At 70.6% G+C, this 56,049-nt stretch carries 56 protein-coding genes (1 of these 56 only partly in view); 34 read left to right on the top strand and 22 right to left on the bottom strand.

All coding sequences use genetic code 11. The annotated features are described in order from the left end of the window. From metK to VM306_RS11030, 4 genes are all read left to right on the top strand, one after another. On the top strand, positions 1-277 hold the end of the coding sequence (gene metK, locus VM306_RS11045; RefSeq protein WP_325513762.1) for a methionine adenosyltransferase. The gene continues 926 nt to the left of window position 1, outside the view; the window shows 277 of its 1,203 coding nt (coding positions 927-1,203); the start codon falls outside the window, past its left edge; its stop codon occupies positions 275-277. A gap of 658 nt (positions 278-935) precedes the next feature. Then, the gene (locus VM306_RS11040) at positions 936-2,882 is read left to right on the top strand and encodes a phosphocholine-specific phospholipase C (protein ID WP_325513760.1); all 1,947 of its coding nucleotides are present in this window, start codon (positions 936-938) and stop codon (positions 2,880-2,882) included. Positions 2,883-2,891: 9 nt separating this feature from the next. Further along, the gene (locus VM306_RS11035) at positions 2,892-4,097 is read left to right on the top strand and encodes a hypothetical protein (RefSeq protein ID WP_325513758.1); all 1,206 of its coding nucleotides are present in this window, start codon (positions 2,892-2,894) and stop codon (positions 4,095-4,097) included. Between the two features lie 30 nt (positions 4,098-4,127). Next, entirely contained in the window at positions 4,128-6,908 is a 2,781-nt protein-coding gene (locus VM306_RS11030) for a hypothetical protein (protein WP_325513756.1), read from the top strand. 9 nt (positions 6,909-6,917) lie between these two features. Here VM306_RS11030 and VM306_RS11025 read toward each other — a convergent pair whose 3' ends face one another. Continuing rightward, complete coding sequence (locus VM306_RS11025; RefSeq protein ID WP_325513754.1) at positions 6,918-7,385, bottom strand: hypothetical protein; 468 nt, start codon at positions 7,383-7,385, stop codon at positions 6,918-6,920. Positions 7,386-7,450: 65 nt separating this feature from the next. Here VM306_RS11025 and ggt point away from each other — a divergent pair, with 65 nt between their 5' ends. Then, positions 7,451-9,220: a gamma-glutamyltransferase gene (gene ggt / locus VM306_RS11020; protein ID WP_325513751.1), complete on the top strand. Its 1,770-nt coding sequence runs from the start codon at positions 7,451-7,453 to the stop codon at positions 9,218-9,220. A gap of 155 nt (positions 9,221-9,375) precedes the next feature. On the opposite strand, the gene VM306_RS11015 is transcribed toward ggt, so the two are convergent. Next, complete coding sequence (locus tag VM306_RS11015; RefSeq protein WP_325513749.1) at positions 9,376-9,867, bottom strand: DinB family protein; 492 nt, start codon at positions 9,865-9,867, stop codon at positions 9,376-9,378. 218 nt (positions 9,868-10,085) lie between these two features. Between VM306_RS11015 and VM306_RS11010 the strand changes: the two genes are divergently transcribed. The 4 genes from VM306_RS11010 (at position 10,086) to VM306_RS10995 (ending at position 13,420) form a co-directional block, all read left to right on the top strand. After that, positions 10,086-10,235: a hypothetical protein gene (locus VM306_RS11010; RefSeq protein WP_325513747.1), complete on the top strand. Its 150-nt coding sequence runs from the start codon at positions 10,086-10,088 to the stop codon at positions 10,233-10,235. A 47-nt stretch (positions 10,236-10,282) separates the two neighbouring features. Beyond that, the gene (gene def / locus VM306_RS11005; protein WP_325513744.1) at positions 10,283-10,831 is read left to right on the top strand and encodes a peptide deformylase; all 549 of its coding nucleotides are present in this window, start codon (positions 10,283-10,285) and stop codon (positions 10,829-10,831) included. Positions 10,832-10,833: 2 nt separating this feature from the next. Further along, positions 10,834-11,760, top strand: a complete 927-nt coding sequence (gene fmt / locus VM306_RS11000) for a methionyl-tRNA formyltransferase (protein ID WP_325513741.1) — start codon at positions 10,834-10,836, stop codon at positions 11,758-11,760. Between the two features lie 223 nt (positions 11,761-11,983). Then, positions 11,984-13,420 (top strand): RsmB/NOP family class I SAM-dependent RNA methyltransferase, encoded by a 1,437-nt coding sequence (locus VM306_RS10995; protein ID WP_325513737.1) that lies wholly within the window; start codon positions 11,984-11,986, stop codon positions 13,418-13,420. A gap of 474 nt (positions 13,421-13,894) precedes the next feature. On the opposite strand, the gene VM306_RS10990 is transcribed toward VM306_RS10995, so the two are convergent. After that, positions 13,895-14,890: a hypothetical protein gene (locus tag VM306_RS10990; RefSeq protein WP_325513733.1), complete on the bottom strand. Its 996-nt coding sequence runs from the start codon at positions 14,888-14,890 to the stop codon at positions 13,895-13,897. Between the two features lie 87 nt (positions 14,891-14,977). Here VM306_RS10990 and VM306_RS10985 point away from each other — a divergent pair, with 87 nt between their 5' ends. Genes VM306_RS10985 through VM306_RS10955 form a run of 7 tightly spaced genes read left to right on the top strand, consistent with a single transcriptional unit; the run spans position 14,978 to position 19,978 of the window. After that, a complete protein-coding gene (locus VM306_RS10985) occupies positions 14,978-15,478 on the top strand; it encodes a flavoprotein (RefSeq protein ID WP_325513729.1) in 501 nt (166 codons plus the stop codon). 26 nt (positions 15,479-15,504) lie between these two features. Beyond that, on the top strand, positions 15,505-16,170 hold the full coding sequence (gene rpe, locus VM306_RS10980; RefSeq protein WP_325513780.1) for a ribulose-phosphate 3-epimerase: 666 nt from the start codon (positions 15,505-15,507) through the stop codon (positions 16,168-16,170). A gap of 14 nt (positions 16,171-16,184) precedes the next feature. Beyond that, entirely contained in the window at positions 16,185-17,168 is a 984-nt protein-coding gene (gene ribD / locus VM306_RS10975; RefSeq protein ID WP_325513778.1) for a bifunctional diaminohydroxyphosphoribosylaminopyrimidine deaminase/5-amino-6-(5-phosphoribosylamino)uracil reductase RibD, read from the top strand. Between the two features lie 8 nt (positions 17,169-17,176). Continuing rightward, positions 17,177-17,797, top strand: a complete 621-nt coding sequence (locus tag VM306_RS10970; protein ID WP_325513726.1) for a riboflavin synthase — start codon at positions 17,177-17,179, stop codon at positions 17,795-17,797. Beyond that, on the top strand, positions 17,794-19,056 hold the full coding sequence (locus VM306_RS10965; protein ID WP_325513724.1) for a bifunctional 3,4-dihydroxy-2-butanone-4-phosphate synthase/GTP cyclohydrolase II: 1,263 nt from the start codon (positions 17,794-17,796) through the stop codon (positions 19,054-19,056). Before VM306_RS10970 ends, VM306_RS10965 begins: the two co-directional genes overlap by 4 nt. Further along, complete coding sequence (gene ribH / locus VM306_RS10960) at positions 19,053-19,550, top strand: 6,7-dimethyl-8-ribityllumazine synthase (protein ID WP_325513722.1); 498 nt, start codon at positions 19,053-19,055, stop codon at positions 19,548-19,550. The genes VM306_RS10965 and ribH overlap by 4 nt, the downstream gene beginning before the upstream one ends. Next, positions 19,550-19,978, top strand: coding sequence for a PH domain-containing protein (locus tag VM306_RS10955; protein ID WP_325513720.1), 429 nt, complete (start codon positions 19,550-19,552; stop codon positions 19,976-19,978). Before ribH ends, VM306_RS10955 begins: the two co-directional genes overlap by 1 nt. Here the strand turns inward: VM306_RS10955 and VM306_RS10950 are convergent. The 4 genes from VM306_RS10950 to VM306_RS10935 form a co-directional block, all read right to left on the bottom strand. Next, a complete protein-coding gene (locus tag VM306_RS10950; protein ID WP_325513718.1) occupies positions 19,975-20,400 on the bottom strand; it encodes a DUF1761 domain-containing protein in 426 nt (141 codons plus the stop codon). The genes VM306_RS10955 and VM306_RS10950 overlap by 4 nt on opposite strands. Positions 20,401-20,534: 134 nt before the next feature. Next, positions 20,535-22,244, bottom strand: a complete 1,710-nt coding sequence (locus tag VM306_RS10945; RefSeq protein ID WP_325513715.1) for a VWA domain-containing protein — start codon at positions 22,242-22,244, stop codon at positions 20,535-20,537. Positions 22,245-22,421: 177 nt separating this feature from the next. Beyond that, a complete protein-coding gene (gene acnA / locus VM306_RS10940; RefSeq protein WP_325513713.1) occupies positions 22,422-25,229 on the bottom strand; it encodes an aconitate hydratase AcnA in 2,808 nt (935 codons plus the stop codon). A 429-nt stretch (positions 25,230-25,658) separates the two neighbouring features. After that, on the bottom strand, positions 25,659-26,072 hold the full coding sequence (locus VM306_RS10935) for a hypothetical protein (protein WP_325513711.1): 414 nt from the start codon (positions 26,070-26,072) through the stop codon (positions 25,659-25,661). Between VM306_RS10935 and VM306_RS10930 the strand changes: the two genes are divergently transcribed. Genes VM306_RS10930 through VM306_RS10920 form a run of 3 tightly spaced genes read left to right on the top strand, consistent with a single transcriptional unit; the run spans position 26,071 to position 30,682 of the window. Beyond that, positions 26,071-26,802: an ATP-binding cassette domain-containing protein gene (locus VM306_RS10930; protein WP_325513709.1), complete on the top strand. Its 732-nt coding sequence runs from the start codon at positions 26,071-26,073 to the stop codon at positions 26,800-26,802. The two genes, VM306_RS10935 and VM306_RS10930, sit on opposite strands and share 2 nt — an antisense overlap. Beyond that, positions 26,799-27,431: a hypothetical protein gene (locus VM306_RS10925; protein ID WP_325513707.1), complete on the top strand. Its 633-nt coding sequence runs from the start codon at positions 26,799-26,801 to the stop codon at positions 27,429-27,431. The genes VM306_RS10930 and VM306_RS10925 overlap by 4 nt, the downstream gene beginning before the upstream one ends. Continuing rightward, a complete protein-coding gene (locus VM306_RS10920) occupies positions 27,431-30,682 on the top strand; it encodes a BTAD domain-containing putative transcriptional regulator (RefSeq protein WP_325513705.1) in 3,252 nt (1,083 codons plus the stop codon). Before VM306_RS10925 ends, VM306_RS10920 begins: the two co-directional genes overlap by 1 nt. Here VM306_RS10920 and VM306_RS10915 read toward each other — a convergent pair. The 3 genes from VM306_RS10915 to VM306_RS10905 all read right to left on the bottom strand — a co-directional run bounded on the left by VM306_RS10915 (position 30,602) and on the right by VM306_RS10905 (position 33,889). After that, positions 30,602-31,903, bottom strand: coding sequence for an FAD-dependent monooxygenase (locus VM306_RS10915; protein ID WP_325513703.1), 1,302 nt, complete (start codon positions 31,901-31,903; stop codon positions 30,602-30,604). The two genes, VM306_RS10920 and VM306_RS10915, sit on opposite strands and share 81 nt — an antisense overlap. A gap of 85 nt (positions 31,904-31,988) precedes the next feature. Beyond that, on the bottom strand, positions 31,989-33,479 hold the full coding sequence (locus tag VM306_RS10910) for a flagellar basal body protein FliL (protein WP_325513700.1): 1,491 nt from the start codon (positions 33,477-33,479) through the stop codon (positions 31,989-31,991). Then, the gene (locus VM306_RS10905; protein ID WP_325513698.1) at positions 33,476-33,889 is read right to left on the bottom strand and encodes a hypothetical protein; all 414 of its coding nucleotides are present in this window, start codon (positions 33,887-33,889) and stop codon (positions 33,476-33,478) included. Before VM306_RS10905 ends, VM306_RS10910 begins: the two co-directional genes overlap by 4 nt. 56 nt (positions 33,890-33,945) lie before the next feature. On the opposite strand from VM306_RS10905, the gene VM306_RS10900 reads away from it, so the two are divergent. Together VM306_RS10900 and VM306_RS10895 are read left to right on the top strand one after the other, a co-directional pair. Then, positions 33,946-34,755, top strand: a complete 810-nt coding sequence (locus VM306_RS10900) for a Sir2 family NAD-dependent protein deacetylase (protein ID WP_325513696.1) — start codon at positions 33,946-33,948, stop codon at positions 34,753-34,755. A gap of 10 nt (positions 34,756-34,765) precedes the next feature. Continuing rightward, positions 34,766-36,280 (top strand): class I adenylate-forming enzyme family protein, encoded by a 1,515-nt coding sequence (locus VM306_RS10895; protein WP_325513694.1) that lies wholly within the window; start codon positions 34,766-34,768, stop codon positions 36,278-36,280. On the opposite strand, the gene VM306_RS10890 is transcribed toward VM306_RS10895, so the two are convergent. After that, the gene (locus VM306_RS10890; protein WP_325513692.1) at positions 36,277-36,843 is read right to left on the bottom strand and encodes a helix-turn-helix domain-containing protein; all 567 of its coding nucleotides are present in this window, start codon (positions 36,841-36,843) and stop codon (positions 36,277-36,279) included. The genes VM306_RS10895 and VM306_RS10890 overlap by 4 nt on opposite strands. Positions 36,844-36,928: 85 nt before the next feature. Between VM306_RS10890 and VM306_RS10885 the strand changes: the two genes are divergently transcribed. Both VM306_RS10885 and VM306_RS10880 read left to right on the top strand, forming a co-directional pair. Continuing rightward, positions 36,929-37,390 carry a cupin domain-containing protein gene (locus VM306_RS10885; protein ID WP_325513690.1) on the top strand — a complete coding sequence of 154 codons (462 nt, stop codon included), beginning with the start codon at positions 36,929-36,931 and terminating at the stop codon, positions 37,388-37,390. A 204-nt stretch (positions 37,391-37,594) separates the two neighbouring features. Further along, entirely contained in the window at positions 37,595-38,902 is a 1,308-nt protein-coding gene (locus VM306_RS10880) for an NlpC/P60 family protein (RefSeq protein ID WP_325513688.1), read from the top strand. A gap of 9 nt (positions 38,903-38,911) precedes the next feature. Here VM306_RS10880 and VM306_RS10875 read toward each other — a convergent pair whose 3' ends face one another. Then, entirely contained in the window at positions 38,912-39,385 is a 474-nt protein-coding gene (locus VM306_RS10875; RefSeq protein WP_325513686.1) for a GNAT family N-acetyltransferase, read from the bottom strand. A gap of 47 nt (positions 39,386-39,432) precedes the next feature. Between VM306_RS10875 and VM306_RS10870 the strand changes: the two genes are divergently transcribed. Genes VM306_RS10870 through VM306_RS10860 form a run of 3 tightly spaced genes read left to right on the top strand, consistent with a single transcriptional unit; the run spans position 39,433 to position 41,053 of the window. Further along, a complete protein-coding gene (locus VM306_RS10870; RefSeq protein WP_325513684.1) occupies positions 39,433-39,966 on the top strand; it encodes a TetR/AcrR family transcriptional regulator in 534 nt (177 codons plus the stop codon). Then, positions 39,963-40,604, top strand: a complete 642-nt coding sequence (locus VM306_RS10865; RefSeq protein ID WP_325513682.1) for an epimerase — start codon at positions 39,963-39,965, stop codon at positions 40,602-40,604. Before VM306_RS10870 ends, VM306_RS10865 begins: the two co-directional genes overlap by 4 nt. Next, a complete protein-coding gene (locus tag VM306_RS10860) occupies positions 40,601-41,053 on the top strand; it encodes a hypothetical protein (protein ID WP_325513680.1) in 453 nt (150 codons plus the stop codon). The genes VM306_RS10865 and VM306_RS10860 overlap by 4 nt, the downstream gene beginning before the upstream one ends. Here the strand turns inward: VM306_RS10860 and VM306_RS10855 are convergent. The 3 genes from VM306_RS10855 to VM306_RS10845 all read right to left on the bottom strand — a co-directional run bounded on the left by VM306_RS10855 (position 40,978) and on the right by VM306_RS10845 (position 43,056). Next, positions 40,978-41,535 carry a cysteine hydrolase family protein gene (locus VM306_RS10855; RefSeq protein ID WP_325513678.1) on the bottom strand — a complete coding sequence of 186 codons (558 nt, stop codon included), beginning with the start codon at positions 41,533-41,535 and terminating at the stop codon, positions 40,978-40,980. The genes VM306_RS10860 and VM306_RS10855 overlap by 76 nt on opposite strands. A gap of 73 nt (positions 41,536-41,608) precedes the next feature. Next, entirely contained in the window at positions 41,609-42,511 is a 903-nt protein-coding gene (locus VM306_RS10850) for a GlxA family transcriptional regulator (protein ID WP_325513676.1), read from the bottom strand. Further along, a complete protein-coding gene (locus VM306_RS10845) occupies positions 42,508-43,056 on the bottom strand; it encodes a cysteine hydrolase family protein (RefSeq protein WP_325513674.1) in 549 nt (182 codons plus the stop codon). Before VM306_RS10845 ends, VM306_RS10850 begins: the two co-directional genes overlap by 4 nt. Before the next feature lie 89 nt (positions 43,057-43,145). Between VM306_RS10845 and VM306_RS10840 the strand changes: the two genes are divergently transcribed. After that, positions 43,146-44,051: a hypothetical protein gene (locus tag VM306_RS10840; protein WP_325513672.1), complete on the top strand. Its 906-nt coding sequence runs from the start codon at positions 43,146-43,148 to the stop codon at positions 44,049-44,051. Here the strand turns inward: VM306_RS10840 and VM306_RS10835 are convergent. Beyond that, positions 44,048-44,389: a DUF2203 domain-containing protein gene (locus VM306_RS10835; RefSeq protein ID WP_325513670.1), complete on the bottom strand. Its 342-nt coding sequence runs from the start codon at positions 44,387-44,389 to the stop codon at positions 44,048-44,050. The two genes, VM306_RS10840 and VM306_RS10835, sit on opposite strands and share 4 nt — an antisense overlap. A 27-nt stretch (positions 44,390-44,416) precedes the next feature. Between VM306_RS10835 and VM306_RS10830 the strand changes: the two genes are divergently transcribed. After that, positions 44,417-45,298, top strand: coding sequence for an aldo/keto reductase (locus VM306_RS10830; RefSeq protein ID WP_414672360.1), 882 nt, complete (start codon positions 44,417-44,419; stop codon positions 45,296-45,298). On the opposite strand, the gene VM306_RS10825 is transcribed toward VM306_RS10830, so the two are convergent. Then, complete coding sequence (locus VM306_RS10825) at positions 45,285-46,028, bottom strand: ABC transporter permease (protein WP_325513666.1); 744 nt, start codon at positions 46,026-46,028, stop codon at positions 45,285-45,287. The two genes, VM306_RS10830 and VM306_RS10825, sit on opposite strands and share 14 nt — an antisense overlap. Continuing rightward, positions 46,025-46,933 (bottom strand): ATP-binding cassette domain-containing protein, encoded by a 909-nt coding sequence (locus tag VM306_RS10820; RefSeq protein ID WP_325513664.1) that lies wholly within the window; start codon positions 46,931-46,933, stop codon positions 46,025-46,027. Before VM306_RS10820 ends, VM306_RS10825 begins: the two co-directional genes overlap by 4 nt. Before the next feature lie 76 nt (positions 46,934-47,009). On the opposite strand from VM306_RS10820, the gene VM306_RS10815 reads away from it, so the two are divergent. From VM306_RS10815 to VM306_RS10795, 5 genes are all read left to right on the top strand, one after another. After that, positions 47,010-47,693, top strand: a complete 684-nt coding sequence (locus VM306_RS10815; RefSeq protein WP_325513662.1) for a TetR/AcrR family transcriptional regulator — start codon at positions 47,010-47,012, stop codon at positions 47,691-47,693. Beyond that, complete coding sequence (gene mobA / locus VM306_RS10810; protein ID WP_325513659.1) at positions 47,690-48,220, top strand: molybdenum cofactor guanylyltransferase; 531 nt, start codon at positions 47,690-47,692, stop codon at positions 48,218-48,220. The genes VM306_RS10815 and mobA overlap by 4 nt, the downstream gene beginning before the upstream one ends. Positions 48,221-48,281: 61 nt before the next feature. After that, positions 48,282-49,334 (top strand): MoxR family ATPase, encoded by a 1,053-nt coding sequence (locus tag VM306_RS10805; protein WP_325513657.1) that lies wholly within the window; start codon positions 48,282-48,284, stop codon positions 49,332-49,334. A 59-nt stretch (positions 49,335-49,393) separates the two neighbouring features. After that, positions 49,394-50,275 carry a DUF58 domain-containing protein gene (locus tag VM306_RS10800; protein ID WP_325513776.1) on the top strand — a complete coding sequence of 294 codons (882 nt, stop codon included), beginning with the start codon at positions 49,394-49,396 and terminating at the stop codon, positions 50,273-50,275. Further along, positions 50,272-51,237, top strand: coding sequence for a VWA domain-containing protein (locus VM306_RS10795; protein ID WP_325513655.1), 966 nt, complete (start codon positions 50,272-50,274; stop codon positions 51,235-51,237). The genes VM306_RS10800 and VM306_RS10795 overlap by 4 nt, the downstream gene beginning before the upstream one ends. On the opposite strand, the gene VM306_RS10790 is transcribed toward VM306_RS10795, so the two are convergent. Genes VM306_RS10790 through VM306_RS10775 form a run of 4 tightly spaced genes read right to left on the bottom strand, consistent with a single transcriptional unit; the run spans position 51,234 to position 54,600 of the window. Then, positions 51,234-51,779 (bottom strand): dihydrofolate reductase family protein, encoded by a 546-nt coding sequence (locus VM306_RS10790; protein ID WP_325513653.1) that lies wholly within the window; start codon positions 51,777-51,779, stop codon positions 51,234-51,236. The two genes, VM306_RS10795 and VM306_RS10790, sit on opposite strands and share 4 nt — an antisense overlap. After that, on the bottom strand, positions 51,776-52,639 hold the full coding sequence (locus VM306_RS10785; protein ID WP_325513651.1) for a TAXI family TRAP transporter solute-binding subunit: 864 nt from the start codon (positions 52,637-52,639) through the stop codon (positions 51,776-51,778). Before VM306_RS10785 ends, VM306_RS10790 begins: the two co-directional genes overlap by 4 nt. Continuing rightward, positions 52,636-53,940, bottom strand: coding sequence for a HAMP domain-containing sensor histidine kinase (locus VM306_RS10780; protein ID WP_325513649.1), 1,305 nt, complete (start codon positions 53,938-53,940; stop codon positions 52,636-52,638). Before VM306_RS10780 ends, VM306_RS10785 begins: the two co-directional genes overlap by 4 nt. Continuing rightward, a complete protein-coding gene (locus VM306_RS10775) occupies positions 53,941-54,600 on the bottom strand; it encodes a response regulator transcription factor (protein WP_325513646.1) in 660 nt (219 codons plus the stop codon). 115 nt (positions 54,601-54,715) lie between these two features. Here VM306_RS10775 and VM306_RS10770 point away from each other — a divergent pair, with 115 nt between their 5' ends. Continuing rightward, entirely contained in the window at positions 54,716-56,008 is a 1,293-nt protein-coding gene (locus VM306_RS10770; protein WP_325513643.1) for an MFS transporter, read from the top strand. Positions 56,009-56,049 lie beyond the last annotated feature (41 nt).

Below are 56,049 nucleotides of genomic sequence, written 5' to 3'. Positions count from 1 at the left end.
TGTCGAGGTCCAGGTCGCCTACGCGATCGGCAAGGCCGCGCCGGTGGGCCTGTTCGTCGAGACCTTCGGCACCGAGACCGTGGACCCGCAGAAGATCCAGCAGGCCATCGCCGAGGTGTTCGACCTCCGGCCTGCCGCGATCATCCGGGATCTCGACCTGCTGCGGCCGATTTACGCGCCGACCGCTGCTTATGGGCACTTCGGCCGTACCGATGTGGATCTGCCCTGGGAGTCCACGGATCGGGCTGAGGATCTGCGCAACGCTGCTGGGGCTTGATGCTTCTTGTTTGTGGCCCGCTTCTCCGTTGGGGGAGCGGGCCGTTTTGCGTTTCAGGGTCGCCTTGGCCGCGACTGGTCGCGTTCCAGCGTGGTTGAGTGGGCAGTTTCGACGCGGTGGGGTTCATCGCTGCTTCGCGTCGATCGCGATTGGGGCTTGACTTCGCGGCCCTTGCGAGGCGCTTCATCGGACAGCGTTGGGCTGCACCGGACTCGGTGCCCCGCAACGCGTCGATCAGACGCGTTGCGGGACACCGAGGGCGTGCGCAACGCCAGCAGCGCCAGGAGGGAGCGCTGGCGCGTATCGGCGAGGCGCAGCACGCCGCCTGGCCCGGTGACTTCGAGGGGTCCGAGCAGGCGGACATTCAGTTGGCCCACGCACGAGCGGAGTTCTCGCGGCCGCACTTGATACATAGGCCGTGAGAATTCACTGAACGCACGGGTCGAACGGACTCCGCGTGCACGAGATCTGCGCTCCGCGCGGCGAGACGTCTCCGACGGTCGCGAACGGTGTGCTGTCCACGCTGAACAACGGCGCGGCGGCGGCCGCCCTCGCCGCGCCGCCTGAGTGTGAGTGTGAACAAGGTCCTGGTCATCCGGGGCCTTTGTTCATACCAGGGTCGGTTCCGCGACACGTCGTGAGACTAGAAACTCGGTTCATGTCGCTCTCTCGTCGTGGGTTCATGGCTGCGGTCGCTGCTGCTGGTGCGGGCACTTTGCTGCCGCCGTCGGTATATGCCGCGTTGGCCCGTGAGCCTCGCGCGGGAGGGTTGCGCGCGATAAAGCACGTCGTGCTGTTGATGCAGGAGAACCGTTCGATGGACCACTACTACGGAACGCTCCGTGGTGTACGCGGGTTCTCGGACCGGAATGCGTTGCCAGGGGTGTTCAACCAGTCGGGCGTGCTGCCGTTCCCGGTGCGTGAGGCGGCATCTGGACGGGACATCCAGTACATCGGCGACCTCGACCACAGCTGGAACGGCGGGCACTCGGCGTTGCGCGGCGGGTGGAACGACAACTGGGTGCCCGCGAAGACCGCGGCGACCATGGCGTTCTACACGCGCCAGGACATCCCGTTCCACCACGAGCTGGCGGACACCTTCACGCTGTGCGACGCCTACCACTGCTCGGTGCCGTCCTCGACCGCGCCGAACCGCAACTACTGGGTGTCCGGGTACACCGGGTTCGAGCCGTCCGGCGGCCGTGCGACCGGCAACGCGGCCTACGACGAGGACAACCACACCGGGTACACGTGGAAGACCTATCCCGAACGCCTCGAGGCGGCGGGGAAGTCGTGGCGCGTCTACCAGGAGTGGGACAACTTCCAGGACAACAACCTGGAGTTCTTCGCGCGGTTCAAGGAGATCGCGCGCAAGGTGCTGCCCGCCGGGTTCAGGTCGCTCGACAAGCTCTACGGGACCGGCGACCCGGCGTTGATCGGCTCTCTCGACCTGTCCGGTCTTTCCGCCGCGGAGAAGTCGTTGTACGACAGGGGACTGCGCCGCGTGAGCCCAGGTGGTCTGGGCAAGGCGTTCCGGGAGGACGTGGAGGGCGGACGTCTTCCCGCCGTGTCGTACCTGGTGCCGTCTTCCGTGGACTCCGAACACCCCGGCGCGTCGTCGCCCGCCGCGTCCGCGTCGATCACCTACCAGGTGCTCGACGCGCTGGCGTCCAACCAGGACGTGTGGGAGTCCACGGTCCTGTTCATCACCTACGACGAGAACGACGGCTTCTACGACCATATGCCGCCGCCGCGCCCGCCGTTGTCGTTCACCGACGAGTACGTGGGCGACCGGCCGTTGGGGTTGGGTGCGCGCGTGCCGATGACCGTCGTCTCGCCGTGGTCCGTCGGCGGTTATGTGTGTTCGCAGGTGTTCGACCACACGTCGATGACGCAGTTCCTGGAGAAGTGGACCGGCGTGCGGTCGGAGGAGATCTCCGCGTGGCGCCGAACCGTCGCGGGTGACCTGACCTCGGCGTTCGACTTCGGCCGCCGCCGGACGTGGCCCGAGGTCGGCGAGCCCGCCGCGGTGCCTCCCGCCACGCCGCGCTGGCGTCCCGCGCCTCCGTCGTCGCAGAAGATGCCGGAGCAGGAACCCGGACGCCGCCGTGCGCGCGCACTGCCGTATCAACCCGATGCGTCGTTGCGCGGCTCTCGGCTGGAGATGTCGAACTCCGGTGCGTCGTCCGTGCACTTCGCGTTGTACCCGTACTCGGGACAGTTCGACGTGCCTCAGCACTTCGACGTTGCTTCGGAGGAATCCCTTGAGGTCGTGGGCGACCATGACCTCGTGTTGCTGGGGCCCAACGGTTTTCGTCGTGAGTTCGTCGGCACCTCGTCTGACCGTGCACGCGTGTCGTCGTCGTTGCGCGGATACAGCCGTGTGCTGACGTTGACGTTCGAGAACACCGGAACGACACGGCTGACGTTCGTGCTGGGACGGCGCAAGTACGTGGTGCGTCCGGGACACCGGCACGTCATCCCGTGGCTGACCGCCCTGAACTCCGGCTGGTACGACCTCACCGTGACGACGGAGGAGGAACCCCGGTTCCGCCGCCGGCTGTGCGGCCACATCGAGAACGGCCAGGAGTCGATCTCCGGCTAGCGTGTGCCCGTGGAGATCACGGGGGATGAGATCCGGCGGCGGATGATCGATCACGAATCGTTGGACCCTGGAGGACTGCGACTCGTCGGTGCGACGATCACCGGTCAGCTCGACCTGTCCGACGTCGTGGCCAAGCGTCCGCTCGTGCTCAGGGACTGCACGGCCGAGCAGCCGGTGGTCCTGGACCGCGCCCAGTTCACCGTCCTGGACCTGAGCGGGCTCGTGGCGCCGTCGCTGCGGGCGCGCGGCCTGGCCGTCGACCACCACCTCCGGCTGAGCGGTGCGCGGCTGTCCGCCGACGAGTCGGTCGACGCGCTGCACATGCGCATCGGTGGCAGCGTCTACCTGGACGAGGGTTTCCACGCGTCGGGTTCCGTGACGCTGAGCGGGTCGCAGATCGCCGCGGTGCTGATGTGCGCCGGTGCGCGCTTCGAGGCGGGGTTGTTCCTGGTGGACCTGAGGGTCGGCGACGGCATCTTCCTGTCCCAGGGGTGCGAGGTCTCCGGCGGCGGCAGGCACGCGTCCGTGCGCCTGCGCGGGACGCGCGTGGACGGGCAGCTCGTCCTGAGGGGAGGCCGGTTCAGCTCGCCCGGCGTGGCGCTCGACATGCGACACGTGCGCGTGGGCAAGGAACTGTTCATGCCGTTCGGCAGCGTCGAAGGCAAGGCGCAGCTCGAAGGCCTGACCTACGAAGGCTTACCGCGAGACGCCACAGTGGACGAATGGCTGGCGTTCCTGCCGACGCGCACACTCCGCTACTCGGCGGCACCGTGGGCCCAGCTGGCCGCCGCGCACCAGGCGGCGGGCCACGAACGCGACGTGCGGCGGATCAGGGTCGCCCAGCAACGCGACCTGCGCCGCCGTGGCAGGCTGTCGCGGTGGGGCCGTGCCTGGCACCTGGTCCGCGGCGTGACCGTCGGCCACGGCTACCGCCCCGGCCTCGCCCTGGTGTGGCTGGCCGGGGTGCTGGTGGTGTCGGTGACGGTGGTGCTGTCCTCCGGCGCCGTCCGCTGCTCGGTCGTCGAGCAGGTCGGCTACGCGCTGAACGTGGCGACACCGCTGGTCAAGGTGGACGCGGCCCGCTGCACGGTCGACGGCGCCTCGCTCACCGGCCAGGCCGTGCTGGCGTCGACGTGGCTGCTGCAGCTGCTGGCCTGGGCGTTCGCGACCCTGTTCGTGGCGGGCTTCACCGGTTTGGTGAGGCGCAACGCGTGACTGTCGGGGGTGTCTGATACACCAGGGGGCATGAGCGCGAAGACCGGAGCAAGGAAGGGGGAGCGGGTTCCCGCGGCGTCGCTGCCGGTCGCCCGGATCGTGGTGGACGTGCCCCTGGCCCACCTCGACAGGCCCTTCGACTACCTGGTCCCGTCCGAACTGGACGATGCCGCCGTCGCCGGCTGCCGGGTCCGCGTCCGGTTCGCGGGCCAGCTGGTCGACGGCTACCTCCTGGAACGCGCCGAGAGCTCCGAGTACGGCAAGAAGCTCGCCTACATCGAGAAGGTCGTGTCGCCGGAACCGGTGCTGGCGCCGGAGATCGCCGCACTGGCCCGCGCGATCGCGGACAGGTACGCGGGCGGCATGATCGACGTACTGCGCCTGGCCATCCCACCCCGCCACGCCCGAGCCGAGGCCGCCCCGTCAGGCGAACCCGCACCGCTGCCGCAGGTGCCCGCGTGGGTGGAGTCGCCGCCGGTCTCCGCCGAGCCCGCCTCGCCGGGCCCGTCGGACGCGGCGCTCGCTCCGTCAGAGGACGCCGCACCTCCCGCCGTCCCGGCCCGCCTCGTCAGTCCTGCCGCCCTCGCGGGCGCGGCAAGCGGCGCAGAGCCGGCCGATCCCGCGACCACCGCCGCCGGTGCCGCCGCTGCCCTCGCTGACCCTGCCGCCGCTGACTCCGGTGCCGCCGCTGCCTTCGCTGACTCCGCCGACCCTGCCGCCTCAGCTGTCCTCGCCGACGCGGCCGATCCCGCCGACGCTGACTCTGCAGCCGCTGCTCACCCCGCTGCTGCTGACCGCGCCGTCTCCGCTGACCTTGCCGCCCACGGTGCCTTCGCTGCCCCCGCCGACGCCGCCGATCCCACTGGCTCGGCTGCCCCTGCAGGCTCGGTCGGCCTCGCGAATCCCGCCGCCCTCGCCGGCGCCGCAGCTGTCTCCGTCCCGACCGGCCTCGCTTCCCCAGACGGTCCCGCGAACTCTGCCGCCCCTGACGCCGCCGCCCCCGCCGCTGCCGCCGCCGACCCCGCCGCCGCCCCCGCCGCTGCCGCCGCTGCAGCCCCCGACGCTGCCGCCGCCGACACCGATCCCGTCGCCGCCACCCCTGCCGACTCGGCCACCCCCGTGGACCCAGCCGACCCTGCGTCGCCCACCCCCCGCCCCGAGTCCGCCGCCCCACCCGCGGAGTCCTCACCAGCCGCCCCGGCCTCCGAGCAGCCGGCCGACCTCCCCGCCCGGTCCCCGCTGCCCGCCGTCCCCGCCGACGCCTGGTCCCGCTACCCCCGCGGCCCCAAGTACCTCGAAGCACTGCGCGAAGGCCGCCCCGCCCACGCTGTCTGGCAGGCCCTGCCCTCCGAGGACTGGCCCGCCCGCCTCGCGGAAGCGGCGGCCGCCGTCGCCTCGACCGGGCGTGGCGTGGTCATAGTCGTGCCGGACCACCGCGACTCGGCTCGCGTGACCGAGGCGTGCAGCAGGCTGATCGAAGGCGTGGTGACGCTGTCGGCCGACCTCGGGCCGTCGGAGCGCTACAAGCGTTGGCTGTCCGTGCGCCGTGGCGTGGCACGGGTCGTGGTGGGTACGCGGGCGACGGCGTTCGCGCCGGTAGTGGATCCCGGACTGCTGATCGTGTGGGACGACGGCGACGACCTGCACGTCGAGCAGCGTTCGCCTTACCCGAACGTGCGCGACGTGCTGGTGCAGCGCGCGCACATGAGCGGGGCCGCGTTGCTGATCGCCGGGTTCGCCCGCACTGCCGAGGCCCAGCTGCTCGTCGAGACGGGCTGGGCGCACGAGATCGTGGCGTCGCGCGAGACGCTCAGGGCCGTCGCGCCGCGGGTGGTGTCGGTGGGCGACAACGAGTGGCAGGACGTCAAGGACCCGGCTGCCCGCACGGCCCGGTTGCCGTCCATCGCCTTCGACGCCGCTCGCTTCGCCCTCACCGACTCGCCGGTGCTGATCCAGGTTCCGCGGCGCGGGTACGTGCCGGCGCTCGCCTGCGGGCAGTGTCGCGGGCCTGCGCGGTGCCGCCGGTGTGCGGGGCCGTTGGCGTTGCCCGGTGGCACCGAGGACGGGGTGCCGAAGCCCGCGTACTGCCGGTGGTGCGCGGCGACGGAGGCGGCGTTCCGGTGTCCCGCGTGCGGTTCGCGCAGGCTGCGCGGGCAGGTCATCGGGGCCCGGCGCACCGCGGAGGAGCTCGGGAGGGCTTTTCCCGGGTATCCCGTGCGGACCAGCGGCGCGGACGAGGTGCTGACCAGGGTGCCCGGCAAGCCCGCGCTGGTGGTGGCGACGCCGGGGGCCGAACCCGTGGCCGAGGGCGGGTACGGCGCGGTGCTGCTGCTCGACGGCTGGGCGTTGCTGGGGCGGGCCGACCTCAGGGCGTCCGAGGAGACGCTCCGGCGGTGGATGACGGCGGCGGGCCTCGTGCGGCCGGGCAACGGGCGTGTGGTCGTCATCGCGGACTCAAGCCTCACGCCCGTGCAGGCCCTCGTGCGGTGGGACCCGGTGTGGCACGCCGCCACGGAGCTCGCCGCGCGCACCGAGCTGGGGTTCCCGCCCGCGGTGCGGATGGCGACGGTCGACGGCACGCCGGACGCTGTCAACGCCCTGCTCGACGAGCTGCACCTGCCGCCCACCGGCGAGATCCTCGGGCCGGTGCCGCTGGGCGAGGACGAGTCGAAGGAACGGGCGCTGGTGCGGGTCGCGCGCAGCGAGGGACGTCAGCTGGCGGCCGTGCTCGCCGAGGCGCAGTCGGTGCGGACGGCGCGCAAGGAACAGGACCTGGTGCGCATCAAGCTCGACCCGCTCGAGGTCCTCTGACCGCGGGCCTCAGCTCTCGTAGTGGGAGCGCAGGCCCGCGATGTGCTCGCGGATGTCCTCGTCGGTGAGCTTCTCGTACCCGAGGTACTCGGACATGTAGGCCATCAGCTCGGCGCGGTCGGGGTGCTCCTCGGTCGCGATCACGTGCGCCGTCGTGCCCGCGATGCCCGCAGGGAACAGCAGGAAGCCGTCGAGGCCCGCCATCGTGTCGAAGGAGGCGTTCTTGGCCTCCCAGAGCGTCCAGACGTCCTCCTCGCGGCCGCACTCGGCGAGCAGCAGCGCCGCGAGGCCCATCGCCTCGCTCAGGCCCCAGCCCTCGCGGTGGGCGGCCGTCTCGGCGGCGAGCAGGTGGCGCAGCAGGTCGGCGTCGCCCTCACGCCGTTCGCGCAGCAGGAGGTGCAGCGCCTCCTCGCGGTCCGCCTCGTCCAGCGGGGTGTTCGCGAAATCCGTTCGCAACCGGTCAAGATCAATCGACACGCCCGCACCTTATGTCTTCCTCAAGGGGTGTTGCCATCCGGTCGCAACGGAGTAGAAGTTTCCGCATGTTGCGAACGGTTGCCGCACTGACGCTCTCCGTCGTACTGGTCGTTCCTGCCCAGGCAGGAGCGGCGGAACCGCCACCGCGCGTCCCTGAGCAGGTCGGGTGGGGCGGCGCGGTCTCCAGTGTCGACCCCGACGCGTCCCAGATCGGCATCGACGTGCTCCGCCGCGGCGGCAACGCCGTCGACGCCGCCGTCGCCACGGCCGCCGCTCTCGGCGTCACCGACCCCTTCTCCGCGGGCATCGGCGGCGGCGGGTTCTTCGTCCACTACGACGCCCGCACCGGTCGCGTGTCCACTTTGGACGGCCGTGAGACCGCCCCGCGTTCCGCCACCGACCAGCTCTTCGTCGAGAACGGCACGCCCCTGCCGTTCGCCGAGGCGATGACGAGCGGCCTGTCCGTCGGCGTCCCCGGCACCCCCAGGACGTGGCAGCTCGCGCTGCGCAAGTGGGGCACGCTGAACCTGCGCGAGGCCATGGCGCCCGCGGAGGCGTTGGCACGGCGCGGGTTCGTCGTCGACAAGACGTTCAACACGCAGATCACGAACAACGCCGCCCGGTTCGCCGACTTCACCTCCACCCGCGACCTCTACCTGCCGGGCGGCCAGCCGCCCGCCGTCGGCAGCACGTTCCGCAACCCGCAGCTCGCCGACACCTACCGCGAGCTGGCCCGCACCGAGCTCGCGTCCCTCTACGGCGGCGCGGTCGGCCGTGATCTGGTGAACGCCGTGCGGAAGCCGCCGGTCGTGCCCGGCTCCACCCGGAACGTCCGCGCCGGCGACATGAAGCTCTCCGACCTGACCCGCTACCAGGTCGAACGCCGCGACCCGACGCGCACGAGCTACCGCGGCCTCGACGTCTACGGCATGGCCGCGCCGTCGTCCGGCGGCACGACCGTCGGCGAGGCGCTCAACATCCTCGAGTCGACCGACCTCTCCAAGGTCTCCGACGTCGAGTACCTGCACCGCTTCATCGAGTCGACGAAGCTCGCGTTCGCCGACCGCCTGCGCTGGGTCGGCGACCCGGCCTTCTCCCGCGTGCCGACCGAGGGCCTGCTCTCGCAGAAGTTCGCCGACAGCCGCGCGTGCCTGATCAAGCCCGACGCCGTGCTGCCCGCCCCGCAGCCCGCCGCCGACCCGCGCGACCCGCAGGCGTGCCAGGCCACCGCGGGCATCTCGGCGCTGCGCGAGGACGCCGAACGCACCACGCACCTCACGGTCGCCGACCGCTGGGGCAACGTCGTCGCCTACACCCTGACCATCGAGGCCGAGGGCGGCAGCGGCATCGTCGTGCCGGGCCGCGGCTTCCTGCTGAACAACGAGCTCACCGACTTCGAGTTCGTCGCCCCGACCCCCGGCGTCCCGCACCCGAACCTGCCCGGTCCTGGCAAGCGCCCGCGGTCGTCGATGGCGCCGACCATCGTCCTCGACCACGGCAAGGTCGTCCTGGCCGTCGGCTCACCGGGCGGCTCCACCATCCTCACCACGGTCACCCAGATCCTGACCGGACGCCTGGACCGCAAACTGTCCCTGCTGGACGCCGTGGCGGCCCCGCGCGCCTCCCAGCGCAACGCCGCCACCACCCCGGCCGAGGCCGAGTTCCTCGCCGCCACGACCACGGCGGGCCTGCAGGCCATCGGCCACAAGTTCAGCCAGAACGCCGAGATCGGCGCCGCCACGGCCGTCGAACGGGCCTCGGACGGCCGCTGGCGCGCGGTGGCCGAACCGACCCGGCGCGGGGGAGGCGCGGCCCGCGTGGTGAAGGTGGGCTGAGCTCGTCCCTTTCCGCTTGACCGGCTGGAGTGCGGGCTTCCGCGCTCCAGCCGTCCTTTGTGGACCGACTCGTCCGCCGGTTCCCTCGCATGTCAGACCCTCCGACTAGAATTGAAACTGGGGGAACCCGGCCTGGTCCGTGTGTGTGTTGGGCGCTATTTGTTCGTGCGTCCGTCGATGCGTTCGCGGATGAGGTCGGCGTGACCGTTGTGCTGCGCGTACTCCTCGATCAGGTGGATGTAGAGCCACCGCACCGACATCTCGCCGACCCGTTCGTGCACGAAGGTGTCGTCGAGCTCGCGAGTGGCCGCCGCGGCGCGGGCCTCGGCCATCTCGGCGACGAGCTCGGCGTACTCCGTCTCGGCCCGTGCGGGGTCCAAATCCTCGAAGGCGCCGTCCAGGTTGCCCGGTGTGCGGTAGCGGGTCTTGACGTCCTGGCCGGCCAGGCGGACCCGGAACCACATGCGCTCGACATCGGCCAGGTGGCGGATCAGGCCGAGCAGCGTCAGGGTCGACGGCTGGACGGAGGCCGCGGCGAGTTGGTCGCCGGTGAGGCCCGCGCAGTTGTGCAGGAACGTGGCTCGATGGCGGTCGAGCCACGCCTCCAGCATCGGGCGTTCCGCGCCCAGGACGGGTTCATCGATCACGTCTACGTGCGGTGCGGTCCACGTCATGGACCCATGACTAGCCGATGCCGCCCTCGTAGACGATCTCTTTATCGGCGTTGCGGTCGCATCAGCCTCACGACCTGGAGGTGTCCACCTTCCGGCCGAGTGTCGCACCCGATCTTCCCACCTCAGACCGACCACAGGTCGATACCGCCAGCCGATGTGCGTTGACCTGCGCGAACGGCACAGTTGAGACCATGACGACGACCACTGTCTCCCACGCCCCGGCAGCCCACCTCGACTTCCACGCGCTGCTGCGCCCCGTGCTGACGGCCCTGCGGTTCATCGGCCACTTCGCCGTGGCGCTGGTGGGCGTGATCTTCCTCGGCAGCGCGTCCGAGCACTGACCGCGCTCCTCGTAGACTGGACTCCAGTCCACCACGAGGAGCACTGCGTGACCGTCCAACCCATCCGCCTGTTCGGCGACCCCGTGCTGCGCACCCCCGCTGTCGAGGTCGTCGACTTCGACAAGGAACTGCGCACCCTGGTCAAGGACCTGTGGGACTCGATGCAGGACGCGGCCGGAGCGGGACTCGCCGCGCCGCAGCTCGGCGTGGGACTGCGCGTGTTCACCTACCACTGCGACGGCTTCGCGGGACACCTCGTCAACCCCACCTGGGAGGTGGTCGGCGACGAGATGCAGGACGGCTCCGAGGGCTGCCTGTCCATCCCCGGCATGTCGTGGGACTGCAAGCGCCACCTGCACGTCGTGGCCAAGGGCTGGAACATGCACGGCGAGCCGATCGAGGTCGAGGGCACCGAGACCCTGGCGCGCTGCATCCAGCACGAGACCGACCACCTCGACGGGGTGCTTTTCCTCGACCGCCTCGACGCCGAGACGCGCAAGCAGGCCATGAAAGAAATCCGGCGCGCCGACTGGTTCGACGGTACGGTTCCCGCCTTGAAGCAGAGCCCCCACCCACTCTTCGGCAGGTCCAGCTGACCATGCGACTCGTGTTCGCCGGTACGCCCGAGGCCGCACTTCCCTCGCTGCGCGCCTTCATCGACTCCCCGCGCCACGACGTCGTCGCCGTGGTCACCCGCCCCGACGCCCCCTCCGGCCGGGGCCGCAAGCTCGAGCGCTCCCCGGTGGCCGCGCTCGCCGACGAGCACGGCATCGAGGTGCTGACGCCCGCGAAGGCGGGCGACCCCGAGTTCCTGGACCGCCTGCGCGCGCTGGAACCCGACCTCTGCCCGGTCGTCGCCTACGGCAACCTGCTGCCGCAGCGGACCTTGGACGTGCCGAAGCACGGCTGGGTCAACCTCCACTTCTCCGTCCTGCCCGCGTGGCGCGGCGCCGCGCCGGTGCAGGCCGCCGTGCGCAACGGCGACGACATCACGGGCGCGTCGACGTTCCGGATCGTGAAGGAGCTCGACGCCGGCCCGGTGTTCGGCGTCGTGACCGAGAAGGTGCGCGACCGCGACACCTCCGGCGACCTCCTCACCCGCCTCTCGATCTCGGGCGCGGATCTCCTGCTGTCCACTGTGGATGGCATCGAGGACGGCACGCTGCGCGCCGTCGAGCAGCCCTCCGACGGCGTCACCTACGCCGCCAAGATCAGCGTCGACGACGCGCGCCTCGACTTCACCACGCCCGCCGTCGCGGTGGACCGCCTGGCGCGCGCCGTGACGCCCGAGCCCGGCGCGTGGGCGGAGTTCCGCGGCGAGCGCCTGAAGCTCGGCCCCGTCACACCCGTGGACGACGTGACGCTGCCCGCGGGCGAGGTGCTCGTCGAACGCAAGCGCGTGCTGGTGGGCACGGCGACCACCGCCGTGGCGCTCGGTGAGGTCCAGGCGCAGGGCAAGAAGCGGATGGCCGCCACCGACTGGGCCCGCGGCGTGCGGGTCGAGGCGGGGGAGCGCGTCGTATGAGGCGTTCCGCCACGCAGGCGTGCGGCATCGCCGCACCTGCCCGGAAGCAGACAGGAACGGTTCCGACGCGCGCCAGCCGGGCGCGTGGCCGCGATGTGACGCCCGCCTGGTTGGCGGCGGCACACAGCGGTGGTACGACGGTCGGCCGGTCTTCGGCCGACACGAACTTGGCGCGCGTTGTCCGTGCCGTGGCAGGGGAGCTCGAAGTAGTGGAGTACAGCGCATGACCAACTACTCGCGGGGCGCCTCCAAGCCGTCGCGGCCGAGCAGGCCGCACCCGCCGCGCCGGCGCACTGGACCCACCCGGCCGCCCGTGGAGGACCCGGCGCGTCTTGCCGCGCTGGAGACGTTGCGGGCCGTGCGGCAGCGCGACGCGTACGCGAACCTCGTGTTGCCGAAGCTGCTTCGCGAGCGTCGCATCACCGGCCGTGACGCGGCCCTCGCCACCGAACTCGCCTACGGCGCGTCGCGGGCGCAGGGTTTGCTCGACGCCGTCATCGAGGCGTGCTCGGACCGCCCGCTGTCCGAAGTGGACGGCTCGGCACTCGACGCGCTGCGGCTCGGCACCTACCAGCTGCTGCGCACGCGAATTCCGTCGCACGCGGCGGTCGCCTCGACCGTCGACCTCGTGCGGGCCGAGGTCGGATCCGGCATCGCGGGCTTCGTCAACGCCATCCTGCGCCGGGTCGCGGAGCAGGACGAGGCGGCGTGGGTCGACGAGCTCGCACCCGACCCGGACACCGACCCCATCGGCAACCTCGCCTTCACCCACGCGCACCCGCGCTGGATCGCGCAAGCGTTCGCGGAGGCTCTGGGCAGCCGCGACGAGCCGTTGAAGCAGGCCCTGAACGCCGACGACACCCGTCCGGCCGTGCACCTGGTGGCACGGCCTGGCGAGGTGAGCGCCGCCGAGCTCGCCGCCATCACAGGCGGCGACGTGGCGCCTTACTCGCCCTACGGCGTGCACCTGGAAGCCGGGGCGGGCGACCCGGGCGATCTCGAGCCCGTCCGGGAACGCCTCGCCCACGTGCAGGACGAGGGCAGCCAGCTGTGCGCCTTGGCCCTCGCGCGCGCGCCTCTGGAAGGCACCGACGACCGCTGGCTGGACCTCTGCGCCGGTCCTGGTGGGAAGGCCGCCCTGCTGGCCGCACTGGTGGGCCTCGAGGGCGGCGAGCTGATCGCCGTCGAGAAGGCACCCCACCGCGCCGAGCTCGTGCGCAAGATCACCTCAGGCCTGCCGGTGACCGTGCACGAGGCCGATGGCCGCGAGACCGACTTCCTGGAAGGAGCGTTCGACCGGGTTCTGGTCGACGCGCCCTGCACCGGTCTCGGTGCACTGCGCAGGCGCCCGGAGGCGCGGTGGAGGCGCCAGCCCACCGACGTCGCCACGCTCACGAAGCTGCAGCGGGAGCTGCTCACCGAGGCGTTGCGACTGGTGCGTCCTGGCGGCGTCGTGGGTTATGTCGTGTGCTCACCTCATCTCTCGGAGACCGTCGGGATCGTGACGGACGTCGTCGGGAAGACCGGGGCCGAGGTGCTGGACACGCGCGAGCTCTTCCCCGGAGTTCCGGACCTCGGGGACGGGCCGCACGTGCAGCTCTGGCCGCACCTGCACGGAACCGACGCGATGTTCTGCGCGGTGCTGCGACGTCCTGTTTGAGCGCTCGGGAAAGACGTTAGCGATGGGGTCCGACAGTGTCGGGCCCCATCGGTCTGTACTGGGGCGCAACGGGATCGAGGTTCACCGGTTCGGGTGACGGCGCTCGCCTGTGGGGATCGAGAACCGGTGGGGCGTGCCACGAAGAGGCGCCGCGCGGAACGAGGGCGTTGTGGGCGGCCGGGTGTGGCCAGCGGCTTCGGCCACAGCGTGGCCGGTCGGACGCGCAGGAGGCGACCGATCCGGCCGGGGTGCGACGAAGACGGCGGGGACGCGGTCTGGCTGGGCAGCGCGGTCCGGGTGAGCGCGGTCGGGTGAGCGCGGTCGGGTGAGCGACGCGGAAACGACCGGAGGCGGTGCGGCTCATCACGGCAGGAGCGGCTGGGACAGTGCGGTCCGGGCTGAGCGTCCGGTGTGGACGAGTCGACGGCACGAGGGCCGGGCGAGCCCGCACGAGGCCTCGCCCGGCCGCTCACATCAGGAGCTCAGCACGTGCAGCTGAGCCGGTCGGCCGAAGCGGTTGCCCACCGCGTACACCCAGCGGCCGCCGGGACCCCAGGCCAGGCTGGCCAGGTGCAGGTCCGGCACCTCGTACGAGCGGGACTCGTCGAGCGAACCCGACGGGTAGATGCGCACGGACGTGTCGTCGTTGATGCCCGCGGCGAGCGCGCCCGAGTCGGCGCTCGTCGACACCGCCACCGGGTAGGGGCCGGTGTTGTAGCTGCCGCGCACGGCGAGGGTGTCGCTCGTGTACGACTGGATCTGGTACGGCGCGCCGCCTGCCACGTGGACCTGGCTGCCGTCCTTCGAGAACTCGACGTCGGCCAGGTTGCTGCCCGCGTCGCGCGAGGCCTGCACGGCGAGGCCGTCGCCCTCCTCGCGCAGCACCACCAGTCCGGACGGGGACAGGCTCGGCTGGCCGGCCGCCAGCAGACCGGGCCTGGCGGGGGTCGTCGCGAGCTGCTGCGGGCTGTAGTGGCCGGACACGAGGCCCGTGCGGGCGTCCGTGCCGTCGAGCGCCACGCGGCCGATGCCGCCGCCCCAGGTGTCGCAGCCGTAGCTGAAGTACAGGCGGTTGTCGGTGATCGCCAGGTCGGACGGGCACACCTCGCCGACCGGGTACCGCGTCCGCTCGGTCAGCGTCAGCGTGTCCAGGGCGGCGATCGCGCCGAACTGGGACAGGGCGACGTAGACCGTGCCGCCGTCCGGGCTCAGCGCCAGACCCGTGGCGCCGGGCAGGTTCGACAGCTTGGTGACCGCGTTGCCGGACAGGTCCGTGACGGCCACGGCGTTGTCGATCTTGCTGCTCACGAACACGTGACCGAGCGTCGGGTCGACCACGATGTCCGAGAACGACGCCAGCGCCAGCGCCACGGTGCGCTGCGGCGGCTCGGCCACAGCGGGTGAGGCGGTGGCCGCCACCAGGGCGGCCGTGATCGCGGTGGCGGTGAGCCACCGGCTTCGGTTGTGCATCTTGCTCCCCTCAGTGCGCGGATGAACACCCGCGGTGGGGACGTTATCGACGGGGTCTGACAATTCAGACCGCCTAACATCGCAGCGGTGACTACGCGTGGATTGCTCGGATTGGTCGCTTCCGGTTGCGGCGGTGTGGAGTCGTGGTTCCGCACCGAGCTCGCCGAGCCGGCGGTACGACGGGGCTGGCGGCTCGCCATCACGCTGACGCCCACCGTGGTGCCGTGGTTCGAGGAAGCAGGAGAGCTCGACGAGCTCCAGGCGCTCACCGACCTCGCGATCCGCTGGAAGCCGCGGCTGCCGAGCCGGCCCAAGCCGTACCCGACGCCCGACGCGTTCGTGTTCGCCCCCGCCAGCGCCAACTCCACGGCCAAGCTGGCGCTCGGCATCAGCGACAACCAGGCGCTGACCGCCCTGAACGAGGCCATCGGCGTCGAGGGCTGCAAGGTCGTCGTCATGCCCCAGGCCAACGCCGACCAGCGCCGTCACCCGATGTGGGAGACGCACGTCACGACGCTCACCAATGCGGGTGTCGTCGTGGCCGCCGACGTGGCTCCCGGCAGGCTGCTCGACCTGCTGGACACCTAGACTTCACCCTCGTGGTCCACACGCCGATGATCGCCCCCAGCATCCTGTCCGCCGACTTCGCGCGCCTCGCCGACGAGCTCGCCGCGGTGCCCACCTCGGACTGGATCCACGTCGACGTCATGGACAACCACTTCGTGCCGAACCTGACTCTCGGCCTGCCCGTGGTGAAGTCGTTGCTGAAGGTCACCGACATCCCGGTCGACTGCCACCTCATGATCGAGGACCCGGACCGCTGGGCCGTCGGGTACGCGGAGGCGGGCGCGCACAACGTGACCGTGCACGTCGAGGCGGCCAACGACCCCGTAGGCCTGGCCAGGAACCTGAAGGCCGCGGGCAGCAGGGCGGGCCTGAGCATCAAGCCGGGCACCCCGCTGGAGCCGTACGTCGAGGTCCTCAAGCACTACGACACGCTGCTCGTCATGTCGGTCGAGCCCGGCTTCGGCGGCCAGAGCTTCATGGCCGAGGTGCTGGACAAGGTCCGCCAGGCCCGCCACCTCGTCGACACCGGGCACCTCAAGCTGCTCGTGGAGATCGACGGCGGCATCAACGCCGACACGATCGAGCAGGCCGCACAGGCCGGTGTGGACTGCTTCGTCGCGGGCTCCGCCGTGTACGACGCCGCCGACCCGGGCAAGGCCGTCGAGGCACTGCGCGCCCAGGCGGCCCGCGCCCAGGCGGCCGGTACCCCGTGACACCCGAGGACGCGATGGCCCTCGCCATCGCGGAGAGCGAGCGGGTGCGGGGCACCACGAGCCCCAACCCGCCGGTCGGTTGCGTCGTCCTGGACGAAAGCGGCGAAGCGGTCGGCTTCGGCGCCACCCAGCCGGTCGGTGGCCCGCACGCCGAGGTCATGGCCCTCAAAGAAGCCGGCACGAAAGCACAGGGCGGCACGGCCGTGGTCACCCTCGAGCCGTGTGCGCACTACGGCCGCACGCCGCCGTGCACCGAAGCGCTCCTGGAAGCGGGCATCAAGCACGTTGTCCACGCCGTCAGCGACCCGAACCCGCGAGCGGCCGGTGGTGCCGAGGTTCTCCGCCATTCCGGTATCACGGTCGAGAGCGGCCTGCTAGAACAGGAAGTCAGCCGAGGACCCCTCCGGGCGTGGCTGCACTACGCGCGCACGGGACGTCCACACGTCACGTGGAAGTACGCGGCGTCGCTCGACGGACGGATCGCGGCGCAGGACGGCACCAGCCGGTGGATCAGCTCGGAGACCTCCCGCAAGGAGGTGCACGACATGCGCGCGAAGCTGGACGCCATCGTCGTGGGCAGCGGCACGGTCCGGAAGGACGACCCCGCTCTCACGGCCAGGGACGCCGGCGGAATTCCGCTGGCCCGTCAGCCGTTGCCGGTGGTCGTGGGCATGAGCGACCTGCCACGCGGGGCCAAGCTCCAGCACACGGCGCTGCACCTGCGCACGCACGTCCCGGACGAGGTCCTGGACGCGCTCGCCGCGCAAGGGGTGGTCGACGTGCTGCTGGAAGGCGGACCCACGCTGGCCGGCGCGTTCATCAGCGCGGGCAGGGTGGACCGCGTGCTCGCCTACATAGCGCCCGCACTGCTCGGGGACGGTCCCGCGGCGGTGCTGGGAGCAGGCGTGTCAACCATCACGGACGCTGTCCGGTTGACCGTCGAAGACGTCACCATGAGCGGGCCGGACGTGCGGATCAGCGCGGTCCCGCGAACTTAGGAGGAGCGGTGTTCACCGGGATCGTCGAGGAACTCGGCCACGTGGTCGCGACGGAGGACCTGCCCGACGCGGCACGGATCCGCGTCGCGGGCCCGATCGTGACCAGCGACGCCAAGCACGGCGACTCCATCTCGGTGAACGGCGTCTGCCTCACCGTCGTGGAAGTCGAGAACGGCACCTTCACCGCCGACGTGATGCGCGAGACGCTCACGCGCAGCAGCCTCGCGAAGGTCGCCGAGGGGGACAAGGTCAACCTGGAGCGCGCGGCCGCGGTCGGCCAGCGCCTCGGCGGCCACATCGTGCAGGGCCACGTCGACGGTGTCGGCACGGTCCTCGCGCGGGAGAAGGCCGAGCACTGGGAGATGGTCCACGTCGGACTCCCGCCGACCCTCGCCCGTTACGTCGTCGAGAAGGGCTCCATCACGGTCGACGGGGTCTCGCTGACGGTCGTCTCCGTCTCCGAGGACCAGTTCACCGTGAGCCTGATCCCGACGACCCTGGAACTCACCACGCTCGGGCACCGCACGCCGGGCTCCCTGGTGAACCTGGAGGTCGACGTGCTGGCGAAGTACGTCGAACGACTGGCGATCCCGCACCTGCGGGCCATCGCGGGCGAGGAGGCCCAGTGAGCACGGAGTACGCCGAGATCGAGCGCGCGATCAAGGACATCGCCGCCGGACGGCCCGTGATCGTGGTCGACGACGAGGACCGCGAGAACGAGGGCGACCTGATCGTCGCCGCCGAGAAGGCGACGCCGGAGCTGCTCGCGTTCATGGTCCGCTACACGTCCGGGTACGTCTGCGTGGCGCTGACGGACTCCGACTGCGACCGCCTCGACCTGCCGCCGATGTACCACACGAACCAGGACCAGCGCGGCACCGCGTACACGGTCACCGTCGACGCGCGCGAGGGCATCAGCACCGGCATCTCGGCCGCAGACCGGGCGCGCACGATCCGGCTGCTGGCCGACCCGACCTCGAAGGCCACCGACTTCAACCGCCCCGGCCACGTGGTGCCGCTGCGCGCCAGGGACGGTGGCGTGCTGCGCCGCCCCGGCCACACCGAGGCCTCCGTCGACCTCGCACGTCTCGCGGGACTGTCTCCCGCCGGCGTGCTCTGCGAGATCGTGTCGCAGAAGGTCGAGGAGGACATGGCCCTGCGCGACGAGTTGGAGGTGTTCGCGGCCGACCACGACCTCGCGCTGATCACGATCGCCGACCTCATCGCGTACCGCCGCCGCGTCGAGACCCAGGTCGAACGCGTCGCGGAGGCACGGATCCCCACGGCGCACGGCGTGTTCACGGCCGTGGGCTACGACAGCCTGCTCGACGGCATCGAGCACGTCGCGCTCGTGTACGGCGACATCGCCGACGGCGAGGACGTGCTGGTGCGCGTGCACTCCGAGTGCCTCACCGGCGACGTCTTCGGCTCGTTGCGCTGCGACTGCGGCCCGCAGCTCGACGCGGCGCTGGAAGCCGTTGCGGCACAGGGACGTGGCGTCGTGCTGTACATGCGTGGCCACGAGGGCCGCGGCATCGGCCTGATGCACAAGCTGCAGGCCTACCAGCTGCAGGACCAGGGCGCGGACACCGTGGACGCGAACCTGGTGCAGGGCCTGCCCGCCGACGCACGCGACTACGGCACGGGCGCGCAGATCCTCGTGGAGCTGGGCATCAAGTCCATGCGGCTGCTGACGAACAACCCGGCCAAGCGGGTCGGGCTGGAGGCCGGATACGGTCTCCGCGTGCTCGACCGGGTGCCGCTGCCGATCTCCCCGAACCCGGAGAACCTGCGGTACCTGCGCACCAAGCGCGACCGGATGGGCCACGAGCTGCACCAGCTGGAGCAGTACGAGGCCGTTGTTTCCGCTACGGAGGACCAGGAATGAGCGGCGAGGGCCGTCCAGAGCAGACGAAGCTCGACGGCAAGGGCCTGAGCGTCGCCATCGCGGCGACGCGCTGGCACACCAAGATCACCGACCAGCTCGTCGAGCGCGCCCTCAAGGCCGCCGAGGACGCGGGCTGCGCCGACACGACCGTCGTGCGCGTCGCGGGAGCGATCGAGCTCCCCGTCGTGGTGCAGGAGCTCGCGCGCCACCACGACGCCGTGGTCGCGCTCGGTGTGGTCATCCGCGGTGGCACCCCGCACTTCGAGTACGTCTGCGACTCGGTCACCGACGGGCTCACGCGCGTCGCGCTCGACGAGTCGACGCCGGTCGGCAACGGCGTGCTGACCACCGACACCGAAGAGCAGGCACTGGCCCGCGCCGGCCTGCCGGACTCGGTGGAGGACAAGGGCTACGAAGCGACCGTCGCCGCGATCGACACCGCACTGGTGCTGCGCGGCCTGCGCCAGCCGTGGACGGAGCGGGGTTTCGAGTGATGACGACGATCGTGTTGCGTCCCAAGAAGATCCGTCGCGTCGCATGGGCATGCGCGATCGGCCTGGTCGTGGTGTTCACGGTGGTGGGCCTGCTGCTCGGCAACACCCCGACCGGCGTGATCTTCCGGACGTCCGACCAGGTCGCCATGATCGTCCTGGGCTTCCTGCTCGCGGGCGGTGTGCTGCTGCTGACCCGTCCGCGCGTCACGGCCGACGCCGAGGGTGTGGACGTGCGCAACGTCGTGACGTCGCACCACTTCGACTGGAAGGACGTGCTGTCGGTCAGCTTCCCCGACGGCGCCGCGTGGGCCCGTCTGGAGCTGCCGGAGGACGAGTACATCTCGGTCATGGCCGTGCAGGCCGTCGACCGTGAGTACGCCGTGTCGTCCGTGCGCGCGTTGCGCGAACTGCACAAGGCAGCGAACTAGGTCCACTGGCCGAGGATCGCGCCCGCGAGCGCGAGCCCGACGACGTGGTAGCCCGCCCCGATGGCCGCGAAGGTCAGCGGGGCGGGCTTCGTCATGTCGTAGGAACCCGTCACGAACCGGACCGGCAACGCGATGCCGACACCGATGACGAGGCCGAGCAGGATGCCTTCCATGATGGTGTCGGTGCCCGACGCGGCGCCGATCATCGCGGTGACGAGCGTGAGGACGAAACAGGTGGCCAGCGGCACCACCAGGATGGCGACGCCGACCTTCTCGGGGGGACTGAGGTCCCACCCGGAGGCCCGTTGCCAGACCCTGCCGAAGGCGTACTCCGCGTACCACACCATTCCCAGCGCGAAGTAGGCGATCGCGGCCACGACAACGGCCAACCAGTTCAGGTCGCCGAGCACAGTCAAGCTCATGAGGGGTCTCCCGCGGTGATCAGGGTGACTTGGCATCGCGGGCGGCCAGGTAGCTGTTACCGGTGGTTCGGGTTTCGACATCACGGTGACGAATGGACCGCCCGCCAGGAGGGCGAGCGGTCCACGTCGTCACGTCACTTCGGCGGTGGCGGGACGTTGCAGCGCACGGGTGCCGACTCGTTGCCGGACGCGTCCTTGGCGCTCACCAGGGCGTCACCCTTGAGCGTGATCTTCCAGTTGATGTCACCGGCGCCGGGCTTCTGCGTCGGTGCCGCTCCCGGGGCCTGCACCAGCTTGATCTTCGTGCCGCTGGGGAAGCCGCCGAACACCGCGGCGCTCGCCGTGTCGCGGACGAAGACCCGCGGGTTCGGGTCGACGGCGTCCGTCGCGCTCAGCAGGTAGAACCCGTCCTCGTTGTTCGCGGGCGGAACGGTGCCGCCGCTGGGGTTGTTCGTCGGCGTGCACGTCACGACCGGCGGCGTGGTGTCCACCCAGTCCTTCGAGACGTCGTCGCAGACCGCGTTGCCGTTGGCGCGCGTGAAGCAGCCGCGGATCGTGTCGGTACCGAGCCCGGCGAGGCCCTGCGTTCCGGGGTAGGTGAAGTCGGTCAGGCCGTTGGTGGCCGTCGTGCCGTTGCCCGCCGCGCCGGTGTTGGGGCCGGACAGCACTCCGAACGTGACGCCGATGCCGGACACCGGGTCGCCGAAGTCGTCGGTGACCTCGGCGGTGACGGTGTGGGTCTGGCCGGGGGTGCCGAGCTCGTTCACCGCGTGCTCGGGTTCGACGTCGATGTGCGCCGCACACCCGTGCACCTTCACCGTCGGGTTGGGGAACGCGACGGTGCGGCCCTGCGCGTCGCTGTAGGACACGGCCGGGTTCACGGCGAGCGTGCCGCCACCGGCGGCGGGGAGGTGCGTCGCGGTGAACGTCAGCGTGACGCTCTCCGTGCGCAGCTCGCCGATCGACCACGTGAGCTGGTTGCCGTTCTGGGACACGCTGCCCTTGGACGCGGCGGCGCCGCTCACCGAGAACTGGGAACCGACGGTGTCGACGACCTGGACGCCCGTGGCCGCCGGCACGACGATCGCCGCCCCGATGGTCCCGAAGATCTGCTGCAGCTGACCGGAGTCCGGCGCGAAGAAGTAGTGCACCCCGTCGTCGGGGTCGGTCGTCCAGTCCTTGATCTCCGCTTCGAACGACGTGACGCGCAGGCCGATCGCGAAGATCTCCGTGCCGGCGGCACGGGCGGCCGCGGCGGCCGCGCTCGCATCCACGCCCGCGGTCGTCTCGCCGTCCGTGATGATGATCATCTTCTTGGCGTTGCCCGGCACCGACCCCGCGAGTTCGGCCTGGCCGGTCAGGATGGCGTCGGAGTGGTTGGTCTGGCCCACGGCCGACAGGGAGTCGATGGCCGATTTCACCGCCGCGGCGTCGCCGGTCAGACCTGCGTCGACCGAGGCGTCGGAGGCGAAACTGGTCACGCCCACGCGCGAACCGTTGGCGATCACACCGTTGAGAGAACCGTCGGTCGCCTGGTCGATGATGTCGACAAAAGATTTCGCCGCGGCTTTCAAATCGGCGATCGGTTGTCCCTGCATGCTGCCCGACCTGTCGAGCACGAGCTCGATGTCGGCGGGGTTGCCCGCGATGCCGGTCTCGGCCTTGAGCGTGACCGTGACCGGAACGGTGCCGCCGCACTGGATGTCGGTGGCGCCCAACGACTTGTCGCCGGTCACGGTGCCGTCCGCGGCCGTTGCGACCTGCCAGGAGAACGGGACGGTCAAGGCCGCTACCAGCGCTGCGACGGTGATCCCGGCTCTTCGTCTCGGCTTTCTCGCTTCCATTGCGATACCTCCTCTTGGCCCATCGGCGATGGGTCAGAAGAGGCTAAGTCCGACTAAACCTGATGGCGACGAAATTCACCCGTGTGCAGCAGCGAAAAGTGTTAGCCGCATTTATCCAAATGTGACGAAAGGCCCGTCCGGAACGCGTCCGGACGGGCCTTTCGAAATGATCAGCTACTAGCTGCGGACCATCTTGCGCAGCACGTACTGCATGATGCCGCCGTTGCGGTAGTAGTCGGCCTCACCAGGCGTGTCGATGCGGACGACCGCGTCGAACTCGACCTTCGAGCCGTCGGCCTTCGCGGCCACCACGTGCACCGTCGACGGCGTCGTGCCGTTGTTCAGCTCCGTGATGCCGGTGAAGTCGAACGTCTCGGTGCCGTCCAGACCCAGCGACGCGGCGGTGTCGCCCTGCGGGAACTGCAGCGGCAGAACGCCCATGCCGATCAGGTTCGAGCGGTGGATGCGCTCGAACGACTCGGCGATGACGGCGCGGACGCCGAGCAGCGAGGTGCCCTTGGCCGCCCAGTCGCGCGACGAGCCGGAGCCGTACTCCTTGCCCGCCAGCACGACCAGCGGGACACCGGCCTCCGCGTAGGCCACCGACGTGTCGTAGATGGTGGTCTGCGGGGCGTCGGCCTCGAGGAAGTTGCGGGTGAAGCCACCCTGCACGTCGTCGAGGAGCTGGTTGCGCAGGCGGATGTTCGCGAACGTGCCGCGGATCATCACCTCGTGGTTGCCGCGGCGCGAGCCGTAGGAGTTGAAGTCCTTGCGCTCCACGCCGTGCTCGGTCAGGTACTTGCCCGCGGGCGAGTCGGCCTTGATCGAACCGGCGGGGGAGATGTGGTCGGTGGTGACCGAGTCACCGAGCAGCGCGAGGACGCGGGCACCCGAGATCTCGGTGACCGGCGACGGCTCCATCTGCATGCCCTCGAAGTACGGGGGCTTGCGCACGTAGGTGGAGTCGGCGTCCCACTCGAACGTGTTGCCGGTCGGCGTGGGCAGCGACTGCCAGCGCTGGTCGCCGGCGAAGACGTCCTTGTAGCCCTTGGTGAAGCCCTCCGGGGAGATCGAGGACGAGATGGCCTCGGCGATCTCCTGCGGCGACGGCCAGATCTCGTGCAGGTAAACCGGCTTGCCCTCGGTGTCGGTGCCGAGCGGTTCGGTGGTGATGTCCTTGTCCATCGAACCGGCCAGCGCGTACGCCACGACGAGCGGCGGCGACGCGAGGTAGTTCATCTTGATGTCCGGGTTGATCCGGCCCTCGAAGTTGCGGTTGCCGGACAGCACCGAGACGACCGCGAGGTCGCCTTCCTGCACGCCCGCGGAGATCTCCTCCTGCAGCGGGCCCGAGTTGCCGATGCACGTGGTGCAGCCGTAGCCGACCAGGTGGAAGCCGAGCTTCTCCAGGTACGGCATGAGGCCGGCGCGCTCGTAGTAGTCCATGACGACCTTGGAGCCCGGCGCCAGGGTCGTCTTGACCCACGGCTTGCGCTCGAGACCGCGCTCCACGGCCTTCTTCGCGAGAAGGGCCGCGCCGAGCATCACGGACGGGTTCGAGGTGTTGGTGCACGACGTGATCGCGGCGATCGCGACGGCGCCGTGGTCCAGCTCGAACTCGTTGCCGTCGAGCGAGACCTTGACCGGGTTGGACACACGGCCCCGGGAACCCTCGGCCGCCGTCTGGATGCGCGGTGCGCCGTCGCCGTTCTCGCCCTCGTGCACGGCGATCGGGTCGGAGGCGGGGAACGTCTCGTCGATGGCCTCGTCGACGTCGGACTTGGTGTCCTCGACGTGCGCGACGTAGTCCTTGAGCGCGGTGCGGAAAGCGCCCTTGGCATTGGTCAGCTCGATGCGGTCCTGCGGGCGCTTCGGGCCGGCGATGGACGGGACGACCGTCGCGAGGTCCAGCTCCAGCGTCTCGGAGTAGACGGCCTCGCGCGACGGGTCGTGCCAGAGGCCCTGCTCCTTGGCGTAGGCCTCGACGAGCGCGATCTGCTCCTCGGACCGGCCGGTCAGGCGCAGGTAGTCGATGGTTTCGCCGTCGATCGGGAAGATGCCGACCGTGGAGCCGAACTCCGGCGACATGTTGCCGATGGTGGCGCGGTTCGCGAGCGGCACGGCGCCGACGCCCTCGCCGTAGAACTCGACGAACTTGCCGACGACGCCCTGCTTGCGCAGCATCTCGGTGATCGTCAGCACGAGGTCGGTGGCGGTGGCGCCCGCGGGCAGCTCACCGGAGAGCTTGAAGCCCACGACGCGCGGGATCAGCATGGAGACCGGCTGGCCGAGCATCGCGGCCTCGGCCTCGATGCCGCCGACGCCCCAGCCCAGCACGCCGATGCCGTTGACCATCGTGGTGTGCGAGTCGGTGCCCACCAGGGTGTCCGGGTACGCCTGGCCGTTGCGGACCATGACGACGCGGGCCAGGTGCTCGATGTTGACCTGGTGCACGATGCCGGTGCCGGGCGGGACGACCTTGAACTCGTCGAACGCCGTCTGGCCCCAGCGCAGGAACTGGTAGCGCTCCCTGTTGCGCTGGTACTCGAGGTCGACGTTCAGCTCGAACGCGTCCGGGCGGCCGAAGATGTCGGCGATGACCGAGTGGTCGATCACGAGCTCGGCGGGCGCGAGCGGGTTCACCTTCTCGGCGTCGCCACCGAGCTGGGTGACGGCCTCGCGCATGGTGGCGAGGTCGACGACGCACGGGACACCGGTGAAGTCCTGCATCACGACGCGGGCGGGCGTGAACTGGATCTCGGTGCTGGGCTCGGCGGCCGGGTCCCAGTCAGCGAGCGCGCGCACGTGGTCGGCGGTGATGTTCGCGCCGTCCTCGGTCCGCAGCAGGTTCTCCAGCAGGATCTTCAGGCTGAACGGGAGACGCTCGGCGCCCTCCACGGCGCTCAGCCGGAACACCTCGTACGAGGCGTCACCGACGTTGAGCGTGCCGCGGGCGCCGAAGCTGTCCTTGCTAGGTGCAGTCACGTGCAACTCCATCTGGTGACAGCGCGGTGGTCAGTTCGGGGTTCGGGGAGAGTCTTCCTCACCAGGTCGACCGCTGCCCCTCGACCCCAAACAGTACGCTTGTCCTGTAATCGCGTTCAACCCAGGTCGCCCTAAGTCACGTGATCAACCCCGATGGCGCCGAGGGGGAGCCCGGCAGAGCCGGGAGGTCGAGCGTCGGTCATCGGTCCGTCGGCCACCATCCGGCTCGACTCGACCGTCACCGGGTAGACGCTGCGGCCCGACGCGAACGCGACGTCTCCCGCAGGAGGTGGACCGGGTCGATCGGGTCACTGATCGGGACGGCGACGTCGTGCGTTGCCATCATCGCGACGACGTGCAGCTCGGTCTCACCGATGGTGCCGCGCCGCTGTGTTAATCGGTAATGGATGTGGCGTGACGGAGAGTTTCTCAAGCGAACATGAGAATGATTCCGAACGCGCCCAGCATCAGCAGTTTCGCGCATTCGAGCACGATGTAGGCGACGTGCGTGCGCGACCGGGGAGGCGCCCCTCCGTCGATGATGACCCGCGCCCTGGCCTCGAGACGGGGACGCAGCAGCACGACCTGGACGGCCAGCGTCACGGCGAGCGCGATCAGCAGCACCGTCGCGGCGAGCGGGCGCGGGGCGAACGCGAACGTGACGGTGACGGCGGTCGCGAGCACGATCTCCGAGGCGTTCAACGCGCGGAACACGAGCCGGCCGATGCCGAGCCCCAGCGGCAGCGTGATGCCGGGCGCGCGGAACTTCAGCGGCGCCTCGATCGAGATCGCGAGGACCATGCCGAACCAGATGCACGCCAAAGCGAGCGGAAGCGGTGTCATGGGTGGTTATCTTGGCGTGGTGCTCCTCGACCAGGTTTCGAAGCGCTACGGGCGTGGACCGTGGGTGCTGCGCGACCTCACCCTCGAAGTCTCCGGCCTGACCGTGCTGACCGGCGCGAACGGCACCGGGAAGTCCACGCTGCTCAAGATCGCCGCCGGTGTCCTGAAGCCGACGTCCGGGCGCGTGGTGCGGCCCGCGTCCGTCGGCTACGTGCCGGAGCGGTTCCCGTCGGACGTGAGGATGTCCGCTTCGTCGTATCTGGCGCACATGGGACGGATCCGGCGCGCCGCGGGGGCGGATGTGCTGGAACGGCTGGGGTTCGTCGGCTCGATGACGGCGCCGATGTCGGAGCTGTCGAAGGGCAACGCGCAGAAAGTCGCGCTGGCGCAGGCGTTCCTGGCATCGGACGTGCTGGTGCTCGACGAGCCGTGGACCGGTCTCGACCCGGCGGCGTCCACCGAGCTGGTGTCGTTGCTGGAAGGACGGACGGCGCTGGTGTCCGACCACGAGGGGCATCTTTCCTCGGCGACGCGCGTGGACCTCGCCGGTGGGCACGTGACTATCGAGCTCAGCCGGGTGGTGGGGCTGGACGCGTTGGAGGCGTTGGAAGGCGTGCGGTCGGTGTTGTCGCGCGGCACCTCGGCGCGGGTGGTGGTGGAGCCGGACCGCAGCGATCACGTGCTCGCCGAGGCGTTGCGGCTCGGGTGCTCGGTGCGGAGCGTGCGATGATCTCCCTGGTGCGGTACCTCGCGGCCGACGTGTTCCGCGGGCAGCGCTTTCTGGCACCCCTGCTGGTGTTCCTGGGCGTGATGGGGATGTTGTTCTCCTCCGACGCCGGGCAGCCGCTGGAGGCTTATTCGGGTTCGGCCGCGTTGCTGTACCCGATCACGGCGTGGATGGCCGTCGTGGTGGCGACGTCCGAGGACGCGGTGCGCCGTGAGATCACCGTGGTGTCGGTGGGCGGCTGGCCTCGCGTGCTGACCGCCACGGCGCTGGTCGCGGTGTCGGCGGCTCTCGTCATGGCGTTGGTGGCGGCGGTGTGGCCGGTCGTGACGAACCCGCACCCGTACGCGCTCGGCGAGTTTTTTGTCGGACTCGGGGCGCATACTGTCTGTGCGCTGCTTGGTTCTGGTGTGGGACTGATGTTCACGAGGCCGGTGTTCGACTCGATCGGGCGGACCGTGCTCGCGGTGTTCTCCGTCGTGGTCCTGACGTACCCGCTGGGGCGGTCGACTCCGCTCGGGTGGGTGCTGGACGCGCTGGGGCACAACGAGGTGTCGTTGTCCGTGCTGTGGGCCGGAGTGTTCGGGGTCGCGTTGGTGACGGCCGCTGTCGCCGTGGGTGTCCGGCGGGCCTGATGCGCGTCAACGTTCTCGGACCGCTCCAGGTCGTGGTCGACGGCGCTCCCGTCGAGGTGCGCGGGAAACGGCTGCGGTGGTTGCTGATCCGCCTGGCGATGGAGCCGGGCAGGGTGGTCGCCGCCGAGCGGTTGATCGCCGACCTGTGGCCGGACGAGCCGCCGGTGGACGGTGTCGCGGCGCTGCAGTCGCTGGTGTCGCGGCTGCGTCGCACGGTGGGCGCTTCGTCGGTGTCGTCACACGCTTCCGGCTACCGGCTGGAGGCGTCGACCGACGTCGAGGAGTTCGCGCGCACCCGTGACGCGGCGTTGTGGCGCGGTGCGGCGTTCGAGGAGGCGCCGTTCGCGGTGGACGAGGCCGTGCGGCTGGCGTTGCTGCGCGACGACCTGGCCGGCATGGAGGCTCTGGCCGCCGCGCACCCGTTGCGGGAGGACGTCCAGGCCCGGCTGATGCTGGCGCTGCACGCCGCCGGTCGCCGGTCGGACGCGCTGGCGTTGTTCGAACGCGTCCGGTCGGCGTTGGCCGACTCGCTGGGCGTCGACCCCGGCGAGGCGCTGGCGGCTGCCCACCTCACGGTGCTGCGGGAACGCGTCTCGCGGGGCAACCTGCCGGCACCCGTCGGCTCGTTCGTCGGACGTGACGCGGACCTGGCGTCGCTGGCGTCCTCGTTGCGTGACAACCGGTTGGTGACGCTGACCGGTTTCGGCGGCGTGGGCAAGACACGGCTGGCCCTCACGCACGCGGCCTCGGTGCCGCAGGCGTGGTTCGTCGAGCTGGATTCCTCGGCGGAACCGCTGGCCGCACTGGACGCGGCGCTGGGCCCGAACCCGTTGGCCACGCCGGTGTTCTCGCGGCTCGGCTCGTCGCTGGTGGTGCTGGACAACTGCGAGCACGTCGTGGACGCGGCCGCGGCCCTGTGCGTGAGACTGCTGGCCGAAGCGCCGGACGCGCGGGTGCTGGCGACGTCGCGCGAGCCGCTGGGAATTCCGGGCGAGGTCGTGCACCCGGTGGCGCCGCTGGACCTGGACCAGGCGGTGCGCCTCTTCGCGGCACGAGTGGGATCGGCTTTCGACCCCGGCGTCGTGCGGCGAGTTTGTGCTGCCCTGGACGGGATCCCGCTCGCGGTGGAGCTGGCCGCGGCGCGGGCCCGGTCGCTGTCGGCCGCCCAGCTCGAGTCGCGTGTGGACAGCAGGCTGCGCCTGCTGGACAGGGGAGCGCGCACCGGTCCCGCGCGGCACCGGACGTTGCGGGCGGTCATCGACTGGAGCTGGGAACTGCTGGACGACGCGGAGCGCCTGCTGCTGGCCCGGTTGGCGGTGTTCGTCGGCGGGGCGACGGCTGTGGCGGTGCACGAGGTGTGCGGTCACGGCCTGGGTGCGGGCGGCGCTGGGGCCCGCCGGTCGGCCGAGCCCGAGGACGTGCGGCCCGAGCAGCTTCGGTCGCAGCGGGGTTCGGAGGGGTGGGCTGTCCGCGAGGCCGGCGAGACGGTGCAGTTCGGCGGGACGGTGCGGGACGGCGGCCCGGTGGAGCGCGGTGGCCAGGCGACGCACGGCGGTGAAGCAGAACTCGCCGGCCAATCAGGGCGCGGCGGTGAAACGGGCCACGGCGGTGAAGCGAGGCTCGGCGACCAAGCGAGGCTCGGCGACCAAGCGGGGTACGGCGGCCAGGCGGGGCGCGGCGGTGAAGCGGGACGTTCACCCGGCCCCCGAGCGGTGAGCGACAGCGCGGCGGTGCACGACGGCGAGGGTGTGCACGACCTCGGCGACACGGTGCGGAACCTCGGCGACGCGGCGCACGACCTCGGCCGAACACCGCCTGCTGCCGCCGCGGCAGGCTCGCGCAGGGGTACCCCCGAACTGGGAACCCCTACATCTCAACGTACTCAGCACCCCCGACAAGATCAGGACCTCTGGGACACCGAGGACCTGCTGGCCGCCCTCGTCGAGAAGTCGCTGGTGGTCAGGACGGGCGAGCGGTACCGGCTGCTGGAGACCGTGCGCGAGTACGCCGCGGAACAGGGACAGGTCGATCCCGCCGGGCACGCCGCCTACTACGTCGCACTGGCCGAGCGGCACGAACCGTTGCTGCGCGGGCCGCGGCAGCTCGAGGCGCTCAAGGTCTTCGACGTGGAGCGGGCGAACCTCGACGCCGCGCAGGCCTGGGCGGTCGAGAACGACCCGGTGATCGCGCGGCGGATGATGGCCGCGCGCACCTGGCATTGGCTGGTGATGACCAAGCGGTTCGAGGAGATCCGCCGGTGGGCGCCGCTCACGCCGGACGACCCGCTGTCGGAGGTGCTGGCCGCGCTCGGCACGCCGGCGGCCATGGCGGCGGGGGAGCGGTTGTGGCAGGAGGACGTGCCGACGGCGTTGTGCGCGTTGATGCTGACCAGCGGGCAGGTGTGGGGGCAGGTCGAGCTGGGCGACCGGCTCGCGGCGCTCGCGGGCCGGCTGGAGCGGTCAGGGGACGAGTGGATGCGGGCGTTCGCCGCGCTCGTCCGGGGTGTCGTGGCGGGGGAGTTCAGCGAAGGGGCCGCGCCTCGAGCCGAGGCCGCCTACCGGGAGTCGCTCGACCGGTTCCGGGCGGTGGGGGATCGGTGGGCCGTGGTGTTCGGGTTGTCGTGCCTGGTCATGGTGTTGATGAACCGGGGTGCGTTCGCCGAGGGGTTCCAGGCGGTCTCGGAGGCGAGGCGGGTGGCGGCCGAGCTGGGCGAACCGGAGAGCGTGCTGGTGCCGATGTCGGCGCTGCTGCAGGCGGCGCGCCTCAAGGTGCGGCTCGGCGACCTCGCCGGGGCCCGTGCGGACCTGGAGCTCATCCGGACGCCGGAGTTCGACCTCGACCGGGCACGGGTCGCGCTCGCCCACGGCGAGGTCGCCTACTTCAACGGCGACTTCGAGGAGGCCGTGGCGCTGTACCGGCAGGCGCTCCACACCATGGAGGACTCGCCCGCCAACCAGTTCCGCGCGACCGTCCACGCCGGACTCGGGCTCGCGCTCACCCGCCTCGGCAACCTCGGCGAGGCGGGTGAGGAGCACCGCAAGGCGCTCGACGTCGTCGGCAGGAGCGCCGACGGGCCCGCCCGCGCGATGGTGCTGGAGTGGTACGCGGACTGGCTGTTCGCCCAGGGCGACCCCCGCGGCGCGGGGGAGGTCCTGGACGAGGCGGAACGGCTACGCGGCGGTCCCAGCAGCGACCCGGCGGTGGTGCAGCTGCGTGACGGGGTTCGCGCCGAAGTAGGCGTCGATCGCTGACCTGCCGATGGCGGCGACGTAGCCGTCCGGGCGCACCAGCACCGGGCCGTCGGGGAGGTCCAGCGTCACGAAGTCCGGGCCGCGCAGCAGGTCGAAGATCCGCTCCTGGCCGACGGTCCCGTCGGGCATGCGGTCACCCGGCCGCAGGCCCGGCCCGTCCTCGGTGCGGTACGACAGCGAGAGCTGCAACGTCTCGTCGCCGCGGCGCTCGAACGGGCGGCCGGACGACATGATCGCGGTCGTCATGCCGAGCAGCCACTCCGCGACCGGCTTGCGCTCGGTCTCGTAGGTGTCGAGCAACGTCTCCATCCCGAGCTTCCAGCCGAGGTTGTAGGCGTCCTGGATGCCGGTGTTCATGCCTTGTGCGCCGGCGGGGGAGTGCACGTGCGCGGCGTCACCGGCGAGGAACACGCGGCCGACGCGGAACCTGTCGACCATGCGGATGTTGGTGCGGTACACCGACATCCACGTCGCGTCGTGCACGACCACGTCGTCCAGGCCGGTGCGGTCGCGGACGATCTCCCGGTAGAGCTCCAGCGACGGGTCGCCGTCGCCGGCCGCCTGGAACTGGAAGAGGTCCGTGCCGGGCAACGGGCACAGCGCGAGCCAGCGGTCGGGACGGCCGCCCCACTGGTGCCAGTGGTCGCGGTCGAGGCCGGAGAGCCGGACGTCACCGACGAGCATCCGCTGGTCCTCGTGGGTCTCGCCGACGAACGAGACACCGAGCTCCTTGCGCACGAACGACTTCCCGCCGTCACACCCGACGAGGTACTTCGCGCGCACGGTCTGGCCGCCGACCACCGCCGTCACCCCGGAGTCGTCCTGCGTGAACGACGTCAGCGGCATGCCGTACTCGACGGGCTGGGGAAACGCTTCGCGGAGGATCTGCTCGACGCGGAACTGCGGGATGAGCATCGTGCGCGCGTAGGGGCGCTCGGTGGTGGGGTGGCGGCCCTCGTGCATGTCCCACTCGCGCACCATCTCGCGGCCGTTGTAGGCGCGCATGGTCATGTCCAGCCTGCCCGAGGCGAGCACGGGCTCGATGACGCCCAGGTCGTGGAAGACCTCCATGCTGCGTGGCTGCAGGCCCTTGCCGCGCGACCCGGCGAACGGCGCGGCCGAGGCGTCGACGATCCGGAACGGGACGCCGCGGCGGTGCAGGTCGAGTGCCAGGGTGAGGCCGGTCGGGCCGGCGCCGATGATCAGAACCTGAATGTCCATGACGGCAACACTCGGCTCATCAACTGCCGAGGCCCTGTCACCGCGCTGTTGCGGGTGACAGGGCCTCGGGCGACCTGCGGAAGAACTACTTCTTGAGCAGCGCGATCAGCGCGTCGACGTCCTTGGGCTCGAAGCCGCGGAACAGCGTCAGCGCCAGCTCGTAGTACGAGCGGACCGGGCTCACGTACCACTTGCCGTCGACCTCGGTGGCGACGACGCCGACACCGGTCTTCATGACCGACCCGGCCACGCGGCCGATGATCTCGGCGGCCTCGGCGGGGATGTTCTTGCCGCCCTGCTGCTGCACGAGCTGCGTGATCTCGTCGGCGCAGAGCTTCTGCGAGCCCTGGCCGGGCACCTCGGCCGCGTAGCAGTCACCGTCGCGGGTGATCGTGACGGTCTCGCCCTCGGCGGTCACCGACACCTTCTTGACCGTGACCTGCTTGCCGCCGGCGACGTCCTTGACGTCGGTCTCCAGCGTGTTCAGCTTGGCGCCGGTCTTGTCCATCCTGCCCGCCTGCTCCAGCAGCAGCGGGCCGAGGTCCTGCAGCACACCGGCCTCGTCGGGCGGCAGCAGCGTGATGACCTTCTTCAGGTCACCGTCGAGCGCGGCGTTGACCAGGTTCTTGGCGGCGTCCTCCGGCGAGCTCGCACCCTCGGGCGCGAAACCGGACTGCGGCCACTTGAGCTTCTCCTCCTCCAGGACCGCGTTGGCGATCGTGTAGAAGGCGCTCGGGTACCACTTGTCGCCGACCTTGATCGACGCGATGCCGATCGGAGTGCCGCGCTTCTGCACCTCGGCGGTGATGTCGACGGTCTCGGACTTCGACGACGTCAGGTTGATGTCATCGCCGAGCGCGTCGACGAGCTTGTCGGTGAGCGGGATCTTCGACGCGTCCGAGGTGATCGTGATCTTGCCCTCGACCAGCTTGTTGATGGTGAGGTGGTCGTTGATCTTCTCGGTCTTGGTCTCGTCGAACTTGATGTTCTCGCTCTTGAACTCGACGCCCGTGAGCTTGTTCGGGTCCGCCTCGGGCTTGAGGATCTCGAGGCGCTTCATCTCCTTCGTCATCGACTCCATGTAGTCCTTCGACAGCGCCGCCTCCGCGGGCGCCAGCGAGGCCATGATGCCGACGACGTCACCGCTGCCGAGCTGCTCGATCAGGTTCTTCGCCGCGACCTCGGGGGTGTCCTGGCCCGCGTTCGCCGCCGGGTCGGACTTCTGCAGGGCGAAGAACGTGACGCCGCCGCCGATCAGCAGCAGCACCGCGACCACGGCCGTGACGACCAGGCCGGTGCGCTTCTTCTTCGGCGGCTCGCCGCCCATCGGCGCGTAGCCGTACGGCTGCTGCTCGAAGCCCTGCTGCGGGAAGCCCTGGGGACCGGTCTGCGGGAACCCCTGCTGCGGGAAGCCCTGAGGACCCGTCTGCGGGAACCCCTGCGGCCCGGTCTGCGGGTAGCCGCCCTGCTGCGGGTTGCCACCTGGCTGCTGCTGGTAGCCGCCCTGCTGGGGCTGCTGCCCGTACGGGTTGTTCTGCGGCTGCCACTGGCCGCCGCCGCCACCTGGGTAGCTCACGGGTTCCCTCCTGGAGTTCTCACTGCGCTGCGCCTGGACGAGGTGAGCACCGTGATCGCCCCCGCGATCGTCAGTACGGCACCGGCAAGGGTGGTGATCGGTCCAGCGGTGCTGATTCCGACCAATGAACCCTTGCTATCCCCTTGGACTGTGGCTAGTAGTGCCACGGTTCCACTGATCGTGCCAAAGAGAAGGCCGGTGCACGCGGCAAATCGACTAAATCGGAACACGAAGAGGGCGATGGCGATCATGGCGAGCGGCGTCAGACCCACCCAGACGGCCGTGACGACGGTGCCCGCCACCCCGTCCAGCCCGGCGAGACTACGCAGCGAAAGCACCTCGTAACTGTCCCTCGTGGTCGATCCGGATTTCAGCCAGGGCAAGAAGGTCCCGGCGATCGACGTGACCAAGCCCACTGCCGCTACGGCGGCTCCCACAGCGCTGCGCACCCGGCTAGTGTGAACCGATGGTCTCGCAGGCGTGCGCGGCGGCACGCGCGCTGGTCGCTTCGGCGCACCGGATCACGGTGCTGACGGGCGCGGGAGTGTCCACCGACTCGGGCATCCCGGACTTCCGCGGGCCCGACGGGGTGTGGACCCGCGACGCCGACGCCGGCCTGGGCGCCTCTGTGGACACCTACCTCGCCGACCCCGAGGTGCGCAGGCTCACGTGGCGGACGCGCCTGCACAGTCCCGTGTGGACCGCGAAGCCCAACGCGGCGCACAAGGCACTGGTGGAGCTCGAACGGTCCGGGCGGCTGCGCACCGTCGTCACGCAGAACATCGACGGCCTGCACCAGAAGGCGGGCTCCGACCCGCACCGCGTGCTGGAGCTGCACGGCACGCTGCACGCGACCGTGTGCCTGGAATGCGGTGCCACGGGCCCCATGCGCGACGCGTTGAAGCGCGTCGCGGACGGCGACCCCGAGCCGGAATGCCTGCGCTGCGGGGGAATCCTCAAGTCCGCCACGGTCTCGTTCGGGCAGGAGCTCGACGGGGAGGTGCTGCGCCGCGCCCGCCTCGCCGTGCTGGACTGCGACGTGCTCCTCGTGGCGGGGACGTCGCTCTCCGTGCAGCCCGCCGCGGGCCTCGTGCCGCTCGCCGCGAAGGTGGGCGCCCAGGTCGTCATCTGCAACGCCGAACCGACGCCGTACGACTCCGTGGCGGCCGTTGTGCTGCACGAACCCGTCGGCGAGGTGCTGCCCGACCTCAGCTCCGTTCCTCCATCCGGGGGAGGCCGGTTCTCGTCCTGGGGAGATCCGAGCACCTGGTCGTAATGTCGTTTCCATGCGCGTACCGCTGATCACCACGGACTTCCTGGACCGGGCGTCGTTCGCGTTCCCGGCGACGACGGCGACGATCGACGAACCCGACCAGCCCGCCAAGCCGGTCGAGACGACGACGTACGGGCAGATGGCGACCCGTGTGCGCGCATGGCGGGCCGGACTGGACGCGGTGGGCATCGGCGAGGGCGAACGCGTCGCCGTCGTCAGCCACAACTCGGCGCGGATGCTGGAGCTGCTGCACGCCGTGCCCGGCAGCGGGCGGATCTGCGTGCCGGTGAACTTCCGCCTGCGTCCTGACGAGGTGAAGTACATCGTCGAGCACAGCGGCGCGTCGGCGTTGTTCGTCGACCCCGAGCTGTCCTTGGACGACGTGACCGCGAAGCACCGGTTCACACTCGGCGAGGAGTCGGAGTCGCTGCTTCGGTTCGATGTGGAGCCACGGCCGTGGAGCGAGCCCTCGGAGGACGCGACCGCGACCATCAACTACACGTCGGGCACCACAGCACGACCCAAGGGCGTGCAGTTGACGCACCGCAACATCTGGCTGAACGCGGTCACGTTCGCCATGCACACCCGTGCGTGGGAAGGCGACGTGTACATGCACGTGCTGCCGATGTTCCACTGCAACGGCTGGGGCATGCCGTTCGGCCTGACGGGTCTGGGCGTGCCGCAGGTGGTGCTGCGCAAGGTCGACGGCGCCGAGATCCTGCGCCGTGTGCGCGACCACGGCATCACGCTCATGTGCGGCGCACCGGCCGTGTGGAACGCCGTGCTGGACGCCGCCGCCTCGTGGGACGGCGAGATCCCCGGCCGTGACACCGTGCGGATCGTGTGCGCCGGTGCGCCGCCGCCTTCGCGCACGATCCAGCGTGTGACCGAAGAGCTCGGGTGGGAGTTCCTGCAGATCTACGGCCTGACCGAGACGGCGCCGCTGCTCACCTTCAACCGCGCCCAGCCGGGCCCGTCCGGTGAGGAGAAGGCCCGCCTGCAGTCCCGCGCGGGCGCGCCGGCCCTGGGCGCCAAGCTGAAGATCTCCGACACCGGTGAGGTGCTCGCGCGGTCGAACGTGGTCATGGAGGGCTACTGGGAGAACCCCGAGGCCACCTCCGACGCGATCGAGGACGGCTGGTTCCGCACCGGCGACGGCGGCCACTTCGACGACCAGGGCTACCTGACGATCTCGGACCGCAAGAAGGATGTGATCATCACCGGCGGTGAGAACGTCTCGTCCATCGAGGTCGAGGACTGCCTGTTCTCGCACCCGGCCGTCGCCGAGGTCGCGGTCATCGGCGTGCCAGACGAGAAGTGGGGCGAGACGATCAAGGCCCTGGTCGTGACCTCCGGTGACGTCACCGAGGCGGAGCTGATCAAGCACTGCAAGGAGCGGCTCGCCGGGTACAAGGCGCCGACGTCGGTCGAGTTCCGCGACGCGATCCCGCGCACGGCGACCGGCAAGATCCAGAAGTTCAAGCTCCGCGAGCCGTACTGGACCGGCAGGGAGCGCGGCGTCAACTAGCCCTCGACGGTCGTGCGCAGCGCCCGCACCGCGTCCGGCAGGAGCTCGCGCAACGTCCGGGTCTCGTCCAGTCGCGTCCACTGCTGGAACGCCGCCTGCTGCGCGAGCATGGCGGCACCGGCGGCGAGGAACGCCGTCGCGGGCTCGCACCCCTGCTCTTGGAGCGCGGCGGCGATGGCGTCGGTGAGCGCGGCGTTCTTGCCGAGTTCGCGTTCCTGCAGCTCGGGGTTGGCCGCGATCACGGCGTGACGGCGCGCCACGACGGCACGGCGACTCTCGAACATCTTGTCGGCGACGACTTCCAGCGCGCGCAGGACGGTGTCGAGCGGCGGTGAGGAGCCGGCGCCGGCCGCGACTTCGCGGACGACCTCCTGCTGAAGCTCCGAGCTCATCCCGAACAGCACCTCGCGCTTGTCGGCGAAGTGGTTGAAGAACGTCCGCTGCGTGAGCTCCGCCCGCTGGGCGATCTCGGCGACCGTCGTGCGCTCGAAACCCTGTTCGCCGAAGAGCTCCAGCGCGGCTGTCTGCAGGCGCTCGACTGCGTCCGGTTTCCATCGCGGCATGCGGTGAGCCTAGCGATTGCACGATGTGCAGTCACTGGTGCTACGGTGATTGCACAAGCTGAAATCAAAACCAGGAGGCTTCGCCATGGTCGCTGTGTCGATCGTCCGCCCCGGCGAGGGTGAGCTCATCGCCAACGGTCCGTCGCAGATCCGGATCCTCGAGGACGGCAGCAACACCGAGCACCGCCTGGGGATCGGCGAGGTCGTCGTTCCCCCGCACACCCCCGGTCCGCCGCAACACCGCCACGCGCAGCACGACGAAGGCTTCTACGTGCTGTCGGGCATCGTGCGGTTCACCGTGGGCTCGGACGACTACGACGTCGGCGCCGGCACGTGGGTCACGGTTCCGCCGGGCGCGCCGCACACCTTCGCCAACCCCGGCGACGAGACGGCGGTCATGCTGACCACCTTCACGCCGGACCTGTACGTGCAGTACTTCCGCGACCTCAAGGCCATGGTCGAGTCCGGGCAGCCCATGACCCGCGAGACCATGACGCCGGTCTGGGAGAACTACGCCACCGAGCCGTCCACCGAGTTCGCGCCGTAGGCCCGGGGCACGTCCGCCGCGTGGTCCGGCCGATCACGTGGCGGACGATCCGATCCTCGTCCAGACCGGCGACACGCCAGCCCTCCGATCGTCCCAAAAGGACCACCGACAGTGGTCCACTGTGACACGTGTGGTTGACGGTGCGTGAGTTCCGGATGCGACACCTGGGTCTGATTGGTCTAATTCGGTCGGAGGTGATGCTCAGTGTTGACACGACTCTCCGGCGTGGTGGCGTTGTTGGCCGTTGTCCTCACGGGGACCGCCAACGCCGTGCCGCCGCCTCCGCCGAACCCGAGTGACTCGGACATCTCGGCGTCACGGGCGGAGGCGGACGCGAAGGCGGCCCGCGTCGGTGAGCTGACCGGCCGGCTCACGCAGGCGGAGTCACGCCTGCAGGAGCTGCTCGACGACGTCTCGTACAAGCGCGAGCTGGCCAACAAGGCCCGCGTGGACCTGGAAACGGCGATCACGGAAGCCGACACCGCCCGCCGTGAGGCCTCCGCCGCACGTGTGCAGGCCGACGCGGCGACCGCGGCCGTGGAGCGGAGCCGCCGCGAGCTGGACGAGTTCGTCGCCGCCTCCTACGCCCAGCGCAGCACCGTCGGTTCCTTCTCCGCCTACATCGGCGCCAAGTCGCCGGAGGACCTGCTGGCCCGCGCCCAGATGCTGGAGGCGGTGTCGGCGTCGAGCTTCAACCGCCTCGACCAGGTGACGCGCGACCAGGGCACCGCCGCCAACCTCGACTCCGCCGCGCGCGCCGCGCTGAAGAAGGCGGAGCAGAAGCAGGCAGCCGCCGACGAGGCGAAGAAGGTCGCCGAACAGGCCCAGCAGTCCGCCGTGGAAGCGCACTCGGCCCAGGCCGCCGCGACCACCGAGCTGCAGTCCACGAAGGACGCCGTCGAACGCGAGCTCGCCGCCGCACGGGGACAGGCCAACGGCCTCGAAGCACAGCGCCAGCAGTACGACCAGTGGGTCGCGGCGAAGAAGGCCGAAGAAGAAGAGAACGCCCGTCGCGCCGCCGCGGCAGCATCACAACCCGCCGTGCAGGCTCCGCCGCAAAATCGTCCCGCAGCTGCTGCTCCCGCACCGTCGGGCAACCGCGTGCAGACGGTCATCAACCGTGCGCTGGCACAACGCGGCGTCATCTACGCGTGGGGCGGCGGCAACTACAACGGCCCGACGTACGGCGTGCGCGACGGTGGCGTCGCCGACTCGTTCGGCGACTACCGCAAGATCGGCTTCGACTGCTCCGGCCTGATGATGTACGCCTTCGCCGGCGCCGGGGTGTACCTGCCGCACTACAGCGGCTACCAGTACAACTCCGGCCGCAAGGTGCCGCTGGCGCAGATGGCGCCCGGCGACATGATCTTCTGGGGTCCCGGCGGCGGCACGCACGTGGCCCTGTACCTCGGTGGCGGGATGATGGTGGAGGCGCCGCATTCCGGTGCCGTGGTGCGGATCTCGCCGGTGCGGTACGGAGGCATCATGCCGTACGTGACGCGCATGCTTTGACTCGCCAGATCAGAGGTCCCGGGCCCAGAGCTGGCCGATGACGTCGTGGCCGAAGCTGCGCTGCGGAGTCTCCTCGACCAGCTCGAACCCGTGCGCCTCGTAGATCTTCCTGGCCGAGGCGAGGCCGTCGACCGTCCACAACACCATGCGCTCGTAGCCGGCCTGACGAGCGAACTCGACGCATGTGTCGACGAGCTTGCCGCCTGCGCCGTGGCCGCGTGCGTTGGGATGCACGAGCAGCACGCGGAGTTTCGCGGTCGTGTCGTTCTCACGGACGCAGAAGATGCAGCCGACGCGGTCGCCGTCGAGCTCGGCGATCCAGGCCGCCTCCCGTTCGGAGTGGTCTGCCGCGTAGTCGCCGACGATCTTGGCGACCATCGCCTCGAACGAGGTGTCCCAGCCGAGCTCGGCGGCGTAGAGCTCGCCGTGGGCCTGGACGACCCAGCCCAGGTCGCCGGGCTTGCCCAGAGGGCGGATCCGCATGGTTGCCTCCACTGACACGACTGTTTCAGTAGTGCGAGACTAGCGCCATGCCGTCCGCGCGGGAGACCGAACTGCTCGAAGCCGCCTACCGGTACGTGCTCACGCACGGGTTGGCCGACGTGTCGTTGCGGCCGTTGGCGGCGGCCATCGGGTCGAGCACGCGGGTGCTGTTCTACCTGTTCGGCAGCAAGGACGGGCTGGTCAGGGCGTTGCTGGCACGAGCGCGGGCCGACGAGCTGGCGCTGCTCGCGGACATCGGGGCCGGACCGGGCGTGGTGCTGCGGCTGTGGGAGTGGTTGTCCACGCCGGCGCATCGGCCGTTGCTGACGTTGTGGCTGGAGGCTTACGCGCGCTCTCTCGTGGAGCCCGACGGGGCGTGGGCGGGGTTCGCGAAGGCCACGGTCGAGGACTGGCTGGAGGTCCTCGAGGCGTCGCAGGCCGAGGACGTGCGCGAGACCGCCGCGGGCCTGTCCGAACGCACGCGGGATCTCGCGTTGTTGCGGGGTGCGTTGCTCGACCTGCTCGCGACCGGGGACGGCGAGCGCGTCACCGCGGCGGTGAGGGCTAGTTTTGCGGAGTGAAGATCGTGGTGTTCGGCGCGTCGGGCATGGTGGGTCAGGGCGCGCTGCGGGAGTGCCTGCTCGATCCCGACGTGAAGTCGGTCGTGACGGTGGGGCGGTCGCCGCTCGAGACCACCCGCCCCAAGTTGCGGCACGTCGTGCACGCCGACTTCGGTGACCTGTCGGCGATCGCTGATGACCTGGCCGACGCCGACGCGTGCTTCTACTGCATGGGCGTGACGTCGGCCGGTTTGAGCGAGGCCGAGTACACGCCCGTGACGCACGACTACGCGCTTGAGGCCGCGCGTGTTGTTGGTGGCACGTATGTGTACGTGTCGGGTGAAGGTGCCAACGCCGACAGCAAGACGATGTGGGCGCGCGTGAAGGGGCGCACGGAGAACGAGCTGCTGGCGTTGGAACGGCCGGTGTTCGTGGTGCGGCCCGGGTTCATCCAGCCGCGGCACGGGATCCGGTCGCGCACCCGCGTCTACCGCTACATCTACTCGTGGTCCGCGTGGCTGTTCCCGGTGCTGGCGAAGGTGGCGCCGAAGTTCGTCACGAGCACGGACCAGCTCGGGCGGGCGATGGTCGCGCTGGCCAAGGGCGCGCACGCGGACCGGGTGCTGCGCAGCGACGAGATCAACCGGATGGCCGGGTGACGCTCGACGAGGCCATCCGCGAGTACCACGAGGACGGGTATGAGGTCACGCACGTCGTCGAGTCGCTGTGTTCCGGTTGCGGCGGCAGGACGTTCGAGGTGCAGATGACCGACGAGCAGGCGGTGCGCCGGACGTGCCTCGGCTGCGGTCTGAAGGAGTTCATCGCCGACTCGGACGAGTTCTGGGACGACGATGACGCCGAGGAGTGCGCCTGCACGTGCGGTGGCGAGGAGTTCGCCGCGGCGCTCGGGCTGTCGTGCCGTCCCGACGGCGAGGTGCGCTGGGGTGACCGTCGGCCTGCGGTGTCTCGCGTGCGGCCTGTGCGGCGTCTACGAGGACTGGAAGATCGACTGCAGCCCCAGCGCTCACCTGCTCACGCGGGCTTGAACGCGTCCTCGGTCGTGACGGCACCGGCGGTGCGGCCCGGCGCCGTGTGGTTCTCCCAGTAGAGGTTGGTGTGCGCGACGACCTTGTCCGGGGTGGGCGCGCCGTACTCCGAGAAGTCCTCGGTGGTGTGCGCGTCGCTCACGAGCAGGGCGTCGTAGCCGCGGACGACCGCGCCGTGCAGCGTGGAGCGGATGCACTGGTCGGTCTGGGCGCCGGACACCACCAGGCTGCCGATCCCCTTGGCCGCCAGCACTTCCTCGAGGTCGGTGGCCTCGAACGAGTCGGCGTACGTCTTGTGCACCACGGGTTCGCCGTCGGCGACCTTCAGCTCCGGCACGAACTGCCAGCCCTCGGACTCCCTGGGCATGTGCTGGGCGTTGCTGTGCTGCACCCACACGACGTCGACGCCGGCCGCACGCGCCTTGTCGACGAGGGTGGCGACGTTGGCCACGACCTCGTCGCGGTTGTGGGCGTGGTTCACCACGCCGTTCTGAACGTCGATCACGAGCAGCGCGGTGTTGGGGCGGTTCGCCAGAGTTGTCACCCGGTGAGCTTAGGCCTCGTCGCAGACGGTGCAAGGGCGCGAATCCGGGGTGGGTTCCCCGCACGTGTGCGGCTCAGCGGGAACGCAGGCGGCGCAACATCCGGGCGTCTTCGAAACCGACGTTGCGTGCCGCGGTTTCGACGGTGGCGCCCTGGCCGATCAGGTGCTCGGCCCGTTCGACGCGCAACGCCTGCTGGTACTTCAACGGCGTCATGCCCGTCGCACGGCCGAACAGACGCGTCACGGTCCGTTCGCTGCACCCGGCGAGCGTTGCCAGCTCTGCCAACGAAAGACGCTCGGCGAGACGTGACTCGATGACGTCCTGAACGCGATGCACGGTCTCGTTGACATGCGAGCGGTGCCGCAGCAGCACGCTCGCCTGGTGGTCGTCGCCGTTCCTGCGCGCGTAGACGACCATGGTGCGTGCGATCGCCGCTGCCACAACGGGTCCGTGACGCACGGCGACGAGGTGCAACGCCAGGTCGATGCCACTCGCGATGCCCGCGGACGTCACGACCCTGTCGTCCTCCACGAACAGGACGTCACGCACGACTCGTGCGGCGGGGTAGCGCCGTTCGAGTTCGTCCTGCAGTTCGTGATGCGTGGTGCAACGGTGGCCGTCGAGCAGACCGGCGCGTCCCAACGCATCCGCGCCAGCGCACACACTCGCGACCGTGCCACCGTTGGCGTGGTGTGTGCGCAACCAGTCCAACGCGCGCTCGCTCAGGTGTCCCGTCCCCACGATCTTGGGCGACCGCCACCCCGGCACGAACACGAGGTCGTGCACGTCGAGAGAGGGCAACTCACGCGACGCACCCAGCGGCACGCCCTGATGGCTGAGCACGGTCTCCATGTCGCCCACGTACGACAGTTCGTAGCCGTCCACGAGGTCGGCAGCACTGGAGAACACCTGCGCCGGCCCCGCGAGGTCGAGCAGGTGCACTCCCGGTACGAGCAGGAAGACGACTCTGGTCACGATCCGGTCAGCGTAGCGACATCCGAGATCCGCGCGAACCGACCGGCCAGCACGTACTCCGTCCGCTCGATGATCTCCTCGACCCCGAGCACCTTCCCGGTCCGCCAGTGCGGCAGCGGCATGGTGGCGGTCGCGTCCGTCACGAACGTCATGCCGAACCCGAGGTCCGACCCCACCCGTGTCGTCGTCTCGCAGCACTGCTCGGTCCGGATGCCGCTGATCAGCAGCTCCCGCACGCCGTGCTGCGTCAGCGTCTGCTGCAGGTTCGTCGTGGTGAACGCGTTGTGGGACGTCTTGGTCAGGATCTGCTCACCGTCGAGGGGCTTGAGCCCGTCGATCAGCCGCACGTGGCCCAGCGCGGGGTCGAACACGTCGCCGGTGCCGGGCTCGGAGTGCAGCACCCACACCACGAGGTCGCCCGCGTCACGGCTCATGTCGACCAGCTGGTTGACCTTGCCGACGACGTCGGGGTTCGACACCTCGGCCCAGTTGGGTCGCTGCCGGAACGACTCCTGCACGTCGATGACGATCAATGCTCGCTTCATGTCTTGAGCCTCGCGTGTCCCGAGGAGCTGGGACAGGCACGACCAGGACGGGGAGCGGACGGATCCGGTCACCGTGTAAAGATCACCACGTGGACTTACGCGTGCTGGCCGGTGATCTCACGAACCCCGATCTCGGCGTTCAGGTGGCGGTATCGGTGGGAAGGGGTGACGTGGTCGGGTACGCCGTGCCCTTCGTGCGGGTCACGAAGGGCGAGGTGCGCAGGCTGCTCGTGGGGCAGGCGCACACGGACGGCAAGCGGCTCGACGTCGTGGTCAGGGCCGCGTGGCGGGAGGACGGAGGCTGGCACCGGGAGCCGTGGCAGGGCGACGACGTGGCCGAGCTGCTCCAGCACCCCGCCCACGAGGTCCCGGACGACGACACGAGGCTCTCCGTCATCGCGAAGGCCGTCGCCGAGAGCTCGCGGAACGCGGTCGCGGAGCTGCGGGGCCTGCGCTACGAGATGGAACGCCAGGTCGCCGACCTGCTGGCGCAGCGCAGGAACACGGCGCTGCGCCTGGTGATGGCGCAGCTCATCGAGCTGTCGATCGCGTTCAGCCGCGCCCGCGACCAGGCCCGCGACACGCTCCGCGAGGTCAGGGACCCCGGAGTCACGCGGCACTGCCGGGCCGTGGACGTCGAGCTCGGTGAGGAGATCAGCCTGCTGCAGTCGCTGCTCAGCAGCGTGTCGACGTTCGCCGTGGCCCAGGAAGGCGAGGCGCAGCAACGGTTCAACATGCTCGCCGCCGCGGCCGCCGCCGGACTCGGCCTGCCCGCGCTGATCCTGTCGCTCTACGGCGCGGACGACTACCTGCCGTTCACGTGGGACAGGGCGTGGCGGGCGCTGGCGCCGATCGCGGGCACGGTGGCGCTGGCGGCCGTGATCATCCTGCACCGGATGCCGGGGCGCACCACGGCGAAGCACTACCTGGCGGCACTGGGGCTCATCGCCGGGTTGACGGGCGTGCTGCTGGTCGCGGGCTTCCTCGCACCCTAGAGGGGACGGCGGCCCGCGAAGCCCAGGTCAGCGCGGTGGTACCAGGTCAGCTCGCGGTCGCCCTCCAGCCAGCACAGCAGCACCGGCACGCCGTCCATCGACGACGGGAAGTCGACGAGCAGCGGCGCGAAGCCCTTCAGCTCGGCCCCGGTCCGCTGGACGGACTCCATCAGCTCGTCCAGCCTGGCCTGCGCCGCCTTGAACTCCGGCAGGCCGCCCAGCGGGGAGCCCCCGGCCGCCAGCTCGGCGGCGTCGGCGCGCAGGCGCACGATCTCGTCCAGGGTCGGCAGCAGCCGGGCGAGCTCGGTCCTGGCTTCGGCGAGAGTGAACAGTCCCACGCCACCAAGGCTGGCACAGTGGCAGGGGTGACGTGGCTACTGGGTGACCTCACCGTGAACCGGATCGGTCTCGGCGCGATGCGCCTGCCGCAGCAGGGGACCGCGTTCGACCGCGACGCCAGGCCGCGTGACCGCGCACAGGCGATCGAGGTCCTGCGGACGGCGGTGGAGCTCGGCGTCAACCACGTCGACACGGCCGCGTTCTACTTCTCCGCCACGCGGTCGGCCAACGAGCTGATCAACAGCGCGCTCGCGCCGTACCCGGACGACCTGGTGATCGTCACGAAGGTGGGGCCGGGACGGACGCCGCAGGGGGAGTGGCTGCCACCGGCGCGGCCGGAGCAGCTGAGGGGACAGGTCGAGGAGAACCTGCGGCAGCTCGGGCGCGACCACCTCGACGTGGTCAACCTGCGCATCAGCGGGCTCGACGACGTGACGGACCACTTCGAAGAGCTCGCGCGGCTGCGGCAGGCCGGGCTGATCCGGCACCTCGGGCTGTCCAACGTCAAGCCGCACCACCTCGACCAGGCGCAGAAGGTCGCGCCCGTGGTGTGCGTGCAGAACTCCTTCGGCCTCGGGCACCACCCCGAGCAGGACGACTTCCTCGGCGTGTGCGGTGAGCGCGGGGTCGCGTTCGTGCCGTTCTTCGCGCTCACCGGCGCGAACAGGGAGGCCGGGACGTCCGCCGGGGACGCCGAGGACGACGAGGTCACCGGGATCGCCCGCGCACACGGCGCCACGCCCGCGCAGGTCCGGCTGGCCTGGACGCTCGCCAGGGGACCGCACGTGCTGGTCATCCCCGGCACCGGCGACCCGGGACACCTGCGGCAGAACGTCGGGGCGGGCGCGCTCGACCTCACCCCGGAGGAGCTCACCCGCCTCGACGCCGTGCACCTCAGCGGGAGCTGATCCGCCGGAACAACCAGGTCGCCCAGCCGAACGCCACGACCAGCAGGCCGCCCGACCACGCCACCGCGAGCAGGCCCGACGTGACCGGCTCCGACACGAGCAGGGCCCGCACGGTCTCGATCACCGGTGTGATCGGCTGGTGCTCGCTGACCACCCGCAGCACCGCCGGCATCGTCTCGACGGGGACGAACGCGCTGCTCAGGTACGGCAGGAACAGCATGAAGAAGCCGAGCAGGCTCGCGGACTCGACGGTCCGCGCGATCACGCCGAAGCCGGCCGCCAGCCACGACAGCGCGAGCACGTAGAGCAGCAGCAGGCCCATCGCGAGCACCCAGGCGACCGGGGAGCCCGTCGGCCGGAAACCCATCAGCAGAGCGACCAGCACGACCGCGGACGTGGCCACGGCGTTGCGGGCGACGGACGCGGTGACGTGGCCGGTGAGCACGGCGAAGCCGCCGATCGGCATCGAGCGGAACCGGTCGACGACGCCCTTGCGCATGTCGTCGGCCACCGACATCGCGGTCGACGCGGCACCGTAACCAGTGCACAACACGAGGATTCCGGGCACGACGTAGTCCACATAGGACGCGGTATGCCGAAGCGCGCCACCGAAGACGTAGACGAACAGCGCCATCATCAGCACCGGCAGCACGATCGCCATGATCACGAGGTCGAGGTTGCGGCGGCTCAGCCGGATGCTGCGGCCGACCAGCGTGAGGGTGGCGGTCATGCGGCCACCGCCGTCAGCGAGGTGAAGACGTCGTCCAGCGTCGGGCGGTGCGCGGACACCGTCACCGCGCCCACCCGTGCCGCCAGCAGGTCGTCCAGAACGCGGTGCAGGTGCAGCGCGCTGCCGTCGGACGGCACGCTCAACGTCGGCCCGTCCGTCACACCGCCGACCACGGCCCGAGCGCGCGCGGCGTCCTCGCAGGACTCGAACGTCAGGTCCAGCCGCGTGCCGCCGACCGAGTTCTTCAACGCGTCCGCGGTGCCGTCCGCGACGACGCCTCCGTTGTGCAGCACCACGATCCGGTCGGCCAGGCGGTCGGCCTCCTCCAGGTACTGCGTGGTGAGGAAGATCGTCACGCCGTCGCGCACCAGGTCGCCGATCGCGTCCCACGTCGTCGTGCGGCTCACCGGGTCGAGGCCGGTGGTGGGCTCGTCGAGGAACAGCAGGCGCGGCTTCGCCACCAGGCTCATCGCGAGGTCCAGGCGCCGGCGCATGCCGCCGGAGTAGGTGCGCACACGCCGGTCGGCCGCGTCCGTGAGACCGAACCGCTCCAGCAGCTCCGACGACCGCGCGCGAGCCGCTGACCGGCTGAAACGGCGCAACCGCGCGATCATCACCACGTTCTCGCGACCGGTCTGCTCCTCGTCCACCGCGGAGTACTGCCCGGTCAGGCTGATCACCCCGCGCACCTCGGCGCCCGACCGCGCCACGTCGAACCCGCACACGCGGGCGGAGCCGCCATCGGGCCTGGTCAGCGTGCTCAGAATGCGGATCGTGGTCGTCTTGCCCGCGCCGTTCGGCCCGAGCAGCGCGAGCACCGACCCCTCCGCCACCTTCAGATCGAGCCCGCTCAGCACGGTCTGCGAGCCGTACCTCTTCGTCAGACCCTCTGTCTCGACGATCATCGCAACCCCCTTTATGCGTATCTCATACGCAAAACGTGAATGAGCGTATGACATACGCATCTGTTTGACTAGAGGCATGAAGAGGGGGCGCAAGCCGACCATCGACGCCGCCGACATCACGCGGGCCGCCATCGCGGTCGCGGACGCCGAGGGGCTTGCCGCCGTGTCGATGGCGCGCGTCGCGCAGGAGCTGGGCAACGCCACGATGGCCCTCTACCGGCACGTGAAGAGCAAGGACGAGCTGCTCACGTTGATGGGCGACGCCGCGATGGGCGAACCACCCCCGCTGCCGGACGGCGGCTGGCGCGAGCGGCTCGGGTTCTGGGCGAAGGCGGTGCTCGGGGCGATCGGCAGGCGGCCGTGGTCCCTGCAGATCCCCGTCAGCGGCCCGCCGACGGGGCCGAGGAGCCTCGCGTGGTTCGACAGCGCGCTCGGAGCGCTCGACGGCACCCCGCTCGAACCGGGGGAGAAGGTCGGCGTCGTGATGGGGCTGCTGACGTTCGTCCAGGGCGAGGCGAGGCTGAGCGACACCCTGACGCGGGGGTTCGAGGACAACCCGGCCGCGTTCAGCCGCCAGTACGGCCAGGCGCTCCGCGCGCTCGTCGACCCGCGCAAGATGCCCTCGCTCGCGCAGGTCGTCGAAGCCGGCGTGTTCGACGTCGACGACCTCTACGCCGCCGAGGACGTGGCCGCCGAGTTCGACTTCGGGCTCCAGCTGTTCCTGGAAGGCGTCGCGGCGCACATCGGGAGGCGTTCGTGACGTACGCGGCGATCATCCTCACCGGAGGCAGGGGCGAGCGGCTCGGTGGCGTCGACAAGGCGGCACTGTCCTATCGGGAGGCGACGCTGCTCGACCACGTGCTGTCGGTTGTGGACGATGCGAGCCAGAAGATCGTTGTGGGTCCGGAGAAGGACATTCCCGGCATCGTCTGGGCGCGGGAGGACCCGCCCGGTGGCGGCCCGCTCGCCGGACTCGCCGCGGGGCTCGCGGAAGTCGACGCCGAGTGGGTCGCGGTGCTCGCCGTCGACCAGCCCGGCCTCACGAAGGACACGATCGCGCGCCTGCGGAACGCCCGCGCGAACGCCGTGCTCAAGGACGACCGCACGCAGTGGCTGATCGGCGTGTGGCGCACCGCTGACCTGCGCGAAGCCCTCCCCGGAGATCCACGCGACCTGCCGTTGCGCAAGACTCTCGGCCGGCTGGACCCCGTCGAGGTGCCCGCTCTGCCCGGTGAGGCGCGCGACGTCGACACGCCCTCCGACCTGGACACCCTTCACAGCGGTTGAACAGGCGGGGAGTAAGACTGTTCCACTACCGGTAAACCCTGTTCCGCATGGAGGCCCGCACGTGACCGAGCCCGCCGCCGAGGCAACGCCGAACGCATCGGCGCCCGTCACCCCGGCTCGTGACGCCCAGCTGCTCGAACGCACCGTGTTCGAGGTGAAGCGGGTGATCGTCGGCCAGGACCGGCTCGTCGAGCGGATGCTCGTGGGTCTGCTGGCCAAGGGCCATCTGCTGCTCGAAGGCGTGCCGGGTGTCGCGAAGACGCTCGCCGTCGAGACGTTCGCCCGCGTGGTCGGCGGCTCGTTCTCGCGCGTGCAGTTCACGCCCGACCTGGTGCCCGCCGACATCCTCGGCACCCGCATCTACCGCCAGTCCACCGAGACGTTCGACGTCGAGCTCGGTCCCGTCGTCGCGAACTTCGTGCTCGCCGACGAGATCAACCGCGCGCCCGCCAAGGTGCAGTCGGCGATGCTCGAGGTGATGGCCGAGCGGCACGTGTCGATCGGCGGCCGGACGTTCCCGATGCCGAACCCGTTCCTCGTCCTGGCGACGCAGAACCCGATCGAGAACGAGGGCGTGTACCCGCTGCCGGAGGCGCAGCGCGACCGGTTCCTCTTCAAGATCCAGGTCGAGTACCCGACCGCCGAGGAGGAGCGCGAGATCGTCTACCGCATGGGCGTCGAGGCGCCCACGCCGAACCAGGTCCTCTCGCCGGAGGAGCTGGTGCGCCTGCAGGGCGTGGCGTCGCGCGTCTTCGTCCACCACGCGCTCGTCGACTACGTGGTGCGCCTCGTGATCGCGACCCGCGCGCCCGGCGAGCACGGCCTCACCGACGTCGCCGGCTGGGTCGCCTACGGTGCCTCACCGCGCGCGTCGCTCGGCATCATCGCCGCCGCACGCGGCCTCGCGCTGGTCCGCGGCCGCGACTACGTCCTGCCGCAGGACGTCGTGGACGTCGTCCCGGACGTGCTGCGCCACCGCCTCGTGCTCTCCTACGACGCGCTGGCCGACGGCGTGCCGCTCGACCACATCATCACGCGCGTGCTGCAGATCGTGCCGTTGCCGCAGGTGTCGGCCCGTCCGCAGCAGCCGCCGGTTCCGGCTGGTAGGCAGTGAGCAGGGACAAGGCCGACGAGCGTCCTTCCTGGGCGCCGCCCGTGCTGCGCGGCGTCCGGATGGAAGCCGCGCTGCGCATGCTGGAGCTCGACGTCCGGCGCCGTCTCGACGGTCTGCTGCAGGGCAACCACCTCGGTCTCGTGCCGGGACCGGGCACCGAACCGGGCGAGGCGCGCACCTACCAGCCCGGCGACGACGTGCGCCGGATGGACTGGGCGGTCACGGCGCGCACGACGATCCCGCACATCCGCGAGACGGTCGCCGACCGCGAGCTGGAGACGTGGATGGCGATCGACCTGTCGCCGTCGCTCGACTTCGGCACCGCGGCCTGCGAGAAGCGCGACCTGGCCATCGCCGCGACGGCCGCGGTCGCGCACCTGACGCGCGGCGGCGGCAACCGGATCGGCGCCGCCGTCTCGACGGGTGCGGAGAGCGTCCGGATCCCGGCCCGCGGCGGTCTCGCGCACGCGCGGGGCATGATCCGCAAGATCGCCGAGATCGACCGGGCGCCCGAGGGCACGCGCGGCGACCTGGCGGCGTTGCTGGAGCAGCTGCGCAGGCCCCCACGCCGGCGCGGCCTGATCGTGGTGGTGTCCGACTTCCTCGGTGGTGTGGAGTGGCAGCGGCCGCTGCGGGCGTTGTCCGCGCGGCACGACATCGTCGCCATCGAGATCGTCGACCCGCGCGACGTCGACCTGCCCGAGGTCGGCACCGTCGTGCTGTCCGACCCGGAGACGGGGCGGCAGCGCGAGGTGACCGCGTCCGCGTTGCTGCGCAAGGAGTTCAACGCCGCGGCCGCGGAACACCGGGGCGAGGTGGCGGCGGGGCTGCGGCGCGCGGGCGCCGGGCACCTGGTGCTGCGGACCGACTCCGACTGGATCGCGGACACGGTTCGTTTCGTGGTGGCGCGCAAGCGCCGCTGGTCTGGGGGTGTCGCGTGAGCTTCTCGAACTTCGTCGCCCCGTGGTGGTTCCTGCTGCTGGTCGCCGTGGCGCTGCTCGCCGCCGGCTACGTCGCGGCGCAACGGATGCGGCGCAAGCGGGTGCTGCGGTTCACGAACCTGGAGCTGCTGGAGAAGGTCGCGCCCAAGCGGGAACGCTGGTCGCGCCACGTCCCGGCGGCGTTCCTGCTGGCGGCGCTGGCGTTGCTCACGGTCGCACTGGCCGGGCCGACCTCCGAGCAACGGGTGCCGCGCAACCGGGCCACCGTGATGCTGGTGGTCGACGTGTCGCTGTCGATGAAGGCGACGGACGTCAAGCCGTCCCGCCTGGAGGCCGCGCAGGTCGCCGCCAAGTCGTTCGCCGAGGGCCTCACGCCGGGCATCAACCTCGGCCTGATCTCGTTCGCCGGCTCCGCCACCGTGCTGGTCGCGCCCACGACGGACCGCGCGGCGGTGAGCCAGTCGATCGACGGGCTCAAGCTCGCCCAGTCGACCGCGACCGGTGACGCGCTGGTGGCCGCGATGGCGTCGATCGACTCGTTCGGCAAGGTCGTCGGTGGCGCCGAGGGCCCACCGCCCGCCCGCATCGTGCTGATGACGGACGGCAAGGAGACCGTCGGCACCCGCAAGGCCTTCGACGCGGCCGAGGACGCGAAGAAGGCCGCGATCCCGATCTCCACGATCTCGTTCGGCACCGAGGAGGGAGTGGTCGACATCGAGGGCCGGCAGCAGTCCGTGCCCGTCGACGACGACTCGATGAAGGAGATCGCGAAGATCTCCGGCGGCGAGTTCTTCAAGGCCGCCTCCGCCGAGGAGCTGCGGCGGGTCTACGACACGCTCGGCGAGCAGATCGGCTACGAGAAGAAGCAGGCGGACGCGTCGAAGCCGTGGCTGCTGCTCGGCACGATCACGACGATGATCGCCGCCGCCGCGGCCCTGTTGCTGGGGCAGAGACTTCCCTAGCGACTTCCCTGGCGCCTGCCGTAGGTCAGCAGCACGACCCCGACCCCGAACGCCCTGGTGCTCTTGAGCGCCAGGGCGTTCGGCTTGCGGAAGAACGGTGTGCCGGCACCGAGGGCGACCGGGTTGACGTAGAGGCGGATCTCGTCGACCAGGTCGTGCTCGAAGAACGTCTGGAGCAGCTCGTTCCCGCCGACCACGCTGTCGCCCGGCAGGTTCCTGACCTCGTCCGGGTCGACCTCGGTGCGGGTCTCGGTGTTCCACTCGGTGAACTGCCTCGTGCGGCTGTAGACGATCTTGCGCGTGGTTCGCCAGATCGGGGCGAAGTCGCGCATGGCCTGCGGCCAGCCGGGGTTGTCCTCCGCGTGCGGCCACGCCTGCAGCATCAGCTCGTGGTTGCGGCGGCCGTCGAGGAACGTGCTCATCGTCGCCAGCTCGGCGTTCATGTGCTCGTGCAGCTCGTCGTCCATGTGGTGCCAGCCGATGTCGTGACCGGGCCCTTCGAAGAACCCGTCCAGCGAGATCGACGCCATCGTGATGATCATCCGTGAAGCCTCCGGTACTCGGCAGCGGCGCCGGGGTGCAGGGGTACTTCGCCCGTGTCTATCAGGCTGCGCACGTCGAGGTACTGGGTGCCGAGCGCCTGCTCCGGCACGAGCTGCGCCGCCTTGCCCACGAGCAGCCGCACGACGGCGCTCGCGTAGTCGTCGGTCATGTCCGGCCGGCACACCAGCAGGTTCGGCGTGCCGATGGTCGGGACGTCGACGGGTGAGCCGTACACGCCCGTGCGGATCTCGACGCGTTCGTAGACCTTGCCGTAGTCCTGGCGCAGTCTCGGCAGGAAGCCGTCGAGCGGCAGGAGCCGGATGCCGCTGGCCTTGCCCAGCTCCGGGGTGGGCACGCCGCCGGACCACAGCAGTGCCGCGATCTCGCCCGCTTTCAACGCGTCGATGGCGTTGCGCAACGGGTAGTGCTCCTCCCGCACTCCCATCGCGAGCCGTGAACCCTGCAGCGCGGCACCGGAACCGGCGGCGCCGAGCGACACCGGTGCGCCGACCAGGTCCGTCGCGGCCTGGTATGGCGAGTTCTGCAGCACCACGAGCTGCAGGTAGTTCTCGTAGACACGACCGAGAGCGACCAGTCCGGACTCCATGTGCGCGCTGTCGCTCAACGTCAGCGCGAGGTCGGCGGTGCCCTCGCGGAGGTGCCCGAGGTTGTCGGCGCTGCCGCCGGTCTGGATCGGCGTGATCGTCAACGGGCCGGGGGAGAGGCGGGAGAGCAGGGCCGCGAAGTCGTTGTAGAAGCCGCCCGGCTCGCCTCCGGCGATCCTGAGGGTGCCGGTGGGGTCGGAGACTCCGCAGGAGGAGAGGAGGAGAGTCCCGAGCAGGAACGTCCGGCGCTTCACAGCAGCGGCTCCTTCGGCAGTTCCACGGTCACGACCAGTCCGTTGTCGCTGTGCAGCCCCAGCTTCCCGTTGTGCGTCGTGACGATCCGCTCGGCGATGGCGAGGCCCAGACCCGTGCCGCGCCGCGAGTCGTCGCCGCGCCAGAAGCGTTCGGTGGCGCGCTTCAGATCCTTCGTGGACAGACCTGGGCCGTTGTCCCGCACGGTCAGCGTGGAGCTGTCGCACACCACGACGACCTCGGCCCCGCCGTACTTGATGGCATTGTCCAGCAGCACGTCCAGCACCTGCGCGAGGTCCGACACCGCGCACTGCACCAGGCCTGGCGCCCGGTCGTCCACGGTGATCGTGACGCCTTCCGCCTGGGCCGCCGCGCGCCACGCGTCGACCCGGTCGTGCACGACCACCTGCAGATCGGCGAGCTCGGGTTCGACACCGCCCGCCGCGCGTTCGGTGGCCGTGCTCTCGGCCGACGCCAGGGCGAGCAGGCCGTCGAGCAACGACTCCAGGCGTTCGACCTCGGTGAGCAGGGACCCGTTCTGCGGCAGCATGTCCACCCGGAGCCTGAGCGCGGCCATGGGGTTGCGCAGCTGGTGCGAGGCGTCGGCGATCAACCGCCGTTGCTGGTCCGCGGCCTCGGCGACGGCGTCGGACATGCGGTTGAACGACTCCGACAACGCCCGCAGCTCGGCCGGTCCGGCGGTGTCGGCCACGTGCGCGCGCCGCTGTCCCTCGGCGACCGCTCTGACACCCCGGTCGAGCTCCTTGAGCGGCCGCAGCAGCCACCGGGAGACGACAAGCGCCAGCAACACGCACGCGCAGGCCGCGAGCAGGGCGCCGGCCAGCACCAACGCCCACCGCCGTGCGACGTCCAGGGCCGCGACCTGGGTCGACGCCCGCAGCACCACGGCACCCGCGACCTTCGTGCCGGTGCCGACGGGACGCGCGAACAGGACGTCGCCGCCGTTCCAGGGCATCACGGTCGGCACGGGTGCGGCGGGCTGGTTGCGCAGGGCGGCGTCGATCTGCGCGGACACGTCGGCGGCCGTCATGCCCGACTCGACGACGGGCGTGCCGGACGCGTCGACGACCACGACCTCCTCGCCGTAGACGGCGGCGTAGCGGTCCGCCTCCGACACCACGACGTCGACGGGCAGCGTGGCGAACCGGTCGAGGTCGGCGGTGCGGCTGATCACGAACTGCTGGGTGCGTTCCGACGCCGTGCTCATCAGCAGCGGGAAGGCGAACGCCGTGACGGCCGAGAGCGAGAAGAGCAGCAGCACCAACAGAAGCCGTTGCCGCATCTACTCACCGAGCCGGTAGCCGAAGCCGCGGATCGTGTGCAGAAGGCCGGGCCGGTCGAGCTTGGCGCGCAGCTGCGTGAGGTGCACGTCGAGGGTCCGTGACACCGCCACGAAGGCATTGCCCCACACCTCGTCCATCAGCTGCTGCCGGCTCACCGCCGTGCCGGGTCGTCGCGCCAGCACCGCCAGCACGTCGAACTCCTTGGTGGTCAACGAGATCTCACGCCCGCCGACCACGACCTGACGACCTTGCAGGTCGATCTCCACATCGGACACCCGCACCACGTCGCCGGGTTCCTGCGACCGCGCCGCGCTGCGCCGTGCCACCGCGTCGATGCGCGCCAGCAGCTCGGCCAGCCGCACCGGCTTGACCAGGTAGTCGTCCGCACCGAGCCGAAGCCCTCGCACGACCGTGCGCTCGTCCCCGCGTGCCGTCAGCACCAGTACCGGCACCGGGTCGATCTTGCGGAGCTTGCGCAGCACCTCCAGACCGTCCTGGTCGGGCAGGCCGAGGTCGAGCAGCACCACGTCGGCGTCGCGGTGGGCGATCAGCGCGTCGGCACCCCTGCGCACGCGGGCAGGCCGGTGGCCGTTCGCCCGCAGCGCTTCCACCAGGGCCTCGGCGACACCGTCGTCGTCTTCGACCAACAGCACCCGCATGGGAGCAGTATCGCCCCACAATACCGTTTCAGGCGTGTGGCGACGCGCCTAAGTGACTGTAAAGAAGCATCCGCCCAGGTTGTGACGGTGTCGGGCCGCCGTGATGGTGGCTCGCATGACAGTCGTTCAGGAGAAGAGCAGCGAGCGCCGTGTGGTGGCGAACGTGCTGCGCGGGTCGGTCGGCAATCTCATCGAGTGGTACGACTGGTACGCATACACCGCGTTCAGCATCTACTTCGCTGCCGCGTTCTTCCCCAAGGGTGACCAGACGGCGCAGCTGCTCAACACCGCCGCCGTGTTCGCGGTCGGCTTCCTCATGCGGCCACTGGGAGGCTGGCTGCTCGGCCGGTACGCGGACCGCCACGGCCGGCGCGCCGCGTTGACGTTGTCGGTCACGCTGATGGCGCTCGGCTCGTTGGTCATCGCGCTGACGCCGTCGTACGCCTCCATCGGTGTGGCGGCGCCGATCCTGCTGGTGCTGGCCCGGTTGCTGCAGGGCCTGTCGGTGGGTGGTGAGTACGCGACCTCGGCGACCTATCTGTCCGAAGTGGCCTCTCCGACCCGCCGCGGGTTCTACTCCAGCTTCCAGTACGTGACGCTGACGGCCGGCCAGCTGGTGGCGCTCGGCGTGCAGATCGTGTTGCAGCAGTTCCTGTCCAAGGCCGAGATGGCCTCGTGGGGCTGGCGGATCGCGTTCGTCATCGGCGCGACCGGCGCGATCATCGTCATGTGGCTGCGGCGTGGCATGGACGAGTCGTCGAGCTTCGAGAAGCAGAAGGACGGCACCGACCAGAAGGGCACGTTCAAGGCGCTGCTGCGGCACCCCAAGGAGTGCCTGCTCGTCGTCGGCCTGACGCTGGGCGGCACGGTCGCGTTCTACACCTACACGACCTACCTGCAGAAGTTCATGGTGAACACCAGCAAGATCGACGCCGCGACGGTCAGCTGGATCAACTTCGCCGCGCTGCTCGTGTTCGTGGTGCTGCAGCCCGTCGCGGGCGCGCTGTCCGACCGGATCGGCCGCCGCCCGCTGCTGCTCGGGTTCGGTGTGCTCGGCACGCTGGCCACCGTGCCGCTGCTGTCGGCGCTGGCGCGCACGTCCGAGGCGTTCCCGGCGTTCCTGCTGATGCTCGGTGGCCTCGTGATCGTCACCGGGTACACGTCGATCAACGCGATCGTGAAGGCCGAGCTGTTCCCGACGAACATCCGCGCGCTGGGCGTCGGCCTGCCGTACGCGCTGACCGTGGCGATCTTCGGCGGCACGGCCGAGTACGTGGCGCTGTGGCTCAAGCAGGCCGGTATGGAGTCGGTGTTCTTCTACTACGTCGCCGGGTGCGTGCTGATCTCGTTGCTGGTCTACGGGTTCATGCGCGAGACGTCGAAGGACTCGGTGCTGGACCGCGACTGACGTTTCGCAGTGTCGCTTCGGGCAGGAGGGCGGTCTTGCGG

Source organism: Lentzea sp. (assembly GCF_035525475.1).
Taxonomy (GTDB): Bacteria; Actinomycetota; Actinomycetes; order Mycobacteriales; family Pseudonocardiaceae; genus Lentzea.
This window is presented reverse-complemented; position numbering and strand designations above follow the sequence as displayed.

What these genes read in the sequence shown, in the direction of transcription:
- VM306_RS11040 (WP_325513760.1), top strand. Translation starts at nt 936, where the DNA reads ATGTCGCTCTCTCGTCGTGGGTTCATGGCTGCGGTCGCTGCTGCTGGT.
- VM306_RS11030 (WP_325513756.1), top strand. Translation starts at nt 4,128, where the DNA reads ATGAGCGCGAAGACCGGAGCAAGGAAGGGGGAGCGGGTTCCCGCGGCG.
- ggt (WP_325513751.1), top strand. Translation starts at nt 7,451, where the DNA reads ATGTTGCGAACGGTTGCCGCACTGACGCTCTCCGTCGTACTGGTCGTT.
- VM306_RS11010 (WP_325513747.1), top strand. Translation starts at nt 10,086, where the DNA reads ATGACGACGACCACTGTCTCCCACGCCCCGGCAGCCCACCTCGACTTC.
- fmt (WP_325513741.1), top strand. Translation starts at nt 10,834, where the DNA reads ATGCGACTCGTGTTCGCCGGTACGCCCGAGGCCGCACTTCCCTCGCTG.
- VM306_RS10995 (WP_325513737.1), top strand. Translation starts at nt 11,984, where the DNA reads ATGACCAACTACTCGCGGGGCGCCTCCAAGCCGTCGCGGCCGAGCAGG.
- VM306_RS10990 (WP_325513733.1), bottom strand. Translation starts at nt 14,890, where the DNA reads ATGCACAACCGAAGCCGGTGGCTCACCGCCACCGCGATCACGGCCGCC.
- rpe (WP_325513780.1), top strand. Translation starts at nt 15,505, where the DNA reads ATGATCGCCCCCAGCATCCTGTCCGCCGACTTCGCGCGCCTCGCCGAC.
- ribD (WP_325513778.1), top strand. Translation starts at nt 16,185, where the DNA reads ATGGCCCTCGCCATCGCGGAGAGCGAGCGGGTGCGGGGCACCACGAGC.
- ribH (WP_325513722.1), top strand. Translation starts at nt 19,053, where the DNA reads ATGAGCGGCGAGGGCCGTCCAGAGCAGACGAAGCTCGACGGCAAGGGC.
- VM306_RS10955 (WP_325513720.1), top strand. Translation starts at nt 19,550, where the DNA reads ATGACGACGATCGTGTTGCGTCCCAAGAAGATCCGTCGCGTCGCATGG.
- VM306_RS10950 (WP_325513718.1), bottom strand. Translation starts at nt 20,400, where the DNA reads ATGAGCTTGACTGTGCTCGGCGACCTGAACTGGTTGGCCGTTGTCGTG.
- VM306_RS10945 (WP_325513715.1), bottom strand. Translation starts at nt 22,244, where the DNA reads ATGGAAGCGAGAAAGCCGAGACGAAGAGCCGGGATCACCGTCGCAGCG.
- VM306_RS10930 (WP_325513709.1), top strand. Translation starts at nt 26,071, where the DNA reads ATGGGTGGTTATCTTGGCGTGGTGCTCCTCGACCAGGTTTCGAAGCGC.
- VM306_RS10935 (WP_325513711.1), bottom strand. Translation starts at nt 26,072, where the DNA reads ATGACACCGCTTCCGCTCGCTTTGGCGTGCATCTGGTTCGGCATGGTC.
- VM306_RS10925 (WP_325513707.1), top strand. Translation starts at nt 26,799, where the DNA reads ATGATCTCCCTGGTGCGGTACCTCGCGGCCGACGTGTTCCGCGGGCAG.
- VM306_RS10920 (WP_325513705.1), top strand. Translation starts at nt 27,431, where the DNA reads ATGCGCGTCAACGTTCTCGGACCGCTCCAGGTCGTGGTCGACGGCGCT.
- VM306_RS10915 (WP_325513703.1), bottom strand. Translation starts at nt 31,903, where the DNA reads ATGGACATTCAGGTTCTGATCATCGGCGCCGGCCCGACCGGCCTCACC.
- VM306_RS10900 (WP_325513696.1), top strand. Translation starts at nt 33,946, where the DNA reads ATGGTCTCGCAGGCGTGCGCGGCGGCACGCGCGCTGGTCGCTTCGGCG.
- VM306_RS10895 (WP_325513694.1), top strand. Translation starts at nt 34,766, where the DNA reads ATGCGCGTACCGCTGATCACCACGGACTTCCTGGACCGGGCGTCGTTC.
- VM306_RS10890 (WP_325513692.1), bottom strand. Translation starts at nt 36,843, where the DNA reads ATGCCGCGATGGAAACCGGACGCAGTCGAGCGCCTGCAGACAGCCGCG.
- VM306_RS10885 (WP_325513690.1), top strand. Translation starts at nt 36,929, where the DNA reads ATGGTCGCTGTGTCGATCGTCCGCCCCGGCGAGGGTGAGCTCATCGCC.
- VM306_RS10875 (WP_325513686.1), bottom strand. Translation starts at nt 39,385, where the DNA reads ATGCGGATCCGCCCTCTGGGCAAGCCCGGCGACCTGGGCTGGGTCGTC.
- VM306_RS10870 (WP_325513684.1), top strand. Translation starts at nt 39,433, where the DNA reads ATGCCGTCCGCGCGGGAGACCGAACTGCTCGAAGCCGCCTACCGGTAC.
- VM306_RS10845 (WP_325513674.1), bottom strand. Translation starts at nt 43,056, where the DNA reads ATGAAGCGAGCATTGATCGTCATCGACGTGCAGGAGTCGTTCCGGCAG.
- VM306_RS10825 (WP_325513666.1), bottom strand. Translation starts at nt 46,028, where the DNA reads ATGACCGCCACCCTCACGCTGGTCGGCCGCAGCATCCGGCTGAGCCGC.
- VM306_RS10820 (WP_325513664.1), bottom strand. Translation starts at nt 46,933, where the DNA reads ATGATCGTCGAGACAGAGGGTCTGACGAAGAGGTACGGCTCGCAGACC.
- VM306_RS10815 (WP_325513662.1), top strand. Translation starts at nt 47,010, where the DNA reads ATGAAGAGGGGGCGCAAGCCGACCATCGACGCCGCCGACATCACGCGG.
- VM306_RS10800 (WP_325513776.1), top strand. Translation starts at nt 49,394, where the DNA reads ATGGAAGCCGCGCTGCGCATGCTGGAGCTCGACGTCCGGCGCCGTCTC.
- VM306_RS10790 (WP_325513653.1), bottom strand. Translation starts at nt 51,779, where the DNA reads ATGATCATCACGATGGCGTCGATCTCGCTGGACGGGTTCTTCGAAGGG.
- VM306_RS10780 (WP_325513649.1), bottom strand. Translation starts at nt 53,940, where the DNA reads ATGCGGCAACGGCTTCTGTTGGTGCTGCTGCTCTTCTCGCTCTCGGCC.
- VM306_RS10775 (WP_325513646.1), bottom strand. Translation starts at nt 54,600, where the DNA reads ATGCGGGTGCTGTTGGTCGAAGACGACGACGGTGTCGCCGAGGCCCTG.
- VM306_RS10770 (WP_325513643.1), top strand. Translation starts at nt 54,716, where the DNA reads ATGACAGTCGTTCAGGAGAAGAGCAGCGAGCGCCGTGTGGTGGCGAAC.